General features: G+C 69.9%; 45 protein-coding genes and 1 pseudogene (1 of these 46 only partly in view). 13 read left to right on the top strand and 33 right to left on the bottom strand.

Annotation, left to right across the window (positions count from 1 at the left end):
- Positions 1–117: 117 nt before the first annotated feature.
- From ACFHWT_RS02105 to ACFHWT_RS02095, 3 genes are read right to left on the bottom strand one after another with little or no spacing between them, the layout of a single operon-like run.
- Positions 118–1,215, bottom strand: a complete 1,098-nt coding sequence (locus ACFHWT_RS02105) for a HesA/MoeB/ThiF family protein (protein WP_416592869.1) — start codon at positions 1,213–1,215, stop codon at positions 118–120.
- Complete coding sequence (locus ACFHWT_RS02100) at positions 1,203–1,736, bottom strand: hypothetical protein (protein WP_278170236.1); 534 nt, start codon at positions 1,734–1,736, stop codon at positions 1,203–1,205. The genes ACFHWT_RS02105 and ACFHWT_RS02100 overlap by 13 nt, the downstream gene beginning before the upstream one ends.
- Positions 1,736–2,353 carry an E2/UBC family protein gene (locus ACFHWT_RS02095; protein WP_416592868.1) on the bottom strand — a complete coding sequence of 206 codons (618 nt, stop codon included), beginning with the start codon at positions 2,351–2,353 and terminating at the stop codon, positions 1,736–1,738. Before ACFHWT_RS02095 ends, ACFHWT_RS02100 begins: the two co-directional genes overlap by 1 nt.
- 323 nt (positions 2,354–2,676) lie before the next feature.
- On the opposite strand from ACFHWT_RS02095, the gene ACFHWT_RS02090 reads away from it, so the two are divergent.
- The 3 genes from ACFHWT_RS02090 to ACFHWT_RS02080 all read left to right on the top strand — a co-directional run bounded on the left by ACFHWT_RS02090 (position 2,677) and on the right by ACFHWT_RS02080 (position 5,314).
- On the top strand, positions 2,677–3,138 hold the full coding sequence (locus ACFHWT_RS02090; RefSeq protein WP_416592867.1) for a hypothetical protein: 462 nt from the start codon (positions 2,677–2,679) through the stop codon (positions 3,136–3,138).
- 6 nt (positions 3,139–3,144) lie between these two features.
- Entirely contained in the window at positions 3,145–3,837 is a 693-nt protein-coding gene (locus ACFHWT_RS02085) for a hypothetical protein (protein WP_416592866.1), read from the top strand.
- Between the two features lie 631 nt (positions 3,838–4,468).
- Positions 4,469–5,314 carry a hypothetical protein gene (locus tag ACFHWT_RS02080; protein WP_416592865.1) on the top strand — a complete coding sequence of 282 codons (846 nt, stop codon included), beginning with the start codon at positions 4,469–4,471 and terminating at the stop codon, positions 5,312–5,314.
- 363 nt (positions 5,315–5,677) lie between these two features.
- Here ACFHWT_RS02080 and ACFHWT_RS02075 read toward each other — a convergent pair whose 3' ends face one another.
- From ACFHWT_RS02075 to ACFHWT_RS02050, 6 genes and pseudogenes are all read right to left on the bottom strand, one after another.
- The gene (locus tag ACFHWT_RS02075; RefSeq protein ID WP_416592903.1) at positions 5,678–5,998 is read right to left on the bottom strand and encodes a hypothetical protein; all 321 of its coding nucleotides are present in this window, start codon (positions 5,996–5,998) and stop codon (positions 5,678–5,680) included.
- An 11-nt stretch (positions 5,999–6,009) separates the two neighbouring features.
- Positions 6,010–6,239 (bottom strand): annotated as a pseudogene (locus tag ACFHWT_RS02070) (ATP-binding cassette domain-containing protein); the annotation flags it as partial.
- Positions 6,240–6,266: 27 nt separating this feature from the next.
- Positions 6,267–7,112: a DUF4097 family beta strand repeat-containing protein gene (locus tag ACFHWT_RS02065; protein WP_416592864.1), complete on the bottom strand. Its 846-nt coding sequence runs from the start codon at positions 7,110–7,112 to the stop codon at positions 6,267–6,269.
- 92 nt (positions 7,113–7,204) lie between these two features.
- Positions 7,205–7,384, bottom strand: a complete 180-nt coding sequence (locus ACFHWT_RS02060; RefSeq protein ID WP_416592900.1) for a hypothetical protein — start codon at positions 7,382–7,384, stop codon at positions 7,205–7,207.
- Positions 7,385–7,422: 38 nt separating this feature from the next.
- Positions 7,423–7,641: a hypothetical protein gene (locus ACFHWT_RS02055; RefSeq protein ID WP_416592902.1), complete on the bottom strand. Its 219-nt coding sequence runs from the start codon at positions 7,639–7,641 to the stop codon at positions 7,423–7,425.
- Positions 7,642–7,789: 148 nt separating this feature from the next.
- On the bottom strand, positions 7,790–11,299 hold the full coding sequence (locus ACFHWT_RS02050; RefSeq protein ID WP_416592863.1) for a ThuA domain-containing protein: 3,510 nt from the start codon (positions 11,297–11,299) through the stop codon (positions 7,790–7,792).
- A 381-nt stretch (positions 11,300–11,680) separates the two neighbouring features.
- Between ACFHWT_RS02050 and ACFHWT_RS02045 the strand changes: the two genes are divergently transcribed.
- Both ACFHWT_RS02045 and cas6 read left to right on the top strand, forming a co-directional pair.
- Positions 11,681–13,705 carry a cellulase family glycosylhydrolase gene (locus ACFHWT_RS02045; protein ID WP_416592862.1) on the top strand — a complete coding sequence of 675 codons (2,025 nt, stop codon included), beginning with the start codon at positions 11,681–11,683 and terminating at the stop codon, positions 13,703–13,705.
- A gap of 147 nt (positions 13,706–13,852) precedes the next feature.
- Entirely contained in the window at positions 13,853–14,680 is an 828-nt protein-coding gene (cas6, locus tag ACFHWT_RS02040) for a CRISPR system precrRNA processing endoribonuclease RAMP protein Cas6 (protein WP_416592861.1), read from the top strand.
- Positions 14,681–14,821: 141 nt separating this feature from the next.
- Here the strand turns inward: cas6 and ACFHWT_RS02035 are convergent, their stop codons facing one another.
- The 10 genes from ACFHWT_RS02035 to ACFHWT_RS01990 form a co-directional block, all read right to left on the bottom strand.
- The gene (locus tag ACFHWT_RS02035) at positions 14,822–15,490 is read right to left on the bottom strand and encodes a C39 family peptidase (protein ID WP_416592860.1); all 669 of its coding nucleotides are present in this window, start codon (positions 15,488–15,490) and stop codon (positions 14,822–14,824) included.
- Between the two features lie 251 nt (positions 15,491–15,741).
- The gene (locus ACFHWT_RS02030; protein ID WP_416592859.1) at positions 15,742–16,284 is read right to left on the bottom strand and encodes a hypothetical protein; all 543 of its coding nucleotides are present in this window, start codon (positions 16,282–16,284) and stop codon (positions 15,742–15,744) included.
- A gap of 155 nt (positions 16,285–16,439) precedes the next feature.
- Positions 16,440–17,204: a hypothetical protein gene (locus ACFHWT_RS02025; RefSeq protein WP_416592858.1), complete on the bottom strand. Its 765-nt coding sequence runs from the start codon at positions 17,202–17,204 to the stop codon at positions 16,440–16,442.
- A complete protein-coding gene (locus tag ACFHWT_RS02020) occupies positions 17,194–17,697 on the bottom strand; it encodes a sigma-70 family RNA polymerase sigma factor (protein WP_416592857.1) in 504 nt (167 codons plus the stop codon). The genes ACFHWT_RS02025 and ACFHWT_RS02020 overlap by 11 nt, the downstream gene beginning before the upstream one ends.
- Before the next feature lie 39 nt (positions 17,698–17,736).
- Positions 17,737–18,390: a hypothetical protein gene (locus ACFHWT_RS02015; protein WP_416592856.1), complete on the bottom strand. Its 654-nt coding sequence runs from the start codon at positions 18,388–18,390 to the stop codon at positions 17,737–17,739.
- Positions 18,391–18,516: 126 nt separating this feature from the next.
- Positions 18,517–19,194 carry an endonuclease V gene (locus tag ACFHWT_RS02010; protein ID WP_416592855.1) on the bottom strand — a complete coding sequence of 226 codons (678 nt, stop codon included), beginning with the start codon at positions 19,192–19,194 and terminating at the stop codon, positions 18,517–18,519.
- Positions 19,195–19,306: 112 nt separating this feature from the next.
- Positions 19,307–19,510 carry a hypothetical protein gene (locus ACFHWT_RS02005; protein ID WP_416592854.1) on the bottom strand — a complete coding sequence of 68 codons (204 nt, stop codon included), beginning with the start codon at positions 19,508–19,510 and terminating at the stop codon, positions 19,307–19,309.
- 61 nt (positions 19,511–19,571) lie between these two features.
- The gene (locus ACFHWT_RS02000; protein ID WP_416592853.1) at positions 19,572–19,949 is read right to left on the bottom strand and encodes a hypothetical protein; all 378 of its coding nucleotides are present in this window, start codon (positions 19,947–19,949) and stop codon (positions 19,572–19,574) included.
- Positions 19,942–20,580 (bottom strand): GOLPH3/VPS74 family protein, encoded by a 639-nt coding sequence (locus ACFHWT_RS01995; protein WP_416592852.1) that lies wholly within the window; start codon positions 20,578–20,580, stop codon positions 19,942–19,944. The genes ACFHWT_RS02000 and ACFHWT_RS01995 overlap by 8 nt, the downstream gene beginning before the upstream one ends.
- 91 nt (positions 20,581–20,671) lie before the next feature.
- Positions 20,672–21,034 (bottom strand): zinc ribbon domain-containing protein, encoded by a 363-nt coding sequence (locus tag ACFHWT_RS01990; protein WP_416592851.1) that lies wholly within the window; start codon positions 21,032–21,034, stop codon positions 20,672–20,674.
- 239 nt (positions 21,035–21,273) lie between these two features.
- Here ACFHWT_RS01990 and ACFHWT_RS01985 point away from each other — a divergent pair, with 239 nt between their 5' ends.
- On the top strand, positions 21,274–22,167 hold the full coding sequence (locus tag ACFHWT_RS01985) for a helix-turn-helix domain-containing protein (protein ID WP_416592850.1): 894 nt from the start codon (positions 21,274–21,276) through the stop codon (positions 22,165–22,167).
- A 17-nt stretch (positions 22,168–22,184) separates the two neighbouring features.
- Positions 22,185–22,394, top strand: coding sequence for a DUF397 domain-containing protein (locus ACFHWT_RS01980; RefSeq protein WP_282228286.1), 210 nt, complete (start codon positions 22,185–22,187; stop codon positions 22,392–22,394).
- Between the two features lie 403 nt (positions 22,395–22,797).
- Here the strand turns inward: ACFHWT_RS01980 and ACFHWT_RS01975 are convergent, their stop codons facing one another.
- The 5 genes from ACFHWT_RS01975 to ACFHWT_RS01955 form a co-directional block, all read right to left on the bottom strand.
- Complete coding sequence (locus tag ACFHWT_RS01975; RefSeq protein WP_416592849.1) at positions 22,798–26,823, bottom strand: polymorphic toxin-type HINT domain-containing protein; 4,026 nt, start codon at positions 26,821–26,823, stop codon at positions 22,798–22,800.
- Positions 26,824–27,215: 392 nt separating this feature from the next.
- Complete coding sequence (locus ACFHWT_RS01970) at positions 27,216–28,094, bottom strand: DNRLRE domain-containing protein (RefSeq protein WP_416592848.1); 879 nt, start codon at positions 28,092–28,094, stop codon at positions 27,216–27,218.
- Positions 28,095–28,937 (bottom strand): hypothetical protein, encoded by an 843-nt coding sequence (locus tag ACFHWT_RS01965; RefSeq protein ID WP_416592847.1) that lies wholly within the window; start codon positions 28,935–28,937, stop codon positions 28,095–28,097.
- A gap of 139 nt (positions 28,938–29,076) precedes the next feature.
- Positions 29,077–29,655: a hypothetical protein gene (locus ACFHWT_RS01960; protein WP_416592846.1), complete on the bottom strand. Its 579-nt coding sequence runs from the start codon at positions 29,653–29,655 to the stop codon at positions 29,077–29,079.
- A 64-nt stretch (positions 29,656–29,719) separates the two neighbouring features.
- Positions 29,720–30,931, bottom strand: a complete 1,212-nt coding sequence (locus tag ACFHWT_RS01955) for a hypothetical protein (RefSeq protein WP_416592845.1) — start codon at positions 30,929–30,931, stop codon at positions 29,720–29,722.
- 137 nt (positions 30,932–31,068) lie between these two features.
- Here ACFHWT_RS01955 and ACFHWT_RS01950 point away from each other — a divergent pair, with 137 nt between their 5' ends.
- Together ACFHWT_RS01950 and ACFHWT_RS01945 are read left to right on the top strand one after the other, a co-directional pair.
- Positions 31,069–32,028 carry an intradiol ring-cleavage dioxygenase gene (locus tag ACFHWT_RS01950; protein ID WP_416592844.1) on the top strand — a complete coding sequence of 320 codons (960 nt, stop codon included), beginning with the start codon at positions 31,069–31,071 and terminating at the stop codon, positions 32,026–32,028.
- On the top strand, positions 32,025–32,297 hold the full coding sequence (locus tag ACFHWT_RS01945; RefSeq protein ID WP_416592899.1) for an FCD domain-containing protein: 273 nt from the start codon (positions 32,025–32,027) through the stop codon (positions 32,295–32,297). Before ACFHWT_RS01950 ends, ACFHWT_RS01945 begins: the two co-directional genes overlap by 4 nt.
- Positions 32,298–32,365: 68 nt before the next feature.
- On the opposite strand, the gene ACFHWT_RS01940 is transcribed toward ACFHWT_RS01945, so the two are convergent.
- Positions 32,366–32,986 carry a C39 family peptidase gene (locus tag ACFHWT_RS01940; RefSeq protein ID WP_416592843.1) on the bottom strand — a complete coding sequence of 207 codons (621 nt, stop codon included), beginning with the start codon at positions 32,984–32,986 and terminating at the stop codon, positions 32,366–32,368.
- 483 nt (positions 32,987–33,469) lie between these two features.
- On the opposite strand from ACFHWT_RS01940, the gene ACFHWT_RS01935 reads away from it, so the two are divergent.
- A complete protein-coding gene (locus ACFHWT_RS01935) occupies positions 33,470–33,787 on the top strand; it encodes a DUF2087 domain-containing protein (protein WP_416592842.1) in 318 nt (105 codons plus the stop codon).
- A 12-nt stretch (positions 33,788–33,799) separates the two neighbouring features.
- Here the strand turns inward: ACFHWT_RS01935 and ACFHWT_RS01930 are convergent, their stop codons facing one another.
- Genes ACFHWT_RS01930 through ACFHWT_RS01920 form a run of 3 tightly spaced genes read right to left on the bottom strand, consistent with a single transcriptional unit; the run spans position 33,800 to position 36,452 of the window.
- Positions 33,800–34,636: an ABC transporter permease gene (locus ACFHWT_RS01930; RefSeq protein WP_416592841.1), complete on the bottom strand. Its 837-nt coding sequence runs from the start codon at positions 34,634–34,636 to the stop codon at positions 33,800–33,802.
- Between the two features lie 2 nt (positions 34,637–34,638).
- Positions 34,639–35,469: an ABC transporter permease gene (locus ACFHWT_RS01925; protein ID WP_282231521.1), complete on the bottom strand. Its 831-nt coding sequence runs from the start codon at positions 35,467–35,469 to the stop codon at positions 34,639–34,641.
- On the bottom strand, positions 35,466–36,452 hold the full coding sequence (locus tag ACFHWT_RS01920; protein WP_416592840.1) for an ABC transporter ATP-binding protein: 987 nt from the start codon (positions 36,450–36,452) through the stop codon (positions 35,466–35,468). Before ACFHWT_RS01920 ends, ACFHWT_RS01925 begins: the two co-directional genes overlap by 4 nt.
- A gap of 142 nt (positions 36,453–36,594) precedes the next feature.
- Here ACFHWT_RS01920 and ACFHWT_RS01915 point away from each other — a divergent pair, with 142 nt between their 5' ends.
- Complete coding sequence (locus ACFHWT_RS01915; RefSeq protein WP_416592839.1) at positions 36,595–37,638, top strand: EamA family transporter; 1,044 nt, start codon at positions 36,595–36,597, stop codon at positions 37,636–37,638.
- Between the two features lie 10 nt (positions 37,639–37,648).
- The gene (locus tag ACFHWT_RS01910; RefSeq protein ID WP_416592838.1) at positions 37,649–38,533 is read left to right on the top strand and encodes a diacylglycerol/lipid kinase family protein; all 885 of its coding nucleotides are present in this window, start codon (positions 37,649–37,651) and stop codon (positions 38,531–38,533) included.
- A 49-nt stretch (positions 38,534–38,582) separates the two neighbouring features.
- Here ACFHWT_RS01910 and ACFHWT_RS01905 read toward each other — a convergent pair whose 3' ends face one another.
- Genes ACFHWT_RS01905 through ACFHWT_RS01895 form a run of 3 tightly spaced genes read right to left on the bottom strand, consistent with a single transcriptional unit; the run spans position 38,583 to position 40,315 of the window.
- Positions 38,583–38,780, bottom strand: a complete 198-nt coding sequence (locus ACFHWT_RS01905; protein ID WP_281550693.1) for a DUF397 domain-containing protein — start codon at positions 38,778–38,780, stop codon at positions 38,583–38,585.
- Complete coding sequence (locus ACFHWT_RS01900) at positions 38,777–39,448, bottom strand: DUF5753 domain-containing protein (RefSeq protein ID WP_416592837.1); 672 nt, start codon at positions 39,446–39,448, stop codon at positions 38,777–38,779. Before ACFHWT_RS01900 ends, ACFHWT_RS01905 begins: the two co-directional genes overlap by 4 nt.
- A gap of 45 nt (positions 39,449–39,493) precedes the next feature.
- The gene (locus tag ACFHWT_RS01895; RefSeq protein WP_416592836.1) at positions 39,494–40,315 is read right to left on the bottom strand and encodes a transposase family protein; all 822 of its coding nucleotides are present in this window, start codon (positions 40,313–40,315) and stop codon (positions 39,494–39,496) included.
- 126 nt (positions 40,316–40,441) lie between these two features.
- On the opposite strand from ACFHWT_RS01895, the gene ACFHWT_RS01890 reads away from it, so the two are divergent.
- A complete protein-coding gene (locus ACFHWT_RS01890; protein ID WP_416592835.1) occupies positions 40,442–40,645 on the top strand; it encodes a hypothetical protein in 204 nt (67 codons plus the stop codon).
- Between the two features lie 20 nt (positions 40,646–40,665).
- On the opposite strand, the gene ACFHWT_RS01885 is transcribed toward ACFHWT_RS01890, so the two are convergent.
- Both ACFHWT_RS01885 and ACFHWT_RS01880 read right to left on the bottom strand, forming a co-directional pair.
- Positions 40,666–41,208 carry a GNAT family N-acetyltransferase gene (locus ACFHWT_RS01885; protein ID WP_416592834.1) on the bottom strand — a complete coding sequence of 181 codons (543 nt, stop codon included), beginning with the start codon at positions 41,206–41,208 and terminating at the stop codon, positions 40,666–40,668.
- A gap of 46 nt (positions 41,209–41,254) precedes the next feature.
- Positions 41,255–41,644: the 3' portion of a hypothetical protein gene (locus tag ACFHWT_RS01880; RefSeq protein ID WP_416592833.1), read on the bottom strand. Its footprint extends 216 nt past the window's final position; only the last 390 of its 606 coding nucleotides appear in the window; its start codon lies off the right edge, out of view; its stop codon occupies positions 41,255–41,257.

The following is a 41,644-nucleotide window of genomic DNA, read 5'->3' as shown; positions in this document are numbered from 1 at the left end:
GAGATCTTTCGCATTTACGGATTACGTTGAGAAGCCCGGTAATAGTTTCGGGAAGTCCTCCGGGATCACGCGAAATCGCATTAGGTCTACCGAGAGCCGGCGTCAGTCGGGCTGGGATCAGGTGTCGTGGTGGCGGGACTCGTTGCGGGGGCCTGGCTCGCCGGGTGACGGATATCGGGATGGCTGGGTGTTCGGGCTCGGTGGTGCTCCGGCAGCGTCGTGCGCCGCTGGAGGCGCAGTCGTCCGGGCCGCGGACGGTGGGCCGGCGGCGTCGCTGAGACCGCGTGGCGAGTCCGGCCCGCAGGCCAGGCACTCCGGGTCGCGGTCGGCGTCCAGCACCGTCGTTTCGTTCGCCGCCGCGTCCACCAGCAGATACCGCACCGGTGGCCGCCACGGTGAGACATAGTTCAGCAGCTCGCCGACGGCGTACCCGGCGATGATCTGGTTGAGGAAAACCACGCTGGGCGTCGGCTCGGCCGGATCGTCGACCCGGTATCCGGCCGCCTGGCGCGCAGCAGCCAACCCGGGGTCAAGCTCGGCATCTACCCGACGCGGGTCGTAGCCGGACAGGCAGAGCAGGCACGGGCCGCCGGGGCGGACCACCGCCAGATGCCCGCCGGCTTCCAGCCGTACCCGGGAATTGGTTTCTTGATTGTGGTCGTCGGGCGGCTCCGGGCGGGGTGCCGGCCCCAGCTCGACCCCGACGTCGAGATAGCAGCGGGCGTACTGCACGGCCAGCCGGTTCAACGCCCAGCGTGGCGCGTGCCCGTCGACCGCGCCGAGGATCACCTCGGCCGGGCGCACCTGCTGCCAGACGACCGGGTCGAGGATGCTGCCGGCGATGCCGCGTACCCGTACCTGCGGGTTGATGGTCCGGACCGTGCGAGACGCGACGGTGACCTTGGTCGCCGCCCGCGCCACGTCGGCCGGCTTGGCGCCGACCAGACGGTTCAGGTTGGTGGCGGTGACCGTGTCCGGGTCGACCAGCAGCAGCCCACCCACCCCCAGGTGGGCCAGCGACTGGACGACCTGGCTGCCGACGCCGCCGAGGCCGACCACAGCGACGGTCAGCTCGGCGAGCCGGCGCTGCGTGTGCGGGCCGAACGCCCGCACCTGCCGGTCGTAGCGGTCCGCCGGGGTCGGCCCGTTGGCACCGGCCTGCGGGTCCGGCCCACCGGCCGGTGTGGTCAGGGTCGGCGTCGTCAGAATCGGCACAGTTTCACCTCGGTCAGGTCGTCGTCGCCGAGCAGCACCAACCGGTCGAGCATCCGCAGCGTCCCGTCGTCCGGGTCGGTGTAGGCGCCGGCCACCGACGCCTGCCCGAGCACCAGCGACGCCACCCCCACCGGCGGCGCGGCCGGCATCCGGTCGAGGAACTCGGTGTGCGTCTGGCGCATGTTCTCCACGTCGAGGCCGGAGAACCTGACGGTGTCGTCGGCGAACGGATGGCTGTGCACGTCGACCAGGGACAGGCCGGTCTCGAAGCAGGCGATCAGCACCTCCCGGGTCAGCCAGGCGGCGACTTCGATCCGTACGCCGTTCTGCACCGACAGCGCGTCGTCCGGGATCGGGATGGCCCGGGTGACCAGCAGGTCGGTGACGGCTCCGGTGCCCCACGGGTCGGTCCACCGGCCGGCGCGGGCCAGCAGGTAGGCGCCGCGTTCGTCGTCGCTGTCGCGCAGATGCCGCCGTACGGTGTCCCAGGTGTCGTGACTGATCCGCAGCACGCAGGTCATCAGTCGACCGTGCCGAGGTAGGTGCGGATCGCCTCGACGTAGCTGACCAGCGAGTCGAAGCGCGGATCCCAGTTGCGTTCCGGGTCTTCCAGGCAGTACCAGCGGTACCCCAGCTCGGCGTAGCGATTCTTGTAGGCCGAGAAGTAGTGGGCGGGTTGCACGAGCGCGCGGCCGTCACGGCGGCGCAGATGGTCACCGAGGAAGAAGCCGTCCGGGGCGGTCTCCGGGTAGGTGGCCGGCGGCACGATCAGCACGGTGGTGCGGTCCGGCTCCCAGTGCGGCGGCAGCCGGAACTCGGGGATGTGCAGCCAGGACTCGTCGTCGGCGACGGTCAGCCCCGGGTACGCGTACGCGAGCTGGGCGGCTTCGTGGCGGATGCGCAGCCGCCTCGGGTCGAGCGAGGTCATCGCCTTGGAGTGCCGGGCGTGGTGAGTGAACTGCTGCTGATCGGCGACGCGGATCCGCTGGTCGTCGGGGACGATGACGTTGCGGTCGTCGTCCTGGCGGTCCAGGACCCGTTCCTGCGGCAGGCCGGCCGTCCGCTTGATGTCGCGGCCGGACAGCATGTCGTCGATCACCGGTACGTCGACCCCGTTGATCCTGATCGTTTTGCCCATGTCGTCCTCCGGTTGCCGGGGTTGCTCCTACCTGGAACAGATGGACGAAGTGGCAGCGCAGTCCACCAGGTGGACGTGTGTGGACGGTCACCGGCCTCGGATCGGCCTCCAGTTGCTACCATCGAGTAACCACACGTATGGTGTTCACATGAACACCAGGAGTTAGTCTCACTGGTTGCCTCGCTCCCCGTCCACGGTCCTCGGGCCGGCGCCCTGGGCGGTCGCTCCCCACCACATCACGACACCGGTGTCGTCCGGCGGGCACCCAGCCCGCCCGCTCATCCACCCCGCTGTTCTCCTGCGTCGCAACGGGAGGCACCTCGATGGACACCGCACTGCGTTCACCGGAAGACCCGCAAGACACGTACGCCTTCTTCTTCCTCGCCGTCGTCCGCGCCATGACCCACCACCTGGGGATGGTCATCGCCCGCACCGTGCACGGCACCAGCCACTGCGTCGACAGCCCGCGCGCCGCCAACCGGTGGCTGCACCTGTGCGCCAACTGCGCCGACGTACGCGACGAGCACATCCGCCGTCAGTTCGACCGGCTGCGGCGCAACGCCAACCACGGCACCGCCAGCGGCAACGCCGGCACCGGCTCCGGCAGCGCCGCCGTCGGCGGCCCGACCCGGATCGAGGAGATCAACCAGGTGGTGTCCTTCCTCTACGGGCCACAAGCGTCGACGGTCGACCCGGACGCCGCCGGTGCGGACCTGCTCCGCTACGCGCACCACCCGGACCGGGCCAACGCTGACATCGCTCCGTGGCTACGCGCCGTCTACTGACAGTTCGTGCACCAGGACCAGCGCCAGGCCGTCGCCGAACTGCGCCGCAGGTCGGCGACGGCGCGCGGCATGCACGCCCGCCCCGAACGCGACCTGACCACCGCCCGCTGGGCAGCGCCGCTGGCCGCCGACCCGGTCGGCCTAGACCTGCTGATCAGCTTCGTGATCGGGCTGCGCGACCAGGTCGCCGACCCGTGGCGGATCCCGCACGCGGCGGCTAAGCACGGACTCACCGACCAGCAGGTACGCCTGCATCTGACGGCGGCCGTCGACCTGCTCCGGCGGATCAACCCGAGTTTCTACGAGGCGAACGTCGCCGCCGCACTGCACCGCCGCGCCGATCGACTCGACCCGTGCGACGACCTGCCGGGTGCCCGGCCGATCCGCGGCACCGCCCCGGGCGACCCGGCCGAGCGGTACGCCGACCCCGGCGACACTCCCCAACGGCGTCGCCGCCGCCAGGTGCTGCTGCGGCTGCTGGCCAACCCGGCCGTACGCCGCAGCGGGCTGCCGAAGCTGCTCGCCGAGATGTGCGATGTCGCGCTCGAACGGTCCGCCGTCGATCTGGAAAAGTCCTGCGCGCGACGACTGCGGCTGCCGGCCGGCATCGCCCGTCGGCGGCTGGAAATCCTCGCGGTCCTCGTCGCCGATGCCGGTGTCGAGTGGCTGGATGATCTCCTATCGGAACCACCCGGATAGTCCGGGTATCCGGGGAGTGGGTGGGGCGGCGGAAACCCACCGCCGCCCCACCCACTCCCCTATTCCGTCACTGTGGACGAGCGAATAGACTGGAGCCTGGCAGACCCGCCAGGGCCACCCAGGGAGGTGATTGGTCCCGAATGCCCGTTGCGACAACCCCCGACACGCCCGGGATCCGGGGTAGGTTGGCGGAAAGATCCCAAAGTAGACCTGAGCTGCGAAAACACGGTCTCCAGAGATCATCTAGCCACTTTTCAAGATCATGATCAACAGGAGGTTGCCCTCAGGAGCCCCTGTTTCCGCAGGTCAGACCGCCCGACATTTCGGACACGGTCCCCGAGCACACGAAAACCGCGCCGGATTGAAACACGATCACCCCCACCGACACGGCGAGGAGGATCAAGGTCCCCGAGCACACGAAAACCGCGCCGGATTGAAACCAACGACGCGCCAACGCCACTGATCGATCATTTTGAAGGTCCCCGAGCACACGAAGACCGCGCCGGACTGAAACCCGGGGTCCTCGATCTCTTCGCCCTTGTCGTCCTGTCCCCGGACAAACGGAACCGCACCGGACTGAAACTTGGTCACCAGATCTAATTGACCTGCGCCTCTACCCGCTGGACACAAGGTGAAGATCGCTTATCTGATTCTTGCGACGCTGGCCGGCCTTGTCGGTGCCGTATTCGGTTCGTGGCTGGGCTGGCAGACGGCAGGGCCGACCACCGACACGGCGGCAGCCCGACAGGTGGCCGCTGTCGCGTTTCCCGGCGTCGAGGCGGGTGAGCCGACCCGAAACGGTGACCGGCACGGGTTTCCGCCGGCTGTCGACGGTGACTGGACCCTGCTCGTCGGAGGTGACGGCTACGTCGCCGGGACCGTCAGGGTGCCGTTGCCGTTCGGTCCGGCGTCCACCGCCGACGGCCGTCTGGTCAGCGAGGCGGTCGACCGGCTCACGGCTGCCGGTTGGGATGCCGAGCGATTCCGCGCCCGAGGTGACTACGACGCTTTCACGGCGACCCGGGACGGTGTCGCCGTGCGGCTGGCTGCGCGGGACGCCACTAGCTCCGTGCTCGACGTTGGACGTACGCAACCGCTGTGGGTCTGGCCGCTGGCGGTCACCGGGTTCCTCGTCGCCCTGATCACCACGTTGCTTGCCCTCCGGCAGCTCGATGCGCACACCAGAGGACGCGCCCGGGTCCGGGCCGTCATCGGCTCCTTGCTCGGAGCGTCCGCCGTCTTGATCCTGCCCGCTCTAGGGATGGGCGGGCTGGCCGCCAGCCATGCCGCGATCAGCGGCGGCGACCCGTGGGCGCCGCCGTGGCTCGGCTTCACGATGGTCGGCCTGCGCCCCATGGCGTGGCTGGCCGGGCTGCTCACCGTCACCGCGACCCTCGTCGCCGCTGCGCCACCGACGCGAACACCGGCGACCGGCTGTGAGCGAGGTGCCGCGTACCCGAGCCAGGGAACCCCATGATGCTTCCGCAGCTTGATGCCTCAGGTGCATCAAGATGCACCTGGGGCATCAGGCTCGACCAGTGATCCCCACCCGACGAGGTGACACTGCGTTATCTGGCAGAGCGCAACGTCACCGACGGTTTACGGAGACCGGCGACCCAGGACAGCACCCGCTGGCCGACCAACGCACCGCAGCCGCTGCCCTGCGTGATCTGGGTCGGCGGCAAAGCCTGGAGGCCGCCCAGGTTCGGCGACTGCTCGCACCACTTGACATTTCGCCCTGCTGAAGCAAGGAGATTCAACCCTCACGGGTCGAGTCTTCTGCTTCGCCGACCACAGCCGACCCGAATCAACGGCAGGGACGGGGTACCGCCCATCGGTCTCACCCAGTCTCCGCAGGAAACTGGCGGCGGCCAGCCACTCGACCGGTCAGCACCGAGCCGCGGGCGATGTGCATCGTACGGAATCGGCTGATGATGCCTTCGGTCAAGCCCATGGCGATCGGGATCGCGGCCCCTGGAGGGTGGCCGTCACGGTCATCAGGAGGATCGCCGGTGTCACATAGTTGACGTACGCGGCACGCACCGCCGGCCCCGCCACCGGGAAGCGTCCCGCCGGACATCGTCGCGCCGAGTTCGCCGAGCCCGGCACCGAGGGCGCCGCCGAACACATAGACGAACAGCAGCAGGAAATCGACGGGCATCCCGACGAGGGGTCGCGGGTGAGATCGTGCCCGGCGACCCGGACGTCCCCGGCGTCCGGGCTGATCAACGTGTGGACAGGATCTTGTCCGTCGTGGTCCTCCCGGCGCCGTTCGCGCCGAGCAGCGAGAAGACCGTTCCCACTGGTACGTGCAGGTCGATGCCGTCCAGCACGACGTGATCGCCGTACGCCTTGCGGAGCCCGGTCGCGGCGATCGCCGGCCGGGGATGCGTGGAGGTCATGGTGTCCCTTCCCGCAGCGCGGCTGGTTCAGGAGCGGCGGATGGTGATGTCGCCGTAGGAGACGCGGCCGCGTACCTCGACGGTCTCGTCGGCGTCGTCGGGCCGGGTGGCGGTTTCCAACAGGTTGTGGACCTTCCCGAAGTCGGTCTTCACTTCCAGCCAGGCGGCAGTGCCCTCGGCGATGCCGACGTCCAGGTTGCCCATGGCGGTGCCGAGCACGACCGAGCCGCGCGCCACTTCGCCGAGGCGGATGCTGCCGTTGGACGTCTTCGCGTCGACGCCGGCACCGGCCCGCTCGACGCGGATGTCGCCGTTGGCCGCGCGCACCCGTACGTCGCCGGTGACCGCGTCGATCGTGGTCTCGCCGTTGGAGTTCTTGACCACGGCGGTGCCGTCGATCTCGCCGATCTGGACCTTGCCGGAGCCGGTGGCGATCCGGGCGTCGCCGGTGACGCCGTCAACGGTGACGTGGCCGGCTGCGGTGTCCACCCGCAGCGGGCCGGTCAGTTCCAGCCAGGCGTTTCCGGCGGCGGTCTTGACCCGGCACTGCCCGAGCCGTCCGGTGCAGCGGACGTCGCCCAGCTGCAGTTCGGCGGAGACCTGGGAGTTGCTGGGCAGTTCGATGGACACCTCGGCCGATCGGGTCCGGCGGGAGAAGTCGAAGGCGGGCGACTTCGGGCCGGTGATCCGCAGGGTGCCGTTGGCGTAGTCGACCCGTACCCGGGCGGCGGCGGCCACGTCGGAGTCGTCGGTTGCGTCGCTCGGGCGGACCTCGACGACGGTGTCGGTGCGCTCGCTCGCGGCGATCTGTACGTCGCCGCTGCCGATTTCGAGGGTGACGGAGATCGGTTCGGGTGTGTCGAAAGTAGGCATGGTTGTCCCCGATCATGGGTTGGTGGGCCGTCCCCGCAGGTCGGGGACGTGATGTGTAGAAGGTGTACGGTGAACCGGGAGGGGCGGTGCGGCTAGCGCACCCAGCCGGTGAAGGTCTGTGTGCTCCGTTTCCCGGTGCCGCGTTCGTCGCGCCGCCGGTCCCGGCCGCCCTGCTGGACGGTGGTGGCCGCAGCCCGGACCAGCCAGGCGTTGACCGAGCGCCCCTCCTTGGCGGCGGCCTCCTCGACCGCGGCCTTGAGCTGCTCGGGCAGGCGTACGTTGATCCGCGCGACCGGGCCGTCCTCGGCGGTCAGCAGGTCGCTGTCCGGTGTGCCGTCGTCCGTCGCCGCCGGGGCGTCCCCGGCGGTGGGTCCGGTCGGATCGGTCGGGTCGGACCGGTCGGATCGACTGGTAGCGCGGTGACGACGAAGTGCGGGTCGCGGCCGCGTAGCCGCAGTTCCACCGAGCCGGGTGCCAGGTCTCGGGTGATCTCGTCGGCGGCGGCGGACAGCGCGTCGAGCAGGGTCATCCGGATGGCTGACTCGAGCGACCCGGTCAGGCGCTCGACCAGTGCCCGCGCCTCGTCTCCGCCGGTTTCGGCGAGGGTGGCGAACTCCCGCCCGAGGAGAACTGCGCGGCACCCACCAGCCGATGGGCGCCGCGCAGCTCCTCGTTTATCAGCTTGCGGTGCAGCTCAGCGAAGACACGTTGGCTCCGCTGTCGCCCGAGCCGATGAAGCCGAACGTCGTACTGGCTCCGGCGCCGAGCGACCCGTTGTAGGAGACGTTGCGTGCGGTCACGTTGGCACCACTCGACGTGACAGTGGCGCTCCAGGACTGGCTGACGGTCTGCCCGCCGTTGAACGTCCAGGTGACCGTCCAGCCGCTGATCGACGTTGATCCGGCGGTGACCCGTACCTCGCCCTGGAAGCCACCCTGCCACTGCCCGGTCACCGAGTACGTCGCCGAACACGACGGCCCAGTGGGCGGCGGCGTGGTCGGTGGCGCCGTCGTGGGCGGGGCCGTGGTCGGTGGAGCGGTGGTCGGTGGAGCGGTCGTGGGCGGGGCCGTGGTCGGCGGCGCCGTCGTCGGCGGCGGGGTCGTGCCGCCGCCACGGAAGGTGAACTCGTCGACGTCGAACAGGTAGCTGGAGCCACCGGTGAAGACGAGGAACAGGTTCTGCGTACCGCTGGGTGGGGTGAGCGTGCCGGTGACGGTGGTCCAGGTCTCCCAGTCCCCGGTCGGGCTCACGGTGGCCGTACCGATGACGGGTCCCGACGCCGAGCCGGTCCGCAGCGAGATGGTGCCGCCGGAGCCGGCGGAGGCGACCCGGGCGGTGAACGACGTGGCCCCGGCCAGGTTGTACGGGGTGAACGAGATCCAGTCGCCGTTCTCGATGTAGCCGACCGCGCTGCCGCCGTGTGCGGAGGCCTTCTCCACCAGGGTGGTGCCCTGCTGGTCGCCGTAATGCTCGGCCTGGCGGGTCCGGGGCTGCAGCACCGTCTGCGCCGAGGTCACCGGGATGGTCTCGCCCACCGGGGTGTACTCGGCAATCATGACGCCGAAGATGTTCGCGTTCGGGTCGTGTTCGCCGTCCTCGGTGGTCTGCAGGGTGCCCGAGCAGCCGGTGGCGCTGGAGATGCCGTGGGCGTGGCTGTCGTGCCCGAGCAGATAGTTGACCTTCACCCGGCTGCAGTCGATCGTCGACGCGTCCGGGTCGGTGACCGTCACCTCGAACGGGATGGCGTCACCGAACTCGAACAACCGGCCGTTGTGCGGTAGGTCGAGGGTGACCGTCGGCCGGCCCACCCCGATCACCACGCTCGCGGTGGCGCTGCGGCCGGTGCTGTCGCGCACCGTGAGCGTCGCCGTGAACTCGCCGTTGCTGGTGTACGTGTACGACGGGTTCGGCTGCGTCGAATCGGTGCTGCCGTCCGTGGTGAAGTCCCACGCGTACGTGATGGCGTCACCGTCCGGGTCGCTGGTCCCGGCCGAACTGAACTGCACGGTCAGCGGCGCGTTACCGGTGGTCGGGTCGGCGGACGCGGCGGCGATCGGCGATCGGCCGCCGCCGGAGCTGTACTCGATGCGGTACACCGCCGAGCTGGCGTCACCGCTGCCCCAGCCGGTGCCGTAGTCGAGCACGTAGAGGGCGCCGTCCGGGCCGAACTCCAGGTCCATCACCTGGGTGCCGGTGTAGTCCGGGAACGGGTCGATCGAGCCCACCCCGCCGGAGCCGGTGACCGTGACCGTCTTGATCCACCGCCGGCCGAACTCGCCGATGAACACCTTCCCGTCCATCGACGCCGGGAACTTCACGTCGGAGGCGAGCGAGGCGTCGTAGTTGTAGACCACGGCGTCCATCGGTGACAGGCTGCCGCAGCACAGCTCCGGCGGGTTCTGCTCGCCACCGTACGGCAGCCAGGCCCGCTGCGACGGCGGCAGTTGGGTGATGCCGGAGTTGTTCGGGGAGTTGTTCACCGGCCCGCCGGAGCAGTTGAACGGTGCGCCGGAGGGGCCGGACGGGAACGTGAAGTCGATGTACGGCATGTTGTAGTTCGAGCAGTACGGCCAGCCGTAGAAGCCGGGCTGGGCGATGCGTTCGAACGCGACGTGGTTTGCCGGCCCGCGGTTGGGGTCGGCGGTGCTGGCGTCCGGCCCGTACTCGCCGAGGTAGACGACGCCGGTCGCCTTGTCCACGGACATCCGGAACGGGTTACGGAAGCCCATCGCGTAGATCTCCGGCTTGGTGTTCGCCGTGCCGGCCGGGAACATGTTGCCGGCCGGGATGGTGTACCCACCGTTTGCACTCGGCCGGATCCGCAGCACCTTGCCCCGCAGGTCGTTGCTGTTGCCGGCGGTACGCTGCGCGTCGTACGCCGGGTTGCGGTTGGACCGTTCGTCGATCGGCGTGTAGCCGCTGGAGTCGAACGGGTTCGTGTCGTCTCCGGTCGACAGGTAGAGGTTGCCGTCCGCGTCGAAGTCGATGTCACCGCCGACGTGGCAGCACATGCCCCGGCTGGTCGGGACCTGCAGGACCGTCACCTCCGACGACCGGTCCAGGGTGTGGTCGGCGTTGACCGTGAAGCGGGACAGCCGGTTGTAGCCGTCGAACGGTGCGAACTGGGCCGCCGAGCCGGTCGACGGCGCGTCGCCGCCCGGAGTGTTCAGTGGCGGCGAGTAGTACACGTACACCCAGCGGTTGGTGGCGAAGTTGGGGTCCGCCTCGATGCTCTGCAGCCCTTCCTCGTCGTGGGTGTACACCGGGATGGTCAGCGCCACCTTGGTGTTGCCGGCCGCGTCGGTGTAGCGGATGGTGCCTTCGCGGGAGGTGTGCAGCACGCCCCGGTTCGGCAGCACCGTCATGCCCATCGGCTCGCCGACCTCGGCCACCCCCTTTGCCAGGGTGACCTCGCTGTAGCCGGGGGGTGTCTGGCTGGTCGAGCAGTTGCCGGTGCCCTGCGCGGCGTACTGGATGCCGCCCAGCACGTGGCTGCGGAAGTTCGCGTCGCTGAAGCTCTCGTTGGTGTGGCCCATGCCGGTGTACCAGGAGCGGCCACCGTCGTAGCCTCGACACCAGGCGATCGGGTGGTCGCTGCCCATCGTGCCGCCGGTGTACGTACTCTCGTCCACGGTGGCCAGGACGTGGTTGTCCGAGCGTGGGTTGGTGCGGTAGTTGTACCACTCGTCGTAGCGGTCCCACGCGGTCGGCAGCCCGGCGGTCGACGGGTGCGAGCTGTCCTCGATCCGTACGGTCGCGTTCTGGTTCGCCGGGTGGCTGGCGAAGTACGCGCCGACCAGGTTGCCGTACCACTGCCAGTCGTATTCGGTGTCGGCCGCCGCGTGGATGCCGGCGTAGCCACCGCCACCTCGGATGAAGCTCTCGAACGCCGACTGCTGGCTGGCGTTGAGGACGTCTCCGGTGGTCGACAGCCAGATGACCGCCTGGAACCGGGACAGGTTGGCGGTGGTGAACTGGCCGGCGTCCTCGGTGGTCTCGACGGTGAAGTTGTGCTGCGCGCCGAGCTGCTCGATGGCGGCGATGCCGGCCGGGATCGAGTCGTGCCGGAACCCGGCCGTCTTGCTGAAGACCAGGACGGTGAAGTCCGCCTGGGCCTGGGCCGGCACGGCGCTGAAGCTGATCGTGGCCAACACCATGACCAGGCCGAAGGCCAATCTTCGGAACATGATTCGAGGGCTCGCTTTCTGTCGTGAGGTGCGGACAGGCGTGCGCCGAATCACGCCGCAGGGGCTCGACTGGAGCGGGGACGCTGGCTGGCGATGATCGAGCCACGCGCGACCACGGGCGGGCTCGCCAGGGCGGCCCTGCTCACCTTCGCCCGGGGGCGAACACGATGCCGGCTCCAGGTCACCGCGTCGCCATCGAAGGCTGTCGTTGCGACCCTACGGGAGCCCCAAAATGGAAGTCAATGGATCTGCAGCGGCCCGGACAGGCCCAGCCGTACACCCATCGCCATCACGTCCTTCCATTACGACCTTGGCGCGTCGTAATCTCTGTCGATGGAAGCGCTCCCACGACTGCCCAACCCACGACAGGAGAACCTCTACATGCCATCGATACGGACATGGTGGGCCGCCACAGCGGCGGCCGGCCTGCTACTCGGGGCGGTCGCCGCCGTCCCGACCACCCCCGCCACGGCAGCCGCCGCCCCACCGGCTGCCCTCACCGGCACATCAGCCACCGAATCAGCCGCAGCCGCTCAGGCCGTACCGGCGAACGACTGGCTGCACACCGATGGGAACACGATCGTCGACGAGGCCGGCAACCAGGTGTGGCTCACCGGGGCCAACTGGTTCGGCTACAACGCCACCGAGCGGGTCTTCCACGGCCTGTGGTCGGCCAACATCGAGGCGGTCACCCGCGCGATGTCCGAGCGTGGCATCAACATCGTCCGGGTGCCGATCTCGACCCAGCTGCTGCTGGAGTGGAAGGCCGGCCAGCCGCTCGCCCGGCCCAACATCAACGCGTACGTCAACCCGGAGCTGGACGGGCTGAACAACCTGCAGATCTTCGACTACTGGCTCGACCTGTGCGAAAAGTACGGCCTGAAGGTCATGCTGGACGTGCACAGCGCCGAAGCGGACAACTCCGGGCACACGTACCCGATGTGGTTCAAGGGTTCGATCACGCCGGAGCTGTTCTACCAGGGCTGGGAGTGGGTGGCCGAGCGCTACCGCGACAACGACACGATCGTCGCGATGGACATCGAGAACGAGCCGCACGGCACCCCGAACGATCCGCAGCGGGCCAAGTGGGACTCGTCGACCGACCAGGACAACTTCAAGCACGCCTGCGAAACCGCCGGTCGGCGGATCCTGGCGATCAACCCCGACCTGCTGATCCTCTGCGAAGGCATCGAGGTCTACCCGCGCCCGCACGCCGACTGGGACTCCCCCAACACCAACCCGGACCGCAGCCCGAACTACTTCTACAACTGGTGGGGCGGCAACCTGCGGGGCGTCGCCGAGCACCCGGTCGACCTGGGCGCCAACCAGGACCAGCTGGTCTACTCCCCGCACGACTACGGCCCGCTCGTCTACGAGCAGCCGTGGTTCCAGGGCGAATTCGACAAGGCGTCGCTGACCGAGGACGTGTGGCGGCCCAACTGGCTCTACATCCACGAGGACGACACCGCGCCGCTGCTGATCGGCGAATGGGGCGGCCGGTACGGCCAGGACGCCCGGCAGGACAAGTGGCTGCACGCCCTGCGCGACCTGATGATCGACTACGGCATCCACCACACGTTCTGGTCGTTGAACCCCAACTCCGGTGACACCGGTGGCCTGCTGCTCGACGACTGGACCAGCTGGGACGAGGTCAAGTACAACGAGGTGCTCAAGCCGGCACTGTGGCAGCACGACGGCAAGTTCGTCAGCCTCGACCACCAGGTGCCGCTCGGCGGTGCCGGTTCCACCACCGGGATCAGCCTCGGCCAGCGGTACAGCGACGGCGGCGGGGACGACGACGTGACCGCGCCGACCGCCCCCGGCCAGCCGACCGCCAGCGACGTCACCGCCGACTCGGTGACGTTGACCTGGGCGGCGGCGACCGACAACGTCGGCGTCACCTCGTACCAGGTGCTGCAGTCGACCGGCGACGGCCCGGCCAGCCCGGTCGCCACGGTCTCCGGCACCACGTACACCGTCTCCGGCCTGACCGCCGAAACCAGCTACACGTTCACGGTGCGGGCCCGCGACGCCGCCGGCAACGTCTCGCCCGCCTCGGCCGCGCGGACGGTCACCACCGCGGCCGACGACGGTGGCCCCGGCGACGACGGCTGCACCGCGACGTACACGGTGACCAGCAGCTGGCAGGGCGGCTTCCAGGGCGGCATCGAGGTGCGCAACACCGGCACCTCGGCGATCTCCGGCTGGACGCTCACCTGGACCAACCCGAGCGGTACGTCGATCGGGTCGCTGTGGAACGGCCAGTTGACCACGTCCGGCGGGGTGAACACGGTACGCAACGAGCCGTACAACGGGGCCCTCGCGCCGGACGCCGCCACCACGGTCGGCTTCGTCGGCTCCGGGCCCAGCACCACACCGACCGACCTGAGCTGCACCGCGTCCTGAGCAAACCCGAATTCGGACCGGATCCGGACCCGATCCGCTGCCCGACCCCGACCGGGTCGGGCAGCGGATCCCCGGCCCGTTGGCGCCGGTCTGCTTGAGTGGGGGGCACTCACCGACCACACCAGACCGAGAGGGTACGCCGGCCCGATGCCCACCCAGATCGTCGTCTCCCTGGTGCCGACCGCCGCCACGGCGGTACCGCCACCGCACACCGGCCCGGCCGTCTACGCCGCATTCCTCAAAGCGGTCCGCGCCGTCGACCCGGAGCTGTCCGCGATGCTGCACGACAGCCCCCGGTACAAGCCGTTCACCCTCAGCCCGGTCCTCGACGAGCAGGGCCGGCCACCGTCGACACCGGGGCAGCCGGCCCGGATCGTGGTCGGCCTGCTGATCGACGCGTACGCCGCCCCGGTGCTCGCCGCGCTGCACCACGCCGCCGGGCATCAGATCGCGCAGACCCGTTACCGCACCGTCGACGTCGCCGTGCACGCGGTGTCGTACGCCGAGCTGGCCACCGGCGCCGACCCGGCCGCCACCACCTGGGCGTACGACCTGCTGACCCCGGTCGGGTTCGCCACCGGACGCGGGGACGGTGCCCGCCGCCAGCGCCCCTGGCCGGACGCGGAGCGGGTGTTCACCAACCTGACCCGGCGCTGGGACGCGTTCGCCGGGGAGGTGGCGTTGCCGACGTCGGCGGAGCCGGCGGTCGTCGACCATCTGGAGGTGGTCGACGCCCAACTGCGGATGGTCACGCACCTGGTGGAGCCGGGGCAGCGCAACCCGCAGCACCGGCTCCGCCGGGGCACGGTCGGCTCGGTGACCTTCCAGTTGGCGGAGGCGTCGGGGGTGCCCGGCGACGCGCGGCGGGCGGTGGACGCCTTGGCGGCGTTCGCCAGCTACGCCGGCTTCGGTGACCGGACCGCGATGGGCATGGGCCACGTCCGGCGCAGACTCAGCCCGCCACCGCAGCAGTGATCCGCTGCGGTTCATCGGACTGGCGACGGCGTGTCGGGTCGATGAACCGCAGCGGATCAAGGCCAGCCGGTGACGACCGTTGGCCGGGTTTGCCGCTTACGCGGCAAACCCGGCCAACATGGTCAGGGCGAGGTCAGGACGTCAGTGCGAGTAGCCGCGCGTGGCGATCCAGTGCGCCAGGGTCTCGGTGCTCACCCAGTAGTGTTCGGCGCCCAGGAAGGCCGGGTCGGCGATCTTGACAGCGTCGCCGCCCTCGCCGTAGCCGACCACGGTCACGTAGTGCCCGCCCGGGTACGAGTGGGTCCGGCCGTCGACGTCGCTCACCGTACCGATGATGTTGGCCACCACGGCTCGGCCGTCGTCAACGGTCGCCCGCACGTCGTCGCGCAACTGGTCGATCTGCGCCTGGCTCGCCCTGGACGCCTCGATCGCGGTGGTCCGGTACTTGTCGTCGCCGGTGAGCTCGTTGAGCACCCGGGTGGTGTCCTCGGCCGAGTCGGTGCCGGCGACCGTAGTGCCCAGCCTGCTGGCCACCTCATCCTGCGACAGTTCGCGGCCCTGCGCGGTCAGCGCGATCCGGGTCGCCGCCGGCCCGCAGTAGTAAAAGTTCGGCTGCCGCTCGTAGCGGATGTCCAGCAGCCGGCCCTCGCTGGACCACCCGCCCTGGTCGGAACTGGCGGCAGTGGAGGTGAACCTCGTGGTGTCCGAGGCCGGGGCGGCCTGGGCTGCGGCAGCCGGACCGGCCACCACACCGCCGGCTACCAGCAAACCGGCGACGGACAGTGCGGATCTGTGAAGAACGGTGGTCATCTGCGGATCTCCGTTCCGGGAGGGTGCGGAAGATCCGGGCACTGATCGTCTGGCAGCGACCCGGACCCCGCGAACGGGACAATCGGTCAGTCGGTGCCCAGCGCGGCGGTCAGGGCTGATACCACGCCCATTCCCGACCGCGCGGAACGCTCCGCGTGCGGAAATCACATCGACGCGTACGCCACGGGACGCACCGGGTAACAACCGCAGCGGGGCGGCCGACATTCCGCCGTCCCGCCATCAACCGGAGATCAACCGCCGATCGCCGGTCGCTCGGCAACATCGTTGAAGATCTGGTCCTCGAACGCGAGCAGCGTCGAGCCGACAGCCTTGATGAATGCGAAGTTCAGCCCTCCGCCGACCACCGCTCCGACGATCGGCACCGCCTTGCCCAGAGTGCGCGCCGTGAGCCGTTTGAGCAGTTCCTGCGCGACCCGCAGGGCGAGGAACTCGACGCCCTTGATGCCCACTCTCACCCCGATCGAGAGTCCGACGATCTTCATGAACTCGGGGAAGCTGACCGCGTACCGCCCGGTCCGGTAGTAGATCACCGCGAGGGTGACCCGGAACTGCTGGGCGACGGTGTTGGCGAGGTCGGCGGGGATGCCCAGGGCCAGCGTCACGCCGCCGCCGAGCCCGGCAGCGGCGCCGGTGCCGGCGGCCAGACCGGCGCAGTAGTTGATGTAGCCGTTGATCCCCATCGAGTCGACTTTTTCCTTGATCTTGAACCCGTCGAGATTCTTGTGAACAAACTGGAAGGACTTCGCCAACGCACCGGCAGAGTTTGTGTTCACCGTGACCACCTGACCCGCAAATCTTGTCGTCAGACCATCGGATGCCGACTGATCGATCGGCACCTCGACGGTATTCGACGACGAAGCCCAGCGGCGAGAGCAGTACGTACAAGCGCGACAGTCAGCCGTACCGTCAAACCGCCGGGCCGGGCGGCTCACCCCGGCGAAGGACCATTGTCGACTAGCCGGAAGTATGTCGTCAGCGTCGCGTCGCCCAGCTCTTCGAGGATCAGCCCCCGGGTGGCGGAGTGCTGCAGGTACGCCGAGGCGCTGCTGATCGCGTACGACGGTTCCCCACCATCCCGTTCCACGGCGCTGATCGAGAAGTGCTGCCGCGGCTCAGATGCCACGCAGTCCGCCGCGACGACGGTCAGCGGGTCCGCCCCCGACGACCTGACCTGCCAGCACGCGTCGGAGCCGTCCGGGTTCGGTTCGGCGGCGCGGATCCGGAAGGTGTCCGCCCCGGCCGGTTCAATGACGAACAGCCGCCGGCCCTCGGTCCCGTCGACCTCGCCCAGCGGGCCGTCGTCGAGCAGCGACACCGCCGACTCGAACGCGTCGGTACGCACGATCGCGACCTGGCGGTCCCCGGACAGCAGCGGATCGTCCCCGACGGAGGCCGGCGCCCCGGTCGGCGATCCAGTCGACGCACCGGACGGCGATCCGGACGGCACGCTCATTGTCGGGCCGGCGGGCCCGACCGGCAGCTGCGGTGCGGCGGTCACCAACTGGATCACAGCGACGCCCGCGCCGACGGCTCCGACCAGCGTCACCGCCAGCGCGGCGGTGGTGGCACGTCGGCGTCGGCGCAGCGTCTCGCCGCGCCGCCGGATGTCCGCCGCCGGGGCGAGCCGGCCGGTCTGCCCGGCCCGCCGGGCCACGTCGCGCAGCGTCTCGTCGAATCGGTCGTCAGACGGCACGGCTCCGCCCTTCGTCGCCGCTGGTGGTCAGGTGTACGGCCAGCGCCTTGCGGCCCCGGGCCAGCCAGGTCTTGATCGTGTTCGGGCTGGTGCCGGTCTCCGCGGCGATCTCGGCGACGCTCAGGCCGACCAGGTGGTGCAGCACGACGGCCCGGCGCTGGTCGACACCGAGCCGGCGCAACGCGGCGACGATCGCGACGTGGTCGGCCGACACGTCGTCGACCTGGTGGCCGTTGGCGTCGCGGCGGTGAGCGCGCAGTCGGTTCACCGCCTTACGCCAGGAGCTCACCGCGACCCGGTACGCGACCGTGCGTACCCAGGCTTCGGGGCTGTCACAGTCGCGCACGGACCGCCACCGGTCCCACGCGCGGGCGTACGCCTCCGCGACCGCGTCCTCGGCGTCGGCCCGGTTGCCGAGCACCACGGACAGGTGTCCGAGCACCCGTTGGGCGGACGCGGCGTAGAAGGCGTCGAACTCGTCGGCGTCACGCATCGTCGTGCTCCACCTGTCACCTGGTCGTTCCTCCGCCGGTCACCGGGTCGGCGCCGGCCCGTTGTCGGTGAACCGGAACCCGTCCGGGGTCGGCGAACCGTCGCCCTGCTCCTCCAGGATCAGCCCGGAGCGGGCCGACGTGCGCAGGTACGCCGAACTGTTGCTGATCATGAAGGTGTCGTCGGCGCCGGTGTCGGCCGCGACGATCGCGAACCGCTGCCGGGGGTCCCCGGCGTCGCAGGCCGCACCCTCGACCGACAGCGATCCCCCGTCTCCCGGGTTGTGCACCCGCCAGCAGACCGGGTCACCGGCACCGGGGCCGCCGCCGGTCGCCTGGTACGACTCGATCAGGAACAGCCGCCCCTGCAACGGGACCACGACGAACAACTGCCGGCCCTCGTCGCCGTCGACCTCGGCCAACCGTCCGTCGTCGGTGATCGACAGCCCGGACTCGAACGCCTCGGCCCGCACGATGGTGACCTGCCGGGTGCCGGACAGCACCTGCGGCAGACCGCCCGTGGGTGCCGTCGGCTCCGGCGGCGGTGCCAGGCTGGTGGTCGGGGTCCCGGTCACCGTCGTCGGGTCCGGGTCGGACGTCGGCGTCGCGTCACCGGCCGGTGCGGTCGTGCCACACGCCGCCACCGCGCCGGCCAGCACGGCGATTCCCAGACCCGTGATCCATCGGCTCGTCACCACGTTTCACCCTCATCCGACTGTCGGTGACCCGGCGGCGACGGCTACCCACCCGCCGCCGGGGTCCCGGTCGATGTTCCCAATTCGACCGACATCCCCCCAGACGTGTGGCGGAGGCGCGCGGTTTCAGCCGTGCCGGGAAACCTCCCGGCAGGCGCGGTCGGCTAGGCGGGTCGTCTCCGGCAGCCGGTAGTGAGGCGTCAGGCGCAGGGTGATCTCGGTCGCCTGGGCGATGTCGATGAGATGCCCGGCCGACACGTACACCGGTTTGACGCCGGTGCGGGTGCGCAGCGCCCGGCCGACCACCTCACCGCCGTCGACCAGGTCGGCCCAGCCGCCGCGCTCGGGCGGCACCTCGCCGTGGGTGCTGACGAACGCCGTCTTGGCCACACCGTACGCCGGGATGCCGGTGACCACGCCCAGGTGGCTCGCCAGGCCGCAGCGGCGCGGATGCGCGACGCCGTACCCGTCGCAGACCAGCAGGTCCGGGCGGACGGTGAGCTGGTCGAGGACGGTGAGCAGGACCGGAACCTCGCGGAACGCGAGCAGGCCGGGAACGTACGGGAAGTCGCAGACGCCGGTCGCGGTCGCGCTGGCCACGACGGACAGGTCGTCGGCCAGGTCGAGCACGACGACGGCACCGGCGAGTCGGCCCGCCGCCGACGAGTCCGATTCGTACGCGACGTCGACGCCGGCGACGAACCTCGGCGGGTCGGCCATCGGCTGGTCGACCCGGACCCGGCGGGCCAGCTCGCGCTGGATCTCGACGGCCTCCCGCTCGGTACGCGGCGTCGCCGCCGTCATCGCGGCCCCGTCCCGTGTCCCCACTCGTCGGGGGCGTCGAGCCACGAGGGGTGCAGCTCGATGGTCGGTGCGATCAGTTCAGGCACGCCGGAAGGCTAGCGTGTGGGGTCGATCAGGCAGCCGCTCGACCATGGGGCGCTGAGATTCCATGATCGGCCGTGTCGTCGTTGCGGCCGGCTGCGCCGGGGTTGAACGGCGGTGGCGGGGTGGTGGTCAGTTCGCCGCACTTGGGGCACCAGCGGCTCTTGACCCGGAACGAGAACAGCCCGGCCAGGTAGCCGAGCACCGCAGCGCTGGTCAACGCGCAGACATCCATAACCTGTTCCTTCTCTCCAGGGCGGGCGAGACATGACTCCGGTCGGCGGCGACGGCTCGGCTCACCCGGCCGGGGGCGGCGTCGGGCCGGCCCGTCGCCGACGGTCGATCCAGGAGGCACGCAGCGACAGCCAGCTCGACGGGCCTCGGGCGTACACCTCGGTCAGCAGGGATGCGAAGACCTCGCGCCGCCGGTCGGCCGGCAGATGCGGTCGGGCCAGCTGTGGTTGCCGGGCGGCGGCCCGGTCCCACATCAGGGTTTCGGCGTGCAGGGCGTCGATCTCGTTGCGGCACGCACCGGTGCACCGGTAGACGCGGGTGGCGGCACGGACGGCCGGGGTCATCGGGGTCCGGCAGTCCGCACAGTGGATCAGTGCGGCCAGTGGGTATCCGGCCGGGTCGGGGTAGTCGACCATCATCAGCCGCCGCCGGTCAGCCACGGTGGGCGGCGACGGTACGGCCGAGTGCCGCACGGGTCTGCCGGGCCAGGTCGACGATCGGCGGCCAGCCGTGGTTGACGAGGATGCGCAGGTCGTCGTAGGCGTGCGGCGGCGCACCGTTGAGGATGTGCCGGTCGAGACCACAGGCCCAGGTCAACGCCGCCAGACCCTGATCGGTGACGTGGAGGCGGCGGCGGGCGCGCAGCGCGGTGGCCAGCCGGACGGCGGGCCAGCCGGCGGTGTTCATGTCGGTGGGCACCCACCGTTCGCCGCGACCGACGAGGCGGCGGCGGGTCACTTCCCGGCGTACGTGGCCGGCGCGGGCCAGTCGGGTGGCGACCTGCCGGACCGCGGTCTCGCTGAGCAGACCGACCCAGGTCTTCACCGGTTGCGGGGTCGGCGCCGCGCGGATCTGGGCGAGGATGCCGTGCACCAGGTCGTCGGGCGGGGCGACGGTCGCGCCGACGACGACCAGGCCGCGGCGCACGGCGATCCGCTGCGGGTAGAGCAGTTCGGCCAGCAGCGCGGCGGCCAGTCCGTGGCTGAGCGCGCGGGGGTGCAGCAACGGTCGGCCGTGCAACCGGTGGTGGGCCATCCGGAACAGGTCGTCGGCCAGCGGGTACGTGGACATTAGGCAGGCTCCTCGGCAAAGTGCTCAGAACAAGGGGCGTGGAATGCCGCCCGCCGCCACGCCCACCTCGGCAGCGACGACGGGCGGCGGCTCAGGTGCGCCAGACGATCAGCAGGTCGTCGGCGTCGGCACCGACGTACACCTGATCGATGGCCTCGCCGATCACGTCGGCGTCGGTGCGCGGCGGCGACACAGCGGCCAGGTCGGGGCGGCGGCGGGCGATGGACAGGCCGACGAGCCGCTCGATCCGACCCGCGTCTACCGGGCCCAGCCGGCAACCACACGGCCCCCGGTACGCCCGACCGCCGTCAGCGGTCCGCAACGGCTGCATCCGCCGCCCACACGCCGCGCACATCAGGACCCCACGTAACGGCCACCGGTCGGACGTATCGCCGCGCTCGGGTTCCCCGACCGGTGGGCCGTCTTCGGGCAGGTCAGAGCGCAGCGAAGGCATCGAAGGACTCCTACGGGTGCACGAGGTTGGCCGGCGACGGAACGGGTGCCACCGGCACAGAGGACTGAAGATCACAGATCGTCGCGATCCAGTAACTCGCTTGGATCGACAGTGGCACGCCGAATCTGGTCCGTCAATTCTTCCATGGAAAAATCTTGCGACCATCTCGATCGGTCGGCCCTAATGATCAAGATGGATCGCGCTAGCCTGGTTGCGCCGACAGGCATGGATGGTCCAAGATGGCGGAATCCACCTCACCCACTGTGGAGGCAGACGTGCCCAAGGTCGTCGGTCCAACCATCCCGCGCTGGCAGCTCGGCGAGGAGCTCACCCGCCTACGCCGCGCCGCCAACCTCACCGAGGCAGACGTCGCCGACAAACTCGGCTGCTCCGAGTCGAAGATCAAGAAGGTCGAGGCCGGCTACGTCGGCACCAACCGCGCCGAGCTCATGGTCATGCTCGACATGTACGGCGTCACCGACGAGGCCGCCCGCAACGACCTGATCGAGCTGCAGAAGCGCGGCAAGGAACGCGGCTGGTGGTCCAAGTTCGGCATGGTGCCCCAGCAGTTCGCGACCTTCCTCAGCCTGGAGTCCTCGGCGACCAGCATCCGCGTCTTCGAGCCGCTGATGGTCCACGGACTCCTGCAGACCGAGGACTACACCCGCGCGATCGTCTCGACGCATACGCCTGGACTCACGCCGGATGAGATCGAACGGCAGGTGCAGATCCGCCGCGCCCGCCAGGAGCGGATCTTCGCGGACCCGCCGCAGACCTGGATCATCCTCGACGAAGCGGTCCTGCACCGCCGGGTCGGCGGCACCGGCGCCATGCGCGCCCAGCTGGCCCACATCCTCGACACCGTCAAGGCCAGCCGATGGCTCACCCTCCAGGTCGTCCCGTACAGCCACGGCAGCTACCCCGGTGAGCTCGGCGCGTTCACGATCTTCGACTTCGAGGAGGACATCCACTCCCCCGTCGTCTACGTGGAAGGTCAGGCAGGCGGCCTCTATCTCGAACGTGACGCGGACCTGCGCCGGTGTAACCTGGCGTACAACCACATCACGGCCGCCGCGCTCAGCCCACCCGAGAGCGCCAAGCTGATCACCGCCCTGACCCGCGCCACGGGTTGACCGACGAGGAGCAGCACGTGACCCCCGACCTCGACCTCAGCACTGCCGTCTGGCGCAAGAGCAGAAAGTCATCCACGAACGGTGGCTGCGTCGAGGTCGCCAACCTGGGTCAGGCGTACGCGCTCCGCGACTCCAAGAACCCGGACGGCCCGGTCCTCATCTTCACCCCAGAGGAGTGGGACTGCTTCCTCGACGGCGCAGAAAAGGGCGAGTTCCGCCAACTCTGACCCACTTCCGTAGGCCCCAGGGACACCGAGGTCATCACCGGTTCTGGCGGATGGACACTCAGAGAAACATATCGATGTAGCCTGCCTCGCTACAACAAGCCCTCATCGATTTGAACGCAGTCCGACACTAGTTCTTGCAGCTCAAATGCGATAGCCATGATTCGCTCCCCAACTTCCCCAGCATATGAATTCGAGTTCGATTCGGTTGCCGGAAATATGTCGACTAGTATGTTGACACCCAGTCGTGGGATAGCATCAAGATTCGCCCAAGCCGAGGCACATGCCCCAAGAGCGGACTTGAGCGACTCCAACGCCGACTCATCTAGCCCACGGTTCATTCGAAGCGAAAGATCGAACTCCTTCCAGGAGTCAGCCAGAAACTGCAATTCCTGCGAGACAATGATCACGATGGACCTCCAACGACCCAAGAGATTGCATCGGCGGGCACCCGACCCGTCAGTAGCACCTCTCCGGAAGATTTAGCTCTATTGATTGCAGTAAAACCTTTGATGCCATGCTGCGCCCGCCCCGCGTCAGTGGATAGATCGAAAACGCCACCTGAAACCTTGTCAAGATCAATCCTAACCATACGCCCCGATGACCATTGATCTGCGGCAGCCAAACTTCTCGTGGTGGAAATGTACTGCGATCGCCAGTTGGCTCGACTCCCGTTCAGCACATGTCCGGCCGGCGTGTACGTCGCACCTGGGTTCTTCGCAACCAGACCACCCGCTGGATCCTCATCCGGTCGCAGATTTCGATAGACGAAATCACCTTCGCCCTGGTCCGGAACACTGCAGCTGCACTTCCTTCCAGTGGCATCCGTGCCGCCGCCGCAGTTGTGGACGAGGACGGGGTGGTCGCCGGCGAGTACATGGTACGTGTGGGTGTGGGCGACTGTCAGGTCGCGCATCTCCCGCTCGTCCCGGCGGGTCTGGACCGACACAACGGTGACCTCGCCGCGACCGGCTACCCGCAGCCGGGTGCCGGGTGTGAGGTCGCTGGCGTTGGTCCATGCCTGCCGGTCTTCGTCCCAGAAGGGGTGGTTGGGAGTGGTCTCGACGACGACCGTCGCGCCGTCGCTGTCGCTACGGTCGCGGTTGTCGTTGTCTCTGGTGCGAACCCGGACGTCGGTCAGCTCGCGGTCGGTGTTGCGGTGCAGCTGGGTGACGGGTTTCGGCGACGATGTGCCGGTCACCGGGTCGGTGGCTATGACCTGGTCGCCGACGTTGATGTCGGCGATGGGGCGGGTGGTGCCGTCGGCCATCAGGACGCGGGTGTCGGGGGCGAAGCTGTGCGTACGGCATCCCGGACCCGACCCGCCACGACCACTTGAGGCGGACGGACCGGCGGTGCTGCCGCCGCGTCCCGGTGGAGCCCGTGCGGGGCCTGCACCGCCGCCCTTGCGGCCGATCAGGTTGAGTCCCGGCACCGACCCGAGTGCGGCGGCTCTGAGGTCGACCCGTCCGGTGGTGGCGGCCTGGGAGATGACATCGGAGATGCCGTTCTCCACCGCGTCACTGGCCAACCGGGCGGTCACCCCCGAGCCGGCCTTCGCGGCGATCGCCGTACCGACCTTCGCCGCGATCGCCCCACCGGCACCACCGGCCAGGCCCATGATCGCCCCCGTACCGAGCGAGCCGAGCGCGTCACCGACGGAGTGGATGTCGCCCTGCGCCACATCCTTCGCCAGGTTGATCAACGCACCCGCGCCCACCATGCAGGCGACCGCACCGGCACCGGCGGTGACCGCCGTACAGGCCAGCCCGGCGACGACCGCGCCGGCGATCGCGGCGACCTCCAGGATGGTGTCCTTGTGCTCCACCACCCACTTCTTGGTGGCGTTCGCCGCGTCCTTCACCACGGTGACGGTCTTCTTCACCACCCGGGTCGCTTTCGCGGCGACCTTCTTCGCCGCCTGTTTGACCTGGGCGACTTTCTGTTTCACCTTCTGTTTCGCCTTGGCGACCTTCTTCGCCACGTACTTCTTGGCCTGGTTGACCTTCTTCTTGACCGTCTTCTTCGCCTTGGCGTACGTCTTCTTGACCTTGTTCTTGACCTTCGCGGCCTTGGCCTTGACCTGGTTGACCTTCTTCTTCGCGGCGGTGGTGACCTTCTTCTTCGCGGCGGTGGTGACCTTCCTCGCCGCGGTCTTGGTGACCTTCTTCGCCTTCTGGTAGGCGGCGCTGCCGTAACTCGACACGCTGGACACCGCCCGGCGGGTGACGCTGGACACCTTCGACGTCGCCTTCGACGCCAGCTTCGCCGCCGCCTTCAACGGGTTGCCCCAGTGCCCGGTCGGGTCGATCGTCGTCAACGGGGTGCCGTCGCCGTACTGGTAGCGGTTCGCCGCGATCGAGTCCGGCACCGGGCTGTTGGCGGCGGTGTCGCGGGTGTCGAACTGCCCGGTGTCGGTGTTGTACCAGCGGGCGTGCATGTTCACCCGCGACGTGGCCGCGTCGGTCCACTCCGACTGGTAACCCAGACTCCCCACGATTCCGGTGCTGGCGAGGACCTTGCCGAGCGGGTCGTACGTGGTCGCCCCGGCCAGGGTGGTGCCGGTCGTCGTGAACTGGCCGACCACGTCGGTGTGCAGATCCGTCCACACCAGCCGCTGCGTCCCACCCGCCGTCCCGGCCACGACCTCACCCGACGGCCCCCGCACATACGTCGCCGTGTCGTCGGCCGCCAGGTCGTTACCGACCCCGGTGTACGCGAACCCCGGCCGTACCGCCCGACCCAACCCGTCGTAGTCGTAGGTACGCGCCGGACCACCACCGCCGGTCTGCTGGCTGTGCACCTGACCGAACGCGTCGGCGGTCGTGGCGACCGTGCCGGCGGCGGCGAGGGTGCCACGGGCGGTGTACGTGTACGCCGTCCCGTCGGCGGTCAGCAGCCGGTTCCGCTGGTCGTAGGTGAACAGCTTGGCGCCGTTCTGCACCCGGTTACCGGCCTTGTCGTACGCGTACACCACGGTCGCCGAACCGTTGTTCCACGACGTCAACCGGTCGGCCAGGTCGTAGCTGTAGGTGTTGGTGACGGCGGCACCACCGAACCCGGTGGTCGTCTTCGAGACCAGGTTGTCGTTTTCGTCCCAGCCGTAGCCGATCGCCGCAATCTGCGTACCGCCGGAGGTCTTCAACGTGTCGCCGGTGAGGCGGTGCAGGTCGTCGAAGCTGAACTCCCGACGGTTGCCGGTGCCGCCATAGGTGATCTGTGAGACCTGCGACAGGTTGTTGTACGCGTAGCCCATCGTGACGCCGGCCGTCGGGTTGGTCAGGCTGGCCAGCCGCCCGGCGGTGTCGTAGCCGTAGCTGGTGGTGCCGGCCGCGTCCTGCCGGCTGGCCAGCTGCCCGCTGCCGTTGTACGTGAACGTCGAGTTGCCGACCGGGCCGCTGATCGACAGCGGCAGGTCCCGGTCGTCGTAGCTGATCGTGTTGGTGCCACCGCCGCCGGAGAACTCGGTCATCCGGCCGCCGAGGTCGTAGTCGAAGACCCGGTCGATGGTGGTCGCCTCCGCGCCGGAGCCTTCCTGACGCAGCAGCTGGCCCATCTCGTCGTACTCGCTGCTGATCGTCACCCCGCCGGGCAGGAACTGGGTCACCGGTCGGCCGGCGGCGTCGTAGGCGACGCTGAACGTCCGGTCGGCCGCCGCCGGGTGCGCGGTGGTCGACGGCTCGATCTGCTTCTCCGGCAGATGCCACGGGTTGTACCCGGTCCAGAAGGCGTTGCCGCGCCCGTCGGTGAACCGGGTCCGGTTGCCGGACAGGTCGTAGCCGAACGTGGTGACGATGTCGTCGGAGCCGGAGATCGGCTGGGTGTGCTTCGTGAGCGCACCGGTGGCGTCGTACTCGAAGGTGGCGGTGGTGCCGCGCCCGTCGGTCGCGGCGGTCACGTTGCCGGCCCGGTCGTAGCTGGTGGTCTCCCGCACCAGCTGCACGCCGGCCGCGTCGTACATGGCGGTCGCCAGGACCCGGCCGGTCAGATCGTGCTCGACGTTGGTGTAGCTGTCGTCGGGCAGGGTGGTCCGGGTCATCCGGCCGGCACCGTCGTAGGTGTACTCGGTGGTGTTGCCGGCCCCGTCGGTGACGGTCAGCGGCTGCCCGACCGCGTTGTACGTCGCGGCGGTGGTCACCCCGGTCGGGTCGGTCACCTGGGCGAGCCGGCCTCCCGGGCCGTAGCTGTACGTGGTGGTGTGGTTGGTGCCGGTCTGCCGGACCACGTCCGTGCTGGTCTCCTGCCGGCCCAGGTAGTCGTAGGTGGATCTGGCCACCGCGCCGGTCGGGTCGGTGGTGGTCAGCAGGTCCCCGGCCAGGTTGTACGCGTACCGGGTGGTGCCGTCGTTCGGGGTGACCACCTTGGTCAGCCGGCCCAGCTGGTCGTAGGTGTACTCGGTGGTCTCGTTGAACGGGTCGGTGACCGAGGCCACCTGCCCCGACGCGTCGTAGGCGTAGGTGATCTCCGGGGTCGGCGTCGTAGCTGGTCACCGACCAGTTGCCGGACGGGTCGAGGGTGTCGGTGACCTCGTCGAACGTGTTGTAGCCAACCCAGGAGGCGGCCTTGGCCAGCACCGGCGACGGGCTGTCGACCGACTGGGCGTACGCCGCCGGGGCGGTGGTCTTGACCGCGTTGCCGCCCTCGTCATAGGTGATGTACGTGGTGTCGCCGTTGGCGTCGGTGGCCGCGACGACCTCGCCGTTGGCGTCGACCTGGTAGCTCTCCCGCACCACGTGGGCGTCGGCTGCCGGTGCGGTGCCGCCGTGCACGGCGGCGACCTCGGTCGGGCTGAGCGCCTTCTGGTACGCCTGCACGTCGCTGATCTCACCGGGCCAGAAGTTGCCCCGGGATCCGTTCCACATGCCGGCGCCGACGACGAACGTGCCGCGGGCGGTGAACGGCTTCGCGCCGCGGCGCGACGTTGTCGGTGTAGGTCAGCTCGACGTACGGCTTGTAGGCGCCGCCGCCGTAGTTGGCCGAGGTGAACCGCTTCCAGCCGTTGGAGTCGGTCTCCGAGGCGGTCAGCGCCAGGCCGTGGTTGGTTTCGCCGGTGGACCAGTCGTTGAAGGTTGCGACGTTGAGCGGCACGGTCACCCATTTGCCGACGCTGCGGTCGCCGGAGGTGTTCTGGCAGGACGGATAGTTGTCGGTGACGGTCAGCGAACCGATCGAGCTGGAGATCGCCGGGCCGGGATGGCTGGCGGTGGACAGGTTCGCCACCGTCCACGCCTGGTTGACCCGGTGCACGGAGAAGGCCCGATGCTCGGAGCAGCTGTAGGCCCAGGTCAGGTAGAGCTTCAGTTTGGCGGCGGTGATCCGCTTGCCGATGAACCCGTCGTCGTCGAACTCGTCGAAGTGGATGAACGAGCGGGCCTTGACGCCGCCGCCGTCGTAGGTGCCGACCGGCAGGTTGTCACCGTTGTGGTTGGTGGTCAGGGTGTCACTGTCGACGTACACGTCGCCGGTGGTGCCGGTGGTGGCGGTCGGGTCCACCCGGACGGGGTAGACCCGGGCCGGGTCGTCCAGCCAGGCCCGGTCGGCGGTGACCTTCAGCGCCTGGCCGCCGCCGGGCTGGTTGACCAGCTCGAAGTCGACGTCGGGCGACTGGGCCGGCGCGCCGGAGTGCGGGTCGACGTTGCTGTCTTCCATGAACCCGCGCGGGAACCAGACCCGGGCGGTGCCGTCGGCGTCGACCAGCTCCACTCAGCCTTCGGCGGTGAGCCGGGGCGTCAGCCCGGTCAGGTCGAGCGGGAACGTCCAGGTCGACGGGGCCTGCGGTGAGTGCAGGACCAACGTCTCCTTGAGCCCGGCGTCGAAAGTGATCAGCTCCAGGTCGGTGTGCGGCAGGATGTCCCGGTAGATGGCGGTGTTGCCGTCGGTCTCGGCGACGACATCGGCGGCACCGTCCAGCTCGTAGGCGACCCGCTTGCCGTCGGGCAGTGCCAGCACCCCGAGGTCGGTGTCGCCGGTGCTGCCGGCGACGCTCACCTGCAGGCTGTTGGCCCGCATGTGCAGCCGCCCGTCGCGGCGCTCGACCAGGTCGGTGTCGATCGGACGCCAGCTGCCGTCGCCGGCCCGGTAGTTGACCGGCCGGCTGTAGGTGCGCACCGTCGTGGAACCGTCGGCGTTGTCGTAGACGTCGGTGCGGGCGGTGGCCTCGTCGGCGTCCCGGCGGCTGGTCGCCGCGTCGAATCCGGGCTCGGCGACACCGGTCGGGGTGGTCGGTGCCGTCGGGTCGTGCGGCTGGTACGGCGGCAGTGTGTCGGCTGCCTGGCTGACCCGGCGGCCCGCGCCGCCGGCCGCGGTGGTCTCCCCGGCCGGCACGTGGTGCTCGCCGGTGAACGGTGCCGGGCCGGCCATCACCGGCGCGCCGAGGGCGGCTGCCGCTGCCGACCACAACGGACGGTTGACCGCCCACGACCACAGCCACGACGTCGGCCAGGAGTCGGGCGGTACGGCACCGGCCGGCACCACCACGGTCAGTCCGAAGAGCAGCAGCGTCAGGGTCGCGATCTGGCGGGACGCACGACTGATGGCACGGCGCATGGCCGCCCGCCCCCGTGTACAAAGACTGTCCGACGTTGATCACGCCGACATCAGACAGTCTCCGACGACATGAGCGGAGCGCACAAGCGCCCGTACGGAGGGTTGACTTAGATCAACCCTCGGCGATTTAATCCCGGGCTCAGTCGTCGGCCGGGTCACCGACCGCTGCGGCGACCAGGTCGCGTACCCGCTGCTGGACAGCGGCCGGATCGGCGTCTGACACCACAGTCACGTTGCCGGCGTCGCCCGCCGGCTGGCCCTCGGCGACGAGTACGAAGTCGACCTGCGGGTAACGGGTGGCGTCCCCGGTCGTCGCGGCGGTCGGCGCCTCGCCGACGGCCAGGACCAGTTGACACTGGCTGCCAGCCAGGCTGGCGAGATATCCGGCGGCGTTGTCGGCGGTCTGCGGCCCGTTGACTTCGAGGAACTGCACCCTGGCCCGGGTCTGCAGTGACGCGTCCTGCATGCCGGCCCAGACCGGTGCGGCGGCCGGGTCGGTCACCCCGGCGGCTCCGGTCAGCAGACAGGCCGTGACGTCGCGGTACTCGCGGGCGCGGGGCTCCTCGGAGCCGTCCGGCCACAGCACCACCGCCAGCAGCACCGCCACGAGGACGACCAGCCCGGCACCACCGGCCAGCAGGGCGATCCGCTTGCGCCGCTGTCCATCCTGGAGGCTCTGCGGCCGCTGCCCGGCCCGACCGTCCTTGCGCTTCGTCACGGTCGCACCCTACCCGTACCGATCCGCACCGGGCCGGACCGTCCACACCGGCAGGCACCGCCGGTCAACTGTCGGCACCGGGTCCGCCGATTGTCGGGCCGGCGGGCCAGAGGACCGCCAGGTCGGCCGGGGTCAGCGGGCCACGGTACGCGGCCCGCAGCACCGCCGCGCCGGTCTCGGCGCCGCCCCGGTCGGCGAGCGCCACGAACCAGTCGACACCGGCCGGGTACGCCCACAGGTACGACCGCAGCTGCGGGTTGACGCCACGGTCGGTCAACGTGTCGCCGATCTCCTCGTCGGACCAGAACGGCACCCGCTGCCGGGCCCACGCTACGCAGTCGTCGACCGGTACGCCGTCGTCGACCGCCCGGTGCAGCCCGGCCCGGACCAGTTGGGTGTAGTGCGTCACCCGCACCCGTGCCACCGCCGCCGCGTCGTCGCCGGTGACGAACAGCGGCAGCGCCTGCGCCAAGCCCTCCAGCAGCACCTGGGTGTCCGTGTGCACCGACAGCAGGCGTACCGCACCGTCGTCCACGGTTGACCATTGGGCGTACCAGCTGGCCGACTGCAGAGCGTGGCCGAGCACCTCGTGCAGCGCGAACACCCGGGCCTGCGTCTCGGTGAACTCGGCGCGCTGCCGGTTCAGCCGCAGCCGGGCGGCGGAGCCGGCCCCGTCCAGCCAGTACGACCAGTAGGCGTCGACGTCGACCCGTTCGATTGTCAACTGGTACGGCGCGGCGGTGCCGGTCGCCGCGCGTACGAGGGGTTCCAGCTCGGCCGCCGCCTGCTCGATGGCGTCCGGGACGTCCTGGCGGCGCAGGATTCCTTCGGCACGGGCCAGTTGGCCGGGGAGCCCGTCGTTCCAGTCGACGCCGAGGTCGGCCAGGCTCGCGCGGGCCCGGTCGCCGACCGCCGCGAGGTGGTCGTCCGGCCAGCCCGCCGCACCGCAGCCCTGGGTCCGCCGGATGTAGTCGGTCAGCGGCAGCCGCTCGCCGAGCATGGCCCGCAGGTAGGTGATGTCCGCGTCGACCCGGGCCCGCAGCCGGTCGTCGGCCCGGCAGTCCGGCTCGTCGGCGACGGCAGTCAGTTCGTCGGCGACGGCGGTCAGTCCGGCCAGTACGGCGAGCCGGCTGGTCGCGGGGGTGGGCGGTGGGGCGGCCGGGTCGAGCGACGCGCAGTCGTAGTCGATCACCGGGGTGGCACCACGTCGGCGCTCGTAGCCGTCCCACGCCCGCAGCGTCGCCTCGACCCTGTCCCGTACCGGCATCGTCGTCACGTTCCCCATCCTTGCGTACCGACTGGCACAGCCAACTTCCAGCTGGGATCCAGCGGGCTGCGGGCAACGGCGGTGAGGGTTGGTCGCAGATCCGCACGACACCCGACAGTGAGCCCTCTTGACGAACGGAGAAACGGATGCGACGCGACTCCCGCCGGGACACCACCCCGCGCTACCAGGGACGTCCGCTGGCCCGTCCCGACGAGGACATCGTCGACCAGGGCCTCGGCTTCGACCTCGGCACCCTGCTGGGTCGCCGGCAGGTGCTGCGGGCGTTCGGCCTGGGGGCCGCGACCCTCGGCCTCGCCGCCTGCAGCGCGAACACGGGCGCCAGCGGCGGCACCTCGGCGGCGGCCACGGCCGCTGCGGCGACCGGCGAGATCCCGGACGAGTCCGCTGGGCCGTACCCCGGTGACGGCTCCAACGGGCCCGACGTCCTCGAGAAGAGCGGCGTCGTCCGCAGCGACATCCGCTCCAGCTTTGGCGAGTCCAGCGGTACGGCCGAGGGGGTGCCGCTGACCCTGGAGCTGACCGTCACCGACTTGGCCAACGGCGGCGTTCCGTTCGTCGGCGTCGCCGTCTACGTCTGGCACTGCGACCGAGAAGGCCGCTACTCCATGTACTCCGAAGGCGTCACCGACCAGAACTACCTGCGCGGCGTTCAGATCACCGACGCCGACGGCAAGGTCACCTTCGCCACCGTCTTCCCCGGCTGCTACACCGGCCGCTGGCCACACATCCACTTCGAGGTCTACCCCGACGAGGCCAGCATCACCGACGCCGGCAACGCCATCGCCACCTCCCAGGTCGCCCTCCCCCAGGACGTCTGCGACACCGTGTACGCCGAACCCGCCTACGACTCATCGGTCACCAACCTCGCCCAGCTCAGCCTCGACACCGACAACGTCTTCGGCGACGACGGCGGGGCGAGCCAGCTGGCCACGGTGACGGGTGACGTCTCGGCCGGCTACGCGGCGACGCTGGCCGTGCCGGTCGACACCACGACGGCACCGACCGGTGGCGGCGCCGCTCCCGGCGGTGGTGGACCGGCCGGCGGTGGGCCCGGCGGGGCACCGCCCAGCGGCATGCCGTCCTGACCTGCCACGTACTGCCGCGGGGTCAGCCGCCCCCACCGTCGTCCGCTTCGCCACCCCTAGCCGATGCCACCGTCGTACGGCAGGTCGCTGCATTTCCAGTCCCGGACCACCAGTTTTGCGTGGCATCCAACCGCGGCCACCGGCGAATCTACGAACGCATCGCCGCGCACGACCCGGAAGGCGCCGCGGCGGCGATGTTCACGCACATCACCGAAGCCTGGCTCGTCCGCCGCAGCGGACCCGGCGAACCGGTCCGGCTGCAACGGTAGGGCCGGTCCCCCGACATGCCGCTGGCCGGGTTCCCGTACGGGAACCCGGCCAGCGCACCTGTCATCGGTCAGGCGGAGTAGCCGCGCTTGGCGGTCCAGTCAGCCAGCACCTCAAGATCCATCCAGTACTCCTGGCCCTCGTAGTACGGGTCGGCGATCTTCACCGTGTCACCACCGTCGCGGTAACCGGTCACCGTCAGGTAGTGCCCACCCTCGTACGAGTGCGCCACCCCGTCGACGTCCGACGCCGTACCCATGATGTTCGCGACCACGGCCCGGTCGTCGTCCACGGCCTCACGCACATCGGCCTTCAGCTTCTCCACATGCTCCGGCTTCGCCGCGGCCGCACCGATCGACACCGTCTCGTACTCGTCGCCACCGGTCACCTCGTTCAGCACCCGGGTCGTCTCCTCAGCCGAATCGGTACCGGCCTCGGTCGTCCCCAACTTGCCCGCCACCTCGTCCTGCGACGGAGCATGACCCTGCGCCGTCAACGCGATCCGCGTCGCCGCCGGCCCGCAGTAGTAGAAATTCGGCTGCGCCTCGTACTGCACCGCCACCTCACGCGCACCACCATCAGCGGCACCCGGACCAGCCGCCTGCGCCGCCACCGCGGGAGCGGCCACCACACCACCAGCGGTCAGCAGACCAGCAACCGACAGAGCAGACTTACGGAAGATCGTGTTCATAGCAGAATCTCCGTTCCGAGGGGAATGAACCAGACACCAGACCCACAGGCGATGACCGGTCACGAACGGGACAGAACAGAACACGCACAAAGAAATCAAGATCAGAAACGCCCAACGACCTGCGCACACCCGCCGGTCCAGGCGGGAAGCGGTCTCACCGGCGCACCGGATACAACCACCCGGGGCTGCCCGGCATTCCGCACCCGGCGGGGCCGCAGACCCGGCCGCACCCGCACCGGGCGACAGACCAGACGGACCAGGCGGACCAGGCCCGGCAGATCAGCCCGGCCACTCACCTACTCGGTCCAACGCCGGGATCCAACGCCGCCCCGCCGGCCGATGTTCCCCCGCGCCCGGCACCTCAGCCACCCGCCCGCCGCGCCACACCGAACCTCGCAAACGGCGCCTGACGCCCATCGGTGTCCTGCGTCCACCCGAAAACCGATGGCGACCTTGGCGGCGGGTTGCGTACCGTCCGGCGGCATGAGCGCCGAGTTGAGCCCGTTCATCCGCGAGGGACGTCTCGTCTCGTTGCCGGCCCGGCAGGCGCGCCGCCGCCCGGTGCTGGCGCACATCGCGCAGGCGTGTTTCGAACGCGACGTGGTCTACGACGAGTCGACGGTCGACGAACGGTTACGCCGCTGGTGTGATGGCGGTGCGGTGGACCACGTGACGGTCCGCCGATACCTGATCGAAGCCGAGCTGATGGTCCGGGCCGACGGCCGGTACTGCCGCAACGCGCTGGCGTTGCCCTACCCGAACACCGCAGAGCGGTACGTGGAGTCGATGGGCCTGAGCTGAGCCGACCGGCCATCAGTTGCCGGCGGACTCGTAACGGCGCAGACCGGATCGGAAGATCAGCGCCGCCACGCCGACGCAGTAGGCGGCGATCAGCGGGGTGAGCCAGCCCAGCCAGGTCGGACCGACCCCGGCGCGGGCGGCATCGCCACCACCGGCACTGAGCACCGCGCTGGCCGGGAAGAATCCGACGAAGGCGAACGGCAGCCCGACCACCAGCACCAGCCGCACCCCGAACGTGTAGACCGACACCGGGTAGCGGGCCAGGTCACCGATCTGGTGCACCGCGTACGCGAAGATCGAATGCGGACTCTGCAGCCAGAACGCCGACGAGTTGGTGGCCAGGCTGATCGACAGCTTGACCGCCATGCCGCTGGCGAACAGCCCCAGCCCGCCGACGACCAGCGCCGGGGTCCAGGCGACGTCGACCCGCCACACCGCCCAACCGAACATCGCCCCACCGGTGACCAGGTTGCCCAGCCCGTTGATACCGACGTCGTCGCTGAGCACCTGCAGCACCACCGGGTAGGGCCGGATCAGTTTGTAGTCCAGCTCCCCCTTGTTGACCAGCCACGGCAGCCGCCACACGCCCTCGAACAGCAGCGGCCCGACCGCGTCGGAGAGCACCACGATCGAGTAGATCAGGACCACCTCGGCGAACGTCCAACCATTGACCTGCGGCACCCGGGAGAAGACCGCGCCGAGAAATGCCAGGCCGACGAGCTGGGTCAGCGCCGACCCGGCGACCAGGATCCAGAAGTCCGCCTCGTACTCCAGGGTGGACCGTAGGTGGGCACCGAGGCTGCGCCGGTAGAGCCGCAACCCCCGGCGCAGGCCGGTCCGTGATTGCATGATCAACCCCCGTGTACGGTCAGTTGGCGCACCGCCGACCGCCAGGCCAGCCGGGCACCCCACCACAACGCCACCGTCCACACCGCCTGAATGCCGATCAGCAGCCAGGCGTCGGATCCGGTCGCCTGGCCGAGGTAGATCGTCGCCGGAGTGAACGTCATGCCGGCGAACGGCAGCACCGCGGCGATCGCCTGCAGCCAGCCGGGCAGCAGGGTCAACGGCACCAGCGCCCCGGAGAACAGGTTGGTGATCGCTCCCCGGGCCAACGAAACGCCAAAAATGTTCTGCGTCCAGAAGCACAGCAGAGCTGTCAGGTAGACGGTGGTGAACCGCAACGGCAGCACCAGCAGCGCGCTGACCGCGAACAGCGCCGCCTGGCCGGGCGGCGGCACCGGGACCGGCCCGGTGACCGCCAGCACCACGGCGCAGACCGCCAGCGAGAAGGCAACCTCGACGGCGGCGATGCCGAGCGTCTCGGCGAACCGGGCCCGCTGGTAGTCGACCGGGCGGGTCAGGTCGACCGCGACCATGCCATCGCGGATCCGGGCGGCCATCTCCCAGTCACCGAACGACATCAACGACCCGGTGACATAGGCGATCAGCAGGTACGCCTTCATCTGCGGCCAGCTGAACCCGCCGACGCTCGTCCCGGAGCCGAGCAGCACCGCCCAGATGGACAGCATGGCGAGCAGCTGCAGCAGCACCCCGGCCATGCCGAGGACGAAACTCAACGGGTACGCGACCGCGCTGCGGGCCGCCACCCGGGCCAGCGCCCGGTACGGCCGGACACCGCTGGACCGGGCCGGGGCGTCGGTGGCGGCGACCGTGGTCACGGTGCCGGCACCAGCCGCAGCTCACCGGCGTACACCTTGCGGACCACGTCCTCGATGGCCGGCTCGTCGATGCGCAGGTCGCGTACCTCGGACACCGCCGACACGGCCGCGATCACCTGGCCGGCGGTGACCGCGAACCGGTCGAACCGGACGGTGAACTCGCCCGGCGTCGCGCCGGCGGCGACCTGTGCGCTGCCGACGGCGGCGGCGACCGTGTCCAGCTCCACCGGGTCGGCCAGGTGCAGGTGCATCGAGCGGTGCCGGGCGAACTGGTCCTTCACCCCGGCCAGCGGGCCGTCGTAGATGATTCGCCCCTGGTCGATGATCACGATCCGCTGGCAGAGGTCCTCGATGTCGCCGAGATCGTGGGTGGTCAGGATCAGGGTGGTGCCGTCGGCGCGCAGCTCCCGCAGGAACGCCCGGACCCGGTCCTTGACCGCGATGTCCAGCCCGATGGTCGGCTCGTCGAGGTAGACCACCCGGGGACGGTGCAGCAGCGCGGCAGCCAGGTCGGCCCGCATCCGCTGACCGAGGGAGAGCTTGCGGGCCACCACCGGCAGCAGCTCACCGAGCCCGAGTACGTCGTCGAAGCGCTCCAGCTGCTCCCGGTAGGTGGCCTTGTCGACGTCGTACAGGTCACGCAGCAGGGCCAGGGACTCGCGGACCGGCAGATCCCACCACAGCTGGGTACGTTGGCCGAACAGCACACCGATCTGTCGGGCGTTGGCGACCCGCTGCCGGTGCGGCACCACCCCGCCGACCCGGACCTGCCCGGCGGTCGGCACCAGGATGCCGGCCAGCAGTTTCACCGTGGTCGACTTGCCGGCGCCGTTCGGCCCGACGTACGCCACCGCCTCGCCCGCCTCGACCCGCAGATCGACGCCGTCGACCGCGACATGGTCGGCGAACCGGCGTACCACCAGGTGTTTCAGCGCGCCGCGCAGACCCGGGTCCTTCACCGGCCGGCGGAATCGTTTGGTCAAGCCATCAGCTTCGATGAAGGCCATCTCCGAATGGTGCCGTACCCGTGCGTCGCCGCCCACCGAATTTCGGCCGGCGGACCACCATGCGGTAAGGGCCGATATCGGGTACGGCGCTGACAGCGGCGAGGGTAGCCTCACCGCCGTGACGACTGCGTTCGCCCGTCGACCGGCGCTCGGCCTGGCCATGGTGGTCGGGGCCAGCGCCCTGTTCGCAATCAACGGCACCGTTTCCAAGCTGGTGCTGCGAGCCGGGCTGGACGCCCCGCAACTGACCGTGCTGCGGGCGGTCGGCGCCTTCACCGGGCTGCTGGTGCTCAGCGTCGTGCTGCGGCCCGGTGCCCGCCGGGTGCGGCTGCGGCGCCGCGAGGTTCCGCTGCTCGTCGCGTACGGGCTGACCGGTTTCTTCCTGGTCCCGATGCTCTACTTCGTGGCCATCTCCCGGCTGCCCGTCGGCATCGCGCTGCTGTTCGAGTACACCGCGCCGCTGATGGTGGCGGTCTGGGCCTGGGCCGTGCAACGCCAGCAGGTGCGGTCCCGACTGTGGGCCGGGCTGGCGCTGAGCCTGCTCGGGCTGGCCTGCGTGGCGCAGGTGTGGAACGGGCTGACCCTCGACCCGCTGGGGGTGGCCGCCGGGCTGGGCGCGGCCGTCATGCTCGCCGCGTACTTCCTGATCGGCGCCCGGGGCGTCCAGGACCGCGACACCCTGTCCCTGACCACCTGGGCGTTCGGCGCGTCGGCGATCGCCGGGCTGATCGTCCGCGCCGCCACCGCCGGCCTGGACGGCTGGCAGCCGCTGCTCACCCGTACCGAGGGCGGGATGCCGGTCGCGTTGCTCTGCTGCTACGTGGTGGTCCTCGGCTCGATCGTGCCGTACCTGATGATCACCGGCGCGTTGCGGCACCTGCCGGCGACCAGCGTCGGCATCGTCGGCATGGTCGAGCCGGTGTTCGCCGCTACGGTGGCCTGGGTGGTGCTGGGCGCGAGCGAGGCGTTGAGCCCGGTGCAGCTGGCCGGCGGCGCGTTGGTGCTGACCGGAGTGGCGCTGGCCGAGACCGCCCGGACCGGCACCGGCGTGCCGCCCGCCGTACCGCCGGCACCCGACGGGCCGCTGCCCCCCGGACCACAGCTGCCGGACGGCCGGCCGCCGTCGGCCGCGGCTGGCGTAGTGGCGGGCGGCGGCGGGTAGGAACAGCGGTATGAGTGCACCGAAACGGGTCGCCGTCGTCGCGCACCGCAAGAAGACCCTCGGCGGCGGCCTCGACGAGTTGCGCGCGGCGATCGCCGGGCACGGCGCCGAGGACATCGACTGGTACGAGGTGCCGAAGAGCCGCAAGGCACCGAAGAAGGCCCGCCGGGCCGTCGAGCGGGGCGCCGAGCTGGTCTTCGTGTGGGGCGGCGACGGGATGGTGCAACGCTGTCTGGACGCGCTGGCCGGCCGCGATGCCACCGTGGCGATCATCCCGGCCGGCACGGCGAACCTGCTGGCGGGCAACATTGGCGTACCGGAGGACCTCGGCGAGGCGGTCCGGATCGGCTTCCAGGGCGAACGGCGCCGGCTCGACCTCGGCAGGATCAACGGCGAGCATTTCGCCGTCATGGCCGGGGCCGGTTTCGACGGGCGGCTGATCCGCGACGCCGATCGGGACCTGAAGGACCGGGCCGGCAAACTCGCGTACGTCTGGACCGGTCTGCGCCACGTCGGCGGCGACACTCCCCGGATCCGGATCAAGGTCGACGGCACGACCTGGTTCGACGAGCCGGCCAGCTGCGTCCTGGTCGGCAACGTCGGCCGGATCACCGGCGGCATCCACGCCTTCGACGACGCCCGGCCCGACGACGGCTGGCTGGAGGTCGGGGTGACCACCGCGCAGGGAGCCGCCGAGTGGGCGCGCACGCTCGGTCGAATGGCGGTCGGGCGCTCGGAGCGCTCCCCGTTCGTCCGGATGACCCGCGCCAGGCGGGTCGACATCCGGCTGGCCGAGCCGATGACATACGAGCTCGACGGCGGCGCCCGGGGTCAGGCCAAGAAGATGAAGGTACGGGTGGTGCCCGCCGCGATCACCGTCTGCGTCCCGGCCTGACTCCGCCCGCCGGATCGACGGGCTGCCGGGCTAAGCGGGCTAAGCGGGCTCAGCGGGTGACGGTCAGCCCGGTCACGAAGGCCGACCAGGCGGCCGGGCCGAAGGCGAGCAACGGGCCGGTGACGTCCTTGCTGTCGCGGACCAGTACCCGGCCAGGGAGATTGTCGGCGACCTCGACACAGGTGTTGCCGCCGTTGCCGGACCGGGTCGAGGTACGCCATCGTGGTGTCACACTCGTACCGCTCATAGTTCCTTCACCAGACCTTCGATCAGCTCACGTGATGCTCGCTCGGGAAGCGCCTCGGTCAGCAGACTGTCCCAGATCCGCACCACCTGCTCCACACCGCTCGGATGGTCCACGGGATGCCCGAAGACCCCGTCCACATGCACCACGTCGTCGCCCTCGGGCAGCGTATCGATGACGAATCCACCGGACATGCCAGCGTACGCCCCAGCGCTGAGCGGCACCACGTACAGCTTGATCCGCCGCTCGTTCATCAGCGTAAGCAGATAGTTGAGCTGCTCGCGCTGTACAACCGTGTCGCCGACGATCCGGCGCAGCGCCCCTTCGTCGACCACGGCGACAAACACCGGTGGCTTCTCCCTGGCGAGCAGCCGTTGGCGATCCAACCGCATGGCCACCTGATCCTCGACCCCGTCTGCGGTGTACAGGCCGGTGCCGGTGAAAACCGCACGCGCGTATTCCTCCGTCTGCAGCAGTCCCGGCACCAGCAACGGCTCGTACATCCGCAGCTTGACCGCGCGGTCCTCGACCGCGCGCCATGACGCAAACCAGCTCGGCGCTTGCGTCTTGTTGATCAGATCCAGCATCTCGGCGAGAAGACCGCCGGTATCCAAGGCTGCGTCAGCACCCGCAGCCAAAGTCATCGTCGGCCGGCGCCGCCCCGTCTCCACCGCCGCAATGAGCCTGTCCGAGCAAGCTTCTGATCACAGGCTGTGTCAGGTGGTCCGGTCGTGTTCGATGTGGAGGACGACGAGGGCGGCCGCGACGATCTGACTGATGCGCCAGGGGTTGAGGCTGACGTTGCGGAGTGCCTTGAAGGTGGTCTTCAGGAGGCTGTTGCCGCGTTCGCCGACGGCTCGGAGCCGGTTGTGGGCCTGGTTCAGCTGTTGTTTGGCGAGGGTGAGTCCGCCGTTGGGGGGTCGTTTGAACGCGACGACGACGGTGTCGGCTTCGCCTTGGTAGCCGAGGTCGGTCAGGGTGCGTAGTTCGCCGCGGACGGCTTTGAGGGTGTCGAGCAGGCCGGGGTGGGCGCGGAGACAGGTGGTGTCGTGTTCCCGGCCGGGTCGTACCGGTGAGGTCCACAACGGCCAGCCGTCCGGGGCGGTGATGACCTGGACGTTCCCGCCATGGTTCTTGTGTTTCTTCGCCCACCACAGGTCGACGCCGTCGGTGGGGCCGGGGGTGGACACCCGGTCGGTCTCGATCACCGTGCCGTCGAGCAGGACGTAGTCGTAGCCGGCGGCCTTCGCCGCGAGCAGCGCGGCGTGCAGGCCGGGGGCCTGGGCGGCGAGGACGTCGATGCCCTCGTGCAGCCGCTGGTAGCCGGTCGACTCGCTGATCGCGTTGTCGAGGGCCAGCTGCTTCACGCGGGTGCCGTCGAGCAGCCACCGCAGGACCATGACGGCCTGCCGGTAGCAGGTCAACACCCGGGTGCCGGTCCTTGTCCCGATCCGTTGCCGCTCGGCGGACAGCAGGGCTGACAGGCGCAGGACGGTGGCCTCACGGACGGGCAGGATCGCGGTGTAGGAGATACTCATGGCGCACGGAACTCCGGGGGATGTGATCTGTAGGAGGACCACTTCGTACCGGAGTTCCGTGTCTCCGCCCCGGTGACCCGGATGAACGGGCGATTCCTACACTTTCCGGGCGGTCACCCTCCGCGCATGTCCCGTTGCCCGGAATGGCTCAATGGTGGAGGCGCTGTAGTTGATTTTCGGGGCAAGCTGATCCTGCGAGACATCCGCCGCTGCCCTGGCCGCTTTGAAGGCCTTGATCCACATATCGACATCCACCAGCCGATCCGATCAGGAAAGAATAATCGAATCAATACGCTGTTGAGCTCTCGGATGGGCATCCTGTCGAACTGACCGAGGTGCGCCCGTCGTGGTCAGTGCGCGCGCGGCGGGACCTGGATCCGAAATAGCGCGTGGCGGCGCACCGGGCCATCGGGCACGTTCGGGTGGTCGAAGTCGCCGTCCGGGTCGCGGGTCATCCCGATCCGCCGCATCACCGCCTGCGAGCGCAGGTTGCCGACGGCGGTCAACGCGACGATCTCCGGCAGGCCCAGGGCGTCGAAGCCGTACGCCAGGCAGGCGCGGGCCGCTTCGGTCGCGTACCCGTGGCCCCAGGCGTCGCGGCGCAGCCGCCAGCCGACCTCGACCCCGTCGAACGGCATGTTGGCCTCCACCGGGCTCAGGCCGCTCATACCGATGAACTCGCCGGTCGCCGCCACCTCGACCGCCCACCAGCCCCAGCCACGTTGGTCCAGGCCAGCCTGGCAGCGGGCCATGGTGGCGGCACTCTGCTCGCGAGTCGCCAGGCCCGGGAAGAACTCCCGCACCTGGGGGTCGGCGTTCATCGCCACCCACGGCTCCAGGTCGGACCCGCGCCAGTGCCGCAGCACCAGGCTCGACGTGGTCAACTCCGCCATGGCGGCACTGTAGCGCCGGCGGGTGCGGCGAGAACGTCGAGCCCGGTCACCGGCCGGGTAGGAGGATCACCGTACGGCCACCACCGACCAGCCCTTCCTGGCAGGAGAAGCCGGTGCCCTGCAGCCAGCGTCCGGTGACCGCCACCGGATAGGTGACCTCCACGGTACGGCCTGCGTCGGTGGTCGCCGAGAACCGCATCGGCAGTGGTGTCGCCAACTTGTGCATGATCGTGTCGCAGTCGAAGGTGACCCGTACGTCGACGGAGCCCACTCCCCCGGGCCGTACGCGGGTCTGCCCGCCCGTGTCGGCCACCGCCAGGCCGGGGGACTCCGTGTCGAGGACCCGTACGGTGATCTGCTGCGTTCCGGTGTTGACCACGGTCATTTTGGCGTTCAGTTGCCCGTCGGCTGCACTCCATACCTCGCCGGCGAACGC

Origin of the sequence: Micromonospora sp. LOL_021, assembly GCF_048060215.1 — a bacterium.
Taxonomy (GTDB): Bacteria; Actinomycetota; Actinomycetes; order Mycobacteriales; family Micromonosporaceae; genus Micromonospora_E.
The sequence above is the reverse complement of the archived record's forward strand: the minus strand, read 5'-3'. Positions and strand labels throughout refer to the sequence as shown.

What these genes read in the sequence shown, in the direction of transcription:
- ACFHWT_RS02100 (WP_278170236.1), bottom strand. Translation starts at nt 1,736, where the DNA reads ATGACCTGCGTGCTGCGGATCAGTCACGACACCTGGGACACCGTACGG.
- ACFHWT_RS02095 (WP_416592868.1), bottom strand. Translation starts at nt 2,353, where the DNA reads ATGGGCAAAACGATCAGGATCAACGGGGTCGACGTACCGGTGATCGAC.
- ACFHWT_RS02090 (WP_416592867.1), top strand. Translation starts at nt 2,677, where the DNA reads ATGGACACCGCACTGCGTTCACCGGAAGACCCGCAAGACACGTACGCC.
- ACFHWT_RS02075 (WP_416592903.1), bottom strand. Translation starts at nt 5,998, where the DNA reads ATGCCCGTCGATTTCCTGCTGCTGTTCGTCTATGTGTTCGGCGGCGCC.
- ACFHWT_RS02065 (WP_416592864.1), bottom strand. Translation starts at nt 7,112, where the DNA reads ATGCCTACTTTCGACACACCCGAACCGATCTCCGTCACCCTCGAAATC.
- ACFHWT_RS02055 (WP_416592902.1), bottom strand. Translation starts at nt 7,641, where the DNA reads ATGACCCTGCTCGACGCGCTGTCCGCCGCCGCCGACGAGATCACCCGA.
- ACFHWT_RS02050 (WP_416592863.1), bottom strand. Translation starts at nt 11,299, where the DNA reads ATGTTCCGAAGATTGGCCTTCGGCCTGGTCATGGTGTTGGCCACGATC.
- ACFHWT_RS02045 (WP_416592862.1), top strand. Translation starts at nt 11,681, where the DNA reads ATGCCATCGATACGGACATGGTGGGCCGCCACAGCGGCGGCCGGCCTG.
- cas6 (WP_416592861.1), top strand. Translation starts at nt 13,853, where the DNA reads ATGCCCACCCAGATCGTCGTCTCCCTGGTGCCGACCGCCGCCACGGCG.
- ACFHWT_RS02035 (WP_416592860.1), bottom strand. Translation starts at nt 15,490, where the DNA reads ATGACCACCGTTCTTCACAGATCCGCACTGTCCGTCGCCGGTTTGCTG.
- ACFHWT_RS02020 (WP_416592857.1), bottom strand. Translation starts at nt 17,697, where the DNA reads ATGCGTGACGCCGACGAGTTCGACGCCTTCTACGCCGCGTCCGCCCAA.
- ACFHWT_RS02010 (WP_416592855.1), bottom strand. Translation starts at nt 19,194, where the DNA reads ATGACGGCGGCGACGCCGCGTACCGAGCGGGAGGCCGTCGAGATCCAG.
- ACFHWT_RS02005 (WP_416592854.1), bottom strand. Translation starts at nt 19,510, where the DNA reads ATGGATGTCTGCGCGTTGACCAGCGCTGCGGTGCTCGGCTACCTGGCC.
- ACFHWT_RS01995 (WP_416592852.1), bottom strand. Translation starts at nt 20,580, where the DNA reads ATGTCCACGTACCCGCTGGCCGACGACCTGTTCCGGATGGCCCACCAC.
- ACFHWT_RS01990 (WP_416592851.1), bottom strand. Translation starts at nt 21,034, where the DNA reads ATGCCTTCGCTGCGCTCTGACCTGCCCGAAGACGGCCCACCGGTCGGG.
- ACFHWT_RS01985 (WP_416592850.1), top strand. Translation starts at nt 21,274, where the DNA reads ATGGCGGAATCCACCTCACCCACTGTGGAGGCAGACGTGCCCAAGGTC.
- ACFHWT_RS01965 (WP_416592847.1), bottom strand. Translation starts at nt 28,937, where the DNA reads ATGCGCCGTGCCATCAGTCGTGCGTCCCGCCAGATCGCGACCCTGACG.
- ACFHWT_RS01950 (WP_416592844.1), top strand. Translation starts at nt 31,069, where the DNA reads ATGCGACGCGACTCCCGCCGGGACACCACCCCGCGCTACCAGGGACGT.
- ACFHWT_RS01940 (WP_416592843.1), bottom strand. Translation starts at nt 32,986, where the DNA reads ATGAACACGATCTTCCGTAAGTCTGCTCTGTCGGTTGCTGGTCTGCTG.
- ACFHWT_RS01935 (WP_416592842.1), top strand. Translation starts at nt 33,470, where the DNA reads ATGAGCGCCGAGTTGAGCCCGTTCATCCGCGAGGGACGTCTCGTCTCG.
- ACFHWT_RS01930 (WP_416592841.1), bottom strand. Translation starts at nt 34,636, where the DNA reads ATGCAATCACGGACCGGCCTGCGCCGGGGGTTGCGGCTCTACCGGCGC.
- ACFHWT_RS01910 (WP_416592838.1), top strand. Translation starts at nt 37,649, where the DNA reads ATGAGTGCACCGAAACGGGTCGCCGTCGTCGCGCACCGCAAGAAGACC.
- ACFHWT_RS01905 (WP_281550693.1), bottom strand. Translation starts at nt 38,780, where the DNA reads ATGAGCGGTACGAGTGTGACACCACGATGGCGTACCTCGACCCGGTCC.
- ACFHWT_RS01895 (WP_416592836.1), bottom strand. Translation starts at nt 40,315, where the DNA reads ATGAGTATCTCCTACACCGCGATCCTGCCCGTCCGTGAGGCCACCGTC.
- ACFHWT_RS01890 (WP_416592835.1), top strand. Translation starts at nt 40,442, where the DNA reads ATGTCCCGTTGCCCGGAATGGCTCAATGGTGGAGGCGCTGTAGTTGAT.
- ACFHWT_RS01885 (WP_416592834.1), bottom strand. Translation starts at nt 41,208, where the DNA reads ATGGCGGAGTTGACCACGTCGAGCCTGGTGCTGCGGCACTGGCGCGGG.